Raw genomic sequence first — 57671 nt, 5'->3', positions numbered from 1 at the left:
CGAGCGGGGGGTTCGCGCGAGCGGCCGTCCGCGCCACTGCCGACGCGTTCGCACTCGGGGAGACCGCGCCATGTCGCGCACACGCTCTGTCGCCAGCTCCGCCGTCCACGAGCCGGCGGTCCACCGCCGGGCCGTCCTCGCCACCGCCGCCGCCGTGTCGCTGTCCGCGGGCGCCGGCTACGCGCTGCGGCCCACCGACAGCCGGGCGGCCACCGCCGCGCCGGCCGTGGGGGAGGCCCCGGTCGCCCTCTCCCGCAAGGCCCCGCTCGCCCCCCTCGCGCCCTACACCCGCGGCACCACCCTCGCCGGCGTCGCCGCACCCGTGGGCGGCGCGAGCGGCTACCGCCGGCTAGGCGACGGCAAGGGCTGGCCGCGCGTCGTCCGCGACGACCTGGCCGCCCCCAAGTCCGGCCGCGAGGACCGGCGTACGGCGCTCGCGGCCTTCGTCCAGCTCACCGACCTGCACCTGATCGACGCCCAGCACCCGCTGCGGCTGGAGTTCCTGCGCTCGGCCGACGTGCACGCCTGGCGGCCGCAGGAACTGCTGACCGTGCACGGCGCGGTGTCGCTCGTGGAGCGCGTCAACGCCCTGCGCGGCGCGCCCGCCACCGGCGCCCCGCTGCACTTCGCGATGACCACCGGCGACAACACCGACAACAACGCCATGACCGAGCTGGAGTGGTTCCTCACCGTGCTCAGCGGAGGCCGGATCCGCCCGGACTCCGGGGACCCGCGCCGCTACGAGGGCGTCCAGAACAGCGGCCTCGTCCAGTACTGGCAGCCGGACTCCGCCGTCCGCGACGCCGACAAGCAGCGCGGCTTCCCGCGGCTGGAGGGCTTCCTCGCCGCCGCCACCCGCGAGGTGCACAGCCCCGGCCTGAACCTGCCCTGGTACTCGACGGTCGGCAACCACGACTCCCTCCCGCTCGGCTGCTACGGCCACGGCGACCCGTACCTCAGGGACTTCGCGGTCGGCGGCAAGAAGCTCATGACCCTCTCCGCGAGCGAGGCGAAGAAGCTCCAGGACGCCATCAAGAACGCCACCGACCCGCTCGGCGTCCGCTTCCGCGACCTGCTCAAGGCGCACGCCCGCGACCTGCGCCCGGTCACCCCCGACGAGCGGCGCGCGTCGTACACCGCCAAGGAGTACGTCCGGGCCCACCTCGACCCGGCGTACGCGGGCATGGGCCCGGTCGGGCACGGCTACTCCACGGCGAACCTGGAGGCGGGCACCCAGTACTACAGCTTCCGCATCGCCGACGACGTGATCGGCATCAGCCTCGACACCACCGACCCCGGCGGCCACTACGCGGGCTCCCTCGGCGCCGGCCAACTGCGCTGGCTGGAGCGCACCCTGCGGCGGAACGCCGACTCCCACGCCGTCGTCTTCAGCCACCACACCAGCAAGACCATGAACAACTCCCGCCCCGACCCGGCCCGCCCGAACGAGCGCCGCCACGACGGGGCCGACGTCCTCGCCGTCCTGGGCCGCCACCGCAACGTGCTCGCCTGGATCAACGGCCACATCCACCGCAACGAGATCACCCCGCACCCCGGTCCGGGCGGCCGCTCCTTCTGGGAGATCTCCACCGCCTCCCACGTGGACTTCCCCCAGCTCGCCCGGATCGTCGAACTCACCGACAACAAGGACGGCACGCTCTCCGTGTTCACCACCATGGTCGAGTCCGCCGCCCCCCACCGCACCGACTTCACCGACCTCTCGCAGACCGGCCTCGCCGCCCTCTACCGCGAGCTGTCCTTCAACGCCCCCGGCGCCCGCACCGACCTCGCCGGCACCACCCGGGACCGCAACACCGAACTGCTGCTGAAGAAGGGCTGACCCCGAGCGGCCGCGGGCACGCGGGAAGAGGGGCCGCCCGGACGCACGGGCCCGGCGGCCCCTCCTCTCCCCTCCTGGCACCGCCCCGGTCCGTCACTACCGGGGCACCACCACGACAGACGCCGCCGGGTCCCGGTCCACCGACGCCATCAGCGCCGTGCGGACCACCGTGGCCTGCTGCTCCAGCGACGCGCACAGCTTGCGGGGCGTCAGGTGCACGACCGTGATGCCGAGGCGCTCCAGGGTCTCCCGCTTGCGGGCGTACTCGGACCACACCGCGTCCTCGTCCTGGCGCGGGGACCGGGTGTCGAGTTCGACGGCGACCGCGTGCTCCGGCCAGTAGGCGTCCAGGCCGCCGAGGTGCGGGCCGCCGGGCAGGCGCAGGTCGACGTTCCACACCGGGTCCGGCAGACCGTACTCCCGCACCATCCGGTACAGCCGGCCCTCGGCGACGGCCCGCCCCTCCGCCACCAGCGAGTCCACCGCGTCCACCACGTGCGGGCGGCCGAGCAGCCTCGCCCGGGTCAGCTCGCGCACCACCGACGCCGGATCGCAGTGGCCGCCGCGGACGGCCTCGGTGAGCAGCCGGCGCACCACGCCCGCGTCGGACAGCTCCGCCACCGCGTCGGCGAGGGCGCGCGGCACGGGGGCGACGGGCAGGCCGGTCACCTGCTCGGGGGCGGGCAGCGCGGCGGTGCGCACGATGCGCACGAAGCCCGTCGTGCGCAGCCGGCGCAGCCGGGGGACCAGGACGTCGATCCGCGCCAGGGCGGACAGCGGCGGCGAGGCGGTGAAGCCGTGCAGGGTGAGGGCCGCCAGACCCGTGAGCACCGCGTCCGGGTGGGCCGGGCGGTTCGGCTGCGGGTCCGCGGCGCCCGGCTGGGACGGCACCGCCGCGACCGGGGTCTGCCGGGCCGCGTAGGCCAGCGCCGCGTGCAGGCGCTCCTCGCTGGTCAAGGGGCCCGGGTGCGGCACGTAGACGCCGGGCAGGAGTCGCTGCCAGGGGCCGCCGGGGCGGCACCGCTCGGCGAGTTCGGCGGGGGAGACGCCGTGGGCGCGCAGCTGAGCGGTCGTCACGACCCGGCGGGTGCCCTCGGCGATGTGGCGTGCGGGGCGGGGGGAGAGCGGGGTGTCGTGGGTCATGTCCCGGGGATTCCCAGGGCCGGCCGACCCTGTAACCGCTGTTACACGTTCGTCGACAAATGCGGACAAGTCCGCACTAAAGGACGAGTGTTCGGATGCCGATCAGGCACCGGAAACCCCTGGTCCGCAGGAGGGCGGACCAGGGGTTACGGTCACGCGCGCCCGGATTTCGTCACGATCACCCCCGGCCCGAGCTCAGGCCAAAGGCGGGCGGTGCGGGCTCAGCCCGCCGCCGCGTCGCACTCCTGCCCGCGCAGCGCCCGCGCCAGGTCGTCCCGCGCCTCCAGCACCAGCCGCCGCAGCGCCGGCGGCGCGTCCTCGTGGGCCGCGAGCCACGCGTCCGTCGCCGCCAGCGTCTCCGGCGAGTCCTGCAGCGACGGGAACAGACCCCGCACCACGTCCATGCCGATCTGGATGGACCGCTCCGCCCACACCCGCTCGATCGCCTCGAAGTACTTGCCCGCGTACGGCGCGAGCAACGCCCGCTGCGACGGCTGCGCGAAGCCGCTGATGGTCGCCTCCACCAGCGCGTTCGACAGCGCGTCCGACTCCACGACCTGCGCCCACGCCTGCGCCTTCACCACCTCCGACGGCCGCGCGGCCAGACAGCGGACCTGGTGCCGCTTGCCGGACGCGGTGTCGTCGCGGGCCAGCTCGGCCACGAGCACCGACCCGTCGATCACCCCGTGCGCGGCCAGCGGCTCCAGGAACGCCCAGCGCAGCTCCTGGTCCACCTCCAGCCCGTCGATCTTCTCGGTGCCGTCCAGCAGGCCCCGCAGCAGCTCCAGATCCCCGCTGCCGGACGCCGTCGCGGCGAAGAACCGGGCCCACGCCAGCTGGTGCTCACTGCCCGGCCCGGCCGCCCGCAGCTCACGCAGGGCACCCTCCGCCAGCAGCCGCTCGCCCTCCTCGCGCCAGGCCGGAGCCGCGTAGTGGACCAGCGCCGAGTTCGCCCAGGCGTGCAGCATCTGCAGCACACCGATGTCCGACTCCCGGCCCGCGAACCGCAGCACCAGGTCCACGAAGTCCCGGGCGGGCAGCAGCGCGTCCCGCGTCATGTTCCACAGCGCCGACCAGCACAGCGCGCGCGCCAGCGGATCGGTCACCGCGCCCAGGTGCGCGCGCAGCGTCGCCAGGGACGTCTCGTCGAACCGGGTCTTGCAGTACGTCAGGTCGTCGTCGTTGACCAGCACCAGCTCCGGCGCGTCCGCGCCCGCCAGCTCCGCCACGACCGTGCGCGGACCGTCGACGTCCGTCTCGACCTGCGTGTACCGTTCCAGCGCCCCGTCCGCCGTGCGCCGGTACAGGCCCACCGCCACCCGGTGCGGGCGCAGCTCCGGATGCGATTCGGCGGCCTCCTGCACCACCGCCAGCTCCGCGATCCGCCCCTCGCCGTCCAGCAGCACCTGCGGGGTCAGCGAGTTCACGCCCGCCGTCTGCAGCCAGGAACGCGCCCACGCGCCCATGTCCCGGCCGGACGTCTCCTCCAGCACCGACAGCAGGTCACCGAGGCGCGTGTTGCCGTACGCGTGCCGCTTGAAGTAGCGCCGCGCGCCCTCCAGGAACGCGTCCTGGCCGACGTACGCCACCAGCTGCTTGAGCACCGAGGCGCCCTTGGCGTAGGTGATGCCGTCGAAGTTGAGCTTCGCGTCCTGCAGGTCGCGGATGTCGGCGGTGATCGGGTGCGTGGAGGGCAGCTGGTCGGCCCGGTACGCCCACGCCTTGCGGCGGTTGGCGAAGGTGATCCAGCCGTCCTTGAACCGGGTCGCGCCGACCAGCGAGAACGCGCCCATGAAGTCGGCGAAGGACTCCTTCAGCCACAGGTCGTCCCACCACTCCATGGTGACCAGGTCGCCGAACCACATGTGCGCCATCTCGTGCAGGATCACGTTGGCGCGGCCCTCGTAGGACGCCTGCGTCACCTTGCCCCGGAAGATGAACTCCTCGCGGAAGGTCACCAGCCCCGGGTTCTCCATCGCGCCCAGGTTGTACTCGGGCACGAACGCCTGGTCGTACTTGCCGAACGGGTACGGGTAGTCGAAGTGGTCGTGGAAGAAGTCCAGGCCCTGCTTGGTGACCAGGAAGACGTCGTCGGCGTCGAAGTAGGGGGCGAGACCCTTGCGGCACATCGCGCCCAGCGGGATCTCCAGCCGCGTGCCGTCCCCGAGGACCCGCTCGTAGCTGTCCGTGACGTAGTGGTACGGGCCCGCCACCACACACGTGATGTACGTCGAGATCGGCTTGGTCTCCGCGAACCGCCACACCCCGTCGGCGCGTTCGCCGGCGCCGTTGCTCCACACCGTCCACTCCTCGGGCGCCCGCACCTCGAAGCGGAACGGGGCCTTGAGGTCGGGCTGCTCGAAGTTCGCGAAGACGCGGCGCGCGTCGGCCGGCTCGTACTGCGTGTACAGGTACACCTCGCCGTCCTCCGGGTCGACGAAGCGGTGCAGGCCCTCGCCGGTGCGGGAGTAGGCGCACCGGGCGTCCACGATCAGCTCGTTCTCGGCGGCCAGGTCCTCCAGCACGATCCGGGAGCCGTCGAACACCTCGCTCGGGTCGAGGTCGCGGCCGTTGAGGGAGACCGCCGTCACGCTCGGTGCGACCAGGTCCGCGAAGCTGGAGGCGCCCGGCTCGGCGCAGCGGAAGCGGATCGTGGTCACCGAGCGGAAGGTGCGGGGGCCGTCGCCGGCGTGGTCGCCGACGGCGGAGCGCACGTCGAGGGAGACCTCGTAGCCGTCGACGGACAGCAGCGCGGCCCGCTCCCGGGCCTCGTCGCGGGACAGATTCTCACCGGGCACGGGCGGCACTCCCTCATGGGTCGCGGGTACGGCTGAACAGGACCGATCCTGCCATGCGCCCCTGACGCGGGGCAGCAGGGAATGAGCGGGGACGGCGGCGGCGTTGTCCCCGTGTTGCCCCGGGAAACCCCGCCCCATGAGGAGAGACATGTCGCAGAAGACCCCCGTCGACTTCTGGTTCGACCCGCTGTGCCCCTGGGCCTGGATGACCTCCCGGTGGCTGCTGGAGGTGGAGAAGGTCCGGGACATCGAGGTCCGCTGGCATGTCATGAGCCTCGCCGTGCTCAACGAGGACAAGCTGGACGAGCTGCCCGAGCAGTACCGCGAGATGCTGACGACCAAGGCGTGGGGCCCCGTCCGGGTCACCATCGCCGCGCAGGAGGAGCACGGCCCGCAGGTGCTGGGCGACCTGTACACCGCGCTCGGCACCCGCATCCACAACGAGGGCATGGGCCCGGAGAAGGAGGCGGTCGCCGCCGCCCTGCGCGACACCGGCCTGCCCGAGTCGCTGCTGGACCACTGGGACGACACCCCCTACGAGGAGCAGCTGCGCGCCTCCCACAAGGAGGGCATCGAGAAGGTCGGCCAGGACGTCGGCACCCCGGTCATCGCGGTGCCCGGCGCCGACGGCGAGCAGATCGCCTTCTTCGGCCCGGTCGTCACCCCCGCCCCGAAGGGCGAGGATGCCGCCCGCCTGTGGGACGGCGCTCTCGCCGTGGCCTCGGTCCCCGGCTTCTACGAGATCAAGCGCACCCGCACCAAGGGCCCCGACTTCAGCAACCTCTGATCCGTCAGTCCGCGTCGCGGGCGATGCGCGCCAGGTCCGGGAAGTCCGTCACCACCGCGTCCACGCCCAGCGCGTAGTGCAGCGCGTACTCCGCGAACGCGTCCCCGAAATCGGTCGCCGTCGCCGAGCGGCGCAGGGGGGCCGGCAGGTACTGGTTCTCGGCGCGGAAGGTGTACGGGCCGATCCGCAGGCCCGCCGCACGGGCGTCCGCCACCAGCGGGGTGGGGACGCCCGTGCCGTCCGCGTTCACCGTCAGCACCGAGGACTTGTCCGGCCCGATCCAGTCCGCGTACCGGGCGATCCGGGCCAGCCCGGCCGGGGTCATCATGTCCTCGTACGTCGTCGGATCCCCGGCGGAGACCAGGTCGTACGGCCCGCCCGTGGTCCCCAGCGCCTGCCACAGCGGCACCCCGAGCCCTTCCGCGGCGATCCGCCGCAGACTGGTCGGCTCGAAGGACTGCACGACGCACTCGCGCGGCCCGAGCCGGCCTCGCCGGACGATCCGCGCCAGCTCCGGCTCCAGGGGCAGGCCGAGGGAGCGGAAGTACGTCGGGTGCTTGGTCTCCGGGAACACGGCGACCGTGCGGCCGTACGTCTTCGACAGGCGCCGGGCGAGGTCCACGACCTCCTGGAAGGTGAGAATCCGCTCCCGGCCGTCGAAGACGGTGTTGCGGTCGCGGATGCGCGGCAGGCGCTCGACCGCCCGCAGTGTCTTCAGCTCCGCCAGCGTGAAGTCCTCGGTGAACCAGCCGGTCACCGCCCGCCCGTCCACCGTCTTCGTGGTGCGCCGGTCCGCGAACTCCGGGTGCGCGGCCACGTCGGTGGTCTGCGAGATCTCGTTCTCGTGCCGCACCACCAGCACATGGTCCTTCGTCGGCACCAGGTCCGGCTCGATCCAGTCGGCGCCGGTCTGCACCGCGTACGTGTAGGAGGCGGCGGTGTGCTCGGGCCGCCACCCGGCGGCGCCCCGGTGCCCGATGACGAGCGGGCGGCGCGGCCTTCCGGCCGCGTGCGCGGCCGCGGCCCACGGGAGGGCGGTGGTGGCGGCCGTCGCGAGCAGCAGCGACCGTCGTCTCATCGGCAGTCGTCTCATGGGCGGTCGGCCTGTCGGCATGCGAACTCCTCTTCCCTGTAGGGCGGTTCGTGGATGGCTTCGTCACGCGCGGGCGCGGGCCCGCGCCTCGGTCAGCCGGGCCAGATGCTCCTCGTAGCCCTTCGCGTAGTACGCCGCCCGGTCCGGGTCCGGCTCGACGACCGCCGCCGGCCGGGTCCACGCCCCGGCGTCCAGCCGCACCCCGTACCGCCGCGCCGCGGCGAGCACCGCGCCGCGCGCGCCCACCTCGCCCTCGACGACCCGCAGCGGCCGGCCCAGCACGTCGGCCAGCAGCCGGGTCCACGCGGCGCTGCGGGTGCCGCCGCCGCACACCGCGAGCGAGCCGGTCAGCCCGGCCGCCTCCAGGCAGTGCCGGGCCGCGTACCCGATCCCCTCACAGGTCGCGCGGACCAGGTCGCCGCGGGTCGACTCCAGGCTGACGCCGGTGAGTTCGGCGCGCAGCCGCGGCTCGACGAAGGGGGCGCGCTCACCGGAGGGGGCGAAGTACGGCAGGACGCGCACCCCGTGCGCGCCGGGCGGGGTCGCCTCCAGCAGCGCGTCCACCTCCGCGTGCCGGACGCCGGTGGTGGACAGCACCCAGTCGAGGGCCGCCGTGCCCACCATCGCGGGCATCGCCCGCAGCCAGTGACCGGGCCGGTCGGTGGAGATGTACAGGCCGGCCGGCTCACCGCCCAGATCCAGGTCGGTGGTGGCCACCAGGGCCGCCAGACAGGTGCCGACGATCAGCAGCCCGTCGCCCGGCGCGGTGACCCCCGCGCCCAGCGCGCTCGCCGGCAGGTCGTACGGCCCGTTCGCGATCCGCGTGCCCGCCGGCAGGCCCTCGCGGGCGGTCGCCGTGGCCGCCGGGTCGCTGACCGGGGCGAGCAGCCCGCGGCGGTGGGTGAGGCCCAGCAGCTCCACGACCCGGTCGTCGTAGGCGCGGGTGCGCGGGTCGAGGAACGGCATCGACGCGTCCGAGACATCGGTGGCCGCCGGTGCCCCGGTCAGCCGCCGGAACACCATGTCCTTGCAGTACAGGGCGGTCGCGGCGGCGTCCAGGGCGACCGGCTCGGTGCGGTCGAACCAGGCCAGCAGCGGGCCCGGGCAGCCGGGGAACATGGCGCTGCCGGTGCGCCGGAACACCGTCTCGAAGGTGCCGTCGGCCAGCCACCGGTCGAGCAGTTCGTGCGCCCGCCCGTCCATCCAGGAGGCCGCCGCGCGCACCGGGCGGCCCTCCGCGTCCACCAGCCACAGCCCGTCGCCCTGCCCGGTCAGCCCCGCCAGCGCCACCGGCCCGGCCACCCGCCCGGTCAGCGCGCCCAGCACCTCGACGACCGCCGCGTACACCTCCTCCATGTCCTGCTCGACGAACCCGCCGCGCAGCGCGAGACGCACCGGACGGGACTCGACGGCCAGCTCACTGCCCGCCTCGTCGAAGGCGGCGGCCTTCACCACGGACGTGCCGACATCGATACCGACGTACATACCGCCTCCTTCGAACCCTCAGGTCAGGCAGTGCGCCAGCGGCTCCCCGCGCGCCCAGCGCCCCACCTCGGCGGCCGCGATCCGCGCGGCCTTCTCGGCGACCGCCCGGCTGGCGCCGCCCAGGTGCGGGGTCAGCACGACCCGGTCCGCGAAGCCGTACAGCGGGGAGTCCGGCGGCAGCGGCTCGCGCGCGTAGGTGTCCAGCGCCGCCGCCGCGACCCGCCCGCTCGCCAGCGCCGCGCACAGCGCGTCCTCGTCCAGCAGCGGGCCGCGCGCCGCGTTCACCACCACCGCGCCCTCGGGCAGCAGCGCCAGCTCGCGGGCGCCGAGCAGACCGCGGGTCTCGGCGGTGAGCCGGGCGTGCAGGCTGACCACCCGGGAGCGGCGCAGCAGCTCGTCGAGGGAGGCGACCCGCAGTCCGTGGATCTCGCCGCGCACATACGGGTCGTGGACCAGCACCCGCGCGCCGAACGCGCCCAGCACCCGCGCCACCCGGCTGCCCACCGCCCCGTAGCCGACCAGCCCGACCGGCAGGTCCTCCAGCTCCAGGCCGGCGCGGTCGTACGTGTAGTAGGCGGCGCCCTCCCAACTGCCGTGACCGGCCAGCGGGATGTGCGCCTGCGGGATCCGGCGCAGCGCCGCCAGCATCAGCCCCACGGTGAACTCGGCGGTGGCGGCGGCGTTCCGGCCGGGCGCGTAGCACACGCGCACCTCGCGGGACTTCGCCGCGTCCAGGTTGACGTTGACCGGGCCGCCCCGGCACACCACGACCAGCCGCAGGGCCGGTGCGGCGGCGAGGACCCGGGCGGTGACCGGGCCCATCTGCGTGACCAGCACCTCCCGGCCGTCGCCCAGCGCCTCGATCAGCTCGTCCTCCGCGTCACTGGCCTCGCTCACCTCGGCCACCGCGCCGAACGGCTCCAGCGGCCAGCCCAGCCGCACCTGACGGACGTCCGCCGGATGCTCCTGCCGCACCGCTTCGGCGATCAGCGAGGGCAGCACGAAGTGGTCACCGGCGGCGAGCACACGGACCGGGTCTGGGGTCATCGCAGGGACTCTCCTGTCGCGGCGTCGAAGACATGGGTGAGGCGGGGGTCGGCGGTCAGCCGGACCCGTTCGTCGTGGGCGAGCCGGACGTCCGGGCCGGTCAGGACGGTGACGGGCCGGTCGACGCCGGCGAGGTCGAGGGTGGCGAGGCCCGACTCCAGCAGGGGCTCGTGGGCCAGCACCCGGGCGGGCAGCCCGTCGGCGCCGGTCAGGGACAGGTCCTCGGGGCGGACGCCGACGATCAGCTCGCGCCCGGCCTCGACCCGCACCGGCAGCGGCAGTTCCAGCACGTCGGACAGGCGGGCGGCGTGGCCGCCGGCGGTGGCGGTGGCGGGCAGCAGGTTGATGGCGGGCTCGCCGACGAAGTCCGCGACGAAGACGGTGGCCGGGTGGTCGTAGATCTCGTACGGGGTGCCGAGCTGCTGGATCACCCCGTCCCGCATCACGGCGATCCGGTCGGCGAGCGACAGCGCCTCCTCCTGGTCGTGGGTGACCAGGATCGTGGTGTGCCCGAGGTCGCGCTGGATGCGCTTGAGTTCGCGGCGGGTGGTGTCGCGCTGGGCCGCGTCCAGGTGCGAGAGGGGCTCGTCGAGGAGCAGGACGTCCGGCTCGCGGATCAGGGCGCGGGCCAGGGCGACGCGCTGCTTCTGCCCGCTGGACAGGCCGGCCGGGCGGGCGTCCAGGAGTGGCGTCAGCCCGATCCGCTCCGCGATCTCGGCGACCCTGCGGTCCGCGTCCGCGCGGCGGCCCCGCGCCTTCAGCCCGAACGCCAGGTTCTCCGCGACGGTCAGCGGCGGATACAGCGCGTAGTTCTCGAACGCGACGCCCATGTTGCGCCGCTGCGCGGGCAGGTGCGTCACCGGTGCCCCGCCGACCAGGATGTCCCCGCCGGTCACCGTCTCCAGACCGGCGATCATCCGCAGGGTGGTGGACTTCCCGCAGCCCGACGGCCCGAGCAGCCCCAGCAACTCCCCGGAACGCAGAGCCAGATCGAGTCCGCGTACCGCCTCGACCGGGCGCCGCCCGCGTGAGCCGTAGGTCTTGCGCAGGTCACGTAACTCCAGCTCGGTCATCCACTCCGCCCTTCGTCGCGCAGACCTCGTAACGGACCTGGTGCTCGTCCAGGTCGCGCAGCGCCCCGGCCGACGCGCCGTCGTCGACCAGGAGCAGGTCGAAACGGGACAGCGGCACGACGCGGTGCAGGGCGACCCGGCCCAGCTTGGTGTGGTCGACCAGCAGGACGTTGCGGGCGGCGGAGTCGAGCATCGCCCGCTTCACGGACACGATGTGCTGCTCCTGGTGCCAGACGTGCCCGGCGTGCACGCCCGAGGTGGAGGCGAAGCAGACGTCGACGCGCAGCTGCTGCACCGCCTCGACGCAGGAGACCCCGAGGAAGGAGGAGTGCAGCGGGTCGTAGTCGCCGCCGAGCGCCATCAGGTGGATGCCCCGCCGGCCCGCCAGCAGGTTGATCGCCTCCAGGAAGTTGGTGACGACCGTCAGCGGGGTGATCTCGCCGAGGCGCAGGCGGCGCGCTATCTCCAGGGTGGTGGTGGAGTCGTCCAGCAGGATCGCCATGCCCGGCTCGATCAGCCGCATCGCCCGGCCGGCGACGGCCCGCTTCTCGTCCCGCATGGTCTTCAGCCGGTACTGCACGTTCGCCTCGAACACCCCGGACGGCTGCGCGGTCACCCCGCCGCGGAACTTGCGGACGACGCCCTGCCGGGCCAGTTCGTCCAGATCCCGGTGGATGGTCATCAGGCTCACCCCGAACCGCTCCGCCAGTTCCGCCGCGGTCGCCGACCCCGCGGCGAGGACGTGCTCGGCCAGGGCGGCCTGCCGGGCCGCCGGTCCATGGAACGCGTGGTTGCCGCCGCTCATCGTGCCCCGATCCGTCGTCCCGGGCGCTGTGACCCGTCGGCCTCGAACAGCAGCAGGTTCCCGGGCCGCACCGACAGCCGCACCGGATCGTCGGGACGCAGCCCCGCGGCCTTCTCGCGCGGGGCGACGACGGCCACCTGGGCGGCGCCGAGCCGCACGGTCACCTCCACCGAGCGGCCGAGGACCTCGGTGACGTAGACGCTGCCGGACAGCTCGTGACCCGGGCCGCCGCCCAGCGTCAGGTCCCGGGGCCGGATCCCGAGCTGCGCCGGGCCGCGCACGGGTGCCGCCAAGGGCAGCCGCACCGCGCCGTCCGGCGAGCTGAACACACCGTCCTCGACCGTCCCGGCCAGCAGGTTGATCCGCGGCCGGCCGAACGCCCGCGCCACCTCGGTGTCGTAAGGCCGGTACCAGATGTCCTCCCGCGTGCCCGTCTGCACGATCCGCCCGTCCCGGATCACCCCGATCCGGTCGCCGAGCGCCAGCGCCTCCACGGAGTCGTGGGTGACGTACAGCGTCGTGGTGCGCCGCACCGACCCGATCGCCTTCAGCTCGGCCCGCATCTGCTGGCGCAGCTTGGCGTCGAGGTGGGACAGCGGCTCGTCGAGCAGGAACGCGCGGGCCGGGCGGACCAGCACCCGGCCCAGGGCGACCCGCTGCCGCTGCCCGTTGGACAGCTCGCCGACGGGCCGGTCCAGCAGGCCCTGGATGCCGAGGAGTTCCGCCACCTCGCCGATCCGCCGGCGCGCCTCGGCGGGCGGCAGGCGGTGGCGGGGGGAGCGCAGCGGGGAGGCGAGGTTGTCGTAGGCCGACTTGTGCGGGTAGAGGGCGTAGCTCTCGAAGCACATGGCCACGCCACGGTCGTACGGTTCGATGCCCCGCATGTCCTTCCCGCCGATCTCGACCGTGCCCGCGTCGGGCCGTTCGAGTCCGGCGACGGTCTTCAGCGTGGTCGTCTTGCCCGCCCCGGACGGGCCGAGCAGGCAGAGGAACTCGCCTTCCGCGACCTCCAGATCGAGCCCGTCGAGGGCGGTGGTCCTGCCGTACGTCTTGCGGACCGCGGCCAGTTTGATCATGGTCATGACTTCACCGCCCCGAAGGACAGCCCGCGCACCAGATACCGCTGGATCAGCAGCGCCAGCAGCAGCGGCGGTACGACGGAGATCAGCGCGGCGGCGGCCGTCAGGTTGTACTTGGGGCGGTCGCCGCCGAGGAAGGACAGCGCGCCCACGGTCACGGTCTGCGCCTCGCTGGAGGTGAGGATGAGCGGGAAGACGAAGTTGTTCCAGGCGAAGATGAACGCGAGCAGGGACACCGCCGCGATCCCCGGCTTGACCAGCGGGATCGCCACCCGGAAGAAGGCCTGCTTGCGGGTGTAGCCGTCGAGCAGCGCTGCCTGCTCCAGCTCGGGCGTCAGATCGGCGAAGTACGACCGCATGATCCACACGATCAGCGGGAGGGTGACCAGCTGGAGCACCCACACCATGCCGACGTAGGTGTCGAACAGTCCCAGCTCCTGGTAGAGCACGAACAGCGGGATGATGACGGTGAGTTCGGGTGCGAACCGGAAGGACAGCAGCGTGAACATCAGGTTGTCCGAGCCCTTGAACCGCCAGCGCGCCGAGGCGTACGTGGCGGGCAGCCCCACCAGCAGCGACAGCGTCACCGCGCCCAGCGACACCACCAGGCTGTTGACGAAGAACCGGGTGAAGGGGATGCCCTCGCTGTCGCCGAGGACCGTCCGGTAGGAGTCGAGGGTGGGGGAGAAGGAGAAGTAGGTGGAGAACAGCTGGTCGGCGGGTTTCAGGGAGAGGATCACCATCCAGGCGATAGGGAACAGCGCGAAGACGAAGTAGAGGATCAGGGCGGCGTCCGCGAGCCACCCGGGCCATCGCCGTCTCACGTGGTCACCTCCGCGGCCCGGCGCTGGATCCGCCCCAGATGCCGGACGAGCACCATCGCGGCCAGATAGACCACGGCCCACAGCACGACCGTGTAGCTGATCCCGAAGGAGTAGCGCTGGAAGCGGATCGCCTCCAGGTACGCCCGGATCTGCAGCACCACGGTGGAGTCGCCGGGCCCGCCCTCGGTGAGGGCGTAGATGATGTCGAAGACCTTCAGCGAGTCCATGAACCGGAAGATCAGCGCCACCAGGACGTACGGCCACAGCATGGGCAGCGTCAGCCGCCGGAACGTGTACCACCAGCCGGCCCCGTCCACGGCCGCCGCCTCGAACGGGGAGGCGGGCAGGGACCGCAGCCCGGCCAGCGCGAGGATCGCGACGAACGGGGTGTACACCCACACGTCCACGGCGATCGACGACAGCAGCGCGCCCGTCGGGGTGTCCGTCCACTGCACGCCGCCCAGCCCGAACGGTCTCAGCAGGTGGTTCACCACCCCCACCGACGGCTGGAGCATCAGCTTCCAGATGATCGCCGCGATCACCGGGGCGATCATCAGCGGCAGGATCAGGATCTTCTCCAGCACCCGCCCGACCAGCGACGACCGGTTCAGCAGCAGGGCCACCGCGACACCGAGCACGGTCTCGAACCCGGCCGCTCCGACCGCGTACAGCACCGTCACCCAGGCGGAGTTCCAGAAGGACTCCTCGGTGAAGACGGTCCGGTAGTTGTCGAGGCCGACCATGTCCGGCCGCGGCTTGCTCGCCGCGAAGTCGAAGAGCGTGTAGTACAGGCCGAGCCCGAACGGGTAGAGGATGCCGCAGGTCAGCAGCAGTGCCGGGACGATGAGGAGATAGGGGCGCAGCGCCTGTCGCACGGCTAGCCGACCTTGCGGGCGAGGTCGTCGGCGAGGGAGTCGAGGACCGAGCGGGCGTTCTCGCCGCCGTAGATCTCCTGGAGCGCCGACGCCCAGCTGGTCGTCGCGTCGAAGAACTGTGCCTGCGGGGTGAACTGGATCCTCGTCTGGTCGACGACCGTCTCGAAGGTCTCGATGAAGCCGGGCAGGTCCTTCATCTTGTCCCGGTAGGCGCCGTCCTGCGCGATCGACCGCCGCACCGGGTCGATGTGGTGGTGGCTGATCGCGCTCTCGCGCAGGTGTTCCTTCCCGGTCGCCCACTGGAGGAACAGCCAACTGGCGCTCTTGCGTCTGCTCTTGGCGTTCATGCCGAGCGACCAGATCCACATGTTGGTGGCGAGCGAGCCGTCCGGGCCCTTCGGCCCCGGATGGAAGGCGATCTTCCCGGAGGCCGGGCTCGCGCCCTTCACCGCCTGGAAGTAGGCGGCCGTGTCCGCGTCGAACAGCATCCCGGCCTTGCGCGCGCCGAGGTCGCTGGAGCACTGGTACCAGGTGTACGACGTCCAGGACGGCGGCCCGCCCCGCTTCACCATCCGCGCCCAGTCCTCGGTGAACCGGACGGCCTCGGGGCTGTTCATGGCGGGGGTGAGCCTGCCGCCCTCGACGGTGAAGTCCTTCAGCCCGTTGCGGGCGTACATCGTCATGAAGCCGGGGTGGATGGTGGCCCAGCTGCGCGAGCCGCGCACGGCGATCCCGTACATGCCGTCGAAGCCGGCGCCCGGCGCCTTGCGCTTGATGGTCCCGGCGAGTTCCACCAGCTCGTCGAAGGTTTCCGCGGGCTTCAGGCCCAGGGTGCGGAACACCTCGGTGTTGTAGGCGACCACGTTGGTCTCCCAGCCCCACGGCAGCGCGTACTGCCCGCCCTGCCCGAGCGGCGCGCCCGCCTTCAGGTTCCACTGGCCGGCCTGGAGCAGGTTGGGGAAGAAGTCGCCCTGGTCCCATTCGTCGCCGGTGGCGGAGGCGTTGCGCATCCAGGGGCCGAGGTCCTCCAGCCAGCCGGGCGGACCGTACTGCCACACCATGTACGCGCCGAGCATGAACACGTCGTAGGAGGCGCGGCCGCTGGAGAGGTCGACGGTGAGCTTGTCGAAGTAGTTGTCCTCCGGGAAGACGTCGTACTCGACCTCGATCCCGGTCTTGTCGGTGAACGACTTCAGGTCGGCGAGAAGCGCGTCCGTGTACGGGTGCTTGTTCAGCAGCGCCTTGACGGTGGTGCCCCGCTCCCGTCTCCAGTCGAAGGAGCCGGTGATGTCGTCGGCGGCGGAGCCGTCACTCTCGTTCTCGTTCCCGCCGAACCCGGCACCGCAGGCGGTGAGCAGGGGCGCCGTCGCGGCGGCGGCCGTGAGGGCGAGGAAGCGGCGGCGGTCGTGCACGGGCGTGTCCATCCGTGACCTCCACGGGGGCTCGGTCCGGTGCGGGAGTTAACACGTCGAGTCGGCTCGCTAACAGAGAGTGGAACCACGGAAGTTGGCCGTCAATCCCTCGCGCAGCGGCAAATCCCAGGGCATGGTGAGAAGTTCACACCCCGGGACGCGAAGCGTGGGAGGTCCGGATGGCGGACGACAGGGCGGCCTGGCTCGGCATCGACCTCGGCACCCAGAGCGTGCGCGCGCTGCTCGTCACCGGCGACGGCACGGTCCTCGGCTCCGGCGCCGTGCCGGTCACCGGCCGGCGCGACGGCGTACGGCACGAGCAGGACCCCGAGCAGTGGTGGACCGCCGTGTGCGCGGCGGCCCGGCAGGCACTGCGCGCCCGCCCCGCGCCGCGCCCCGGCGGGCTCGCGGTGTGCGGCACCTCCGGGACCGTGCTGCTGACGGACCGCGCGGGACGGCCCCGCGGGCCGGCGCTGATGTACGACGACGGGCGCGCGGCGGCCGAGGCGGCCCGGCTGCGCGCGGCGGGACTCGCCGTGCAGGACACCTGGGCGCTGCCGAAGGCGCTGTGGCTGGCGTCCGCCCACGGACCGGGCCGCATCACCCACCAGCCCGACGTGATCACGGCCCGGCTCACCGGCCGCCCGGTGCCCACCGATTCCAGCCACGCGCTGAAGACGGCGTACGACGTGGAGGCCGAGGCCTGGCCCGACGTGCCCGGCGTCCCGGTGGAGGCCCTGCCGGAGGTGGTCCGCCCCGGCACGGTGCTCGGGGAGGTCTGCCCGGCCGCCGCCGACGCCACCGGCATCCCCGCCGGCACCCCGGTCGTCGCCGGGATGACCGACGGCTGCGCGGCCCAGCTCGCCTCCGGCGCGCTGCGCGAGGGCGCGTGGAACTCGGTGCTGGGCACGACGCTGGTGCTCAAGGGCGCCGCCCGCGAGCCGGTGCGGGACGGCACCGGCGTGGTCTACAACCACCGCGCCCCGGACGGCCGCTGGCTGCCCGGCGGGGCGTCCAGCGTGGGCGCCGGCGTGCTCACCGCCCGCTTCCCGGACGCCGACCCCGCCGCCATGGACCGCGAGGCGGCCGCCTTCGAACCCTCCGGCGCGGTGGCCTACCCCCTGGTGTCCCCGGGCGAACGCTTCCCCTTCCAGGCCCCCGAGGCGACCGCCCTCCTCCTCGGCGAACCCGCCGGTGACGCCGACCTGTGGGCGGCCCTGCTCCAAGGGGTCGGCCTGGTGGAACGCCTCTGCCTGGACTACCTCCACCACCTGGGCGCCCCCCTCGACGGGCCCCTCACCTTCACCGGCGGCGCCACCCGCAGCCCCTACTGGACCCAGCTCCGCACCGACATCCTGGGCCGCCCGGTCCACCTGCCCGCACACCCCGAACCGGCCCTCGGCATGGCGGCACTGGCCTGCCACGCGGCGACCGGCACCCCCCTGACCGACGTCACCGACCGCATGGTCCGCATCCGCGCCACCGTCCACCCCCGGCACACCGACCGCTACACCGCCCCCTACCTGCGCCTGCTGGACGCCCTGGAATCCCGCGGCTGGCTGCCGGGCCCCGTCGCGGCCCATGCGCGCGGCCGGGCGGAACGGAATACTGGCGGCTCATGACCGCCACCCTCCTCCTCGCCCGCCACGGCCAGACCGTCTGGCACGCCGAGAACCGCTACGCCGGCGTCAGCGACATCGCCCTCACCGACACCGGCCGCACCCAGGCCGAGGCCCTGGGCCGCTGGATCGGGGAGCACCCGGTCGACGCGGTGTGGACCTCGCCGCTGTCCCGCGCGGTGGCCACCGCCGAGCCCGCCTGCGCGGCGCTCGGCCTCACCCCGCACCGCGAACCGGACCTGCGCGAATGCGACTTCGGGACGGTGGAGGGCCGCACGCTCGCCGAGTTCGCCGGGCAGAACCCGGCCCACGCGGATGCCTACCGGGCCGACCCGGTGACCCACCCCTTCCCCGGCGCCGAGGACCCCACCGCCGCCGCCGGGCGCGGTGCCGCCGCGCTGCACCGCATCGCGGCCGCCCACCCCGGCGAGCGGGTCCTGGTCGTCGCCCACAACACCCTGCTGCGCCTCGTGCTGTGCCGCCTGCTCGGCATCCCGCTCGCCGACTACCGCCGCGTCTTCCCGAGACTGCGCAACGCCGCCGTCACCGAGCTGCGCCTCGACCCGGAGACGGGCACCGCGGGCCTGCTCTCGCTCAACGTCCCCACCACCTGACGACCCGCCGCACCGCCGGCGGAATCTTCCACTCCTGTCGTGAAGATCTACTCAGAAAGGCAACCACCGCAGGGCCGTTCACGTCGGAACGTGCATGGCGTGGGACGAATGGCAGCAATTGAAGAGCGACGCCGCCGAGCGAGGGGCGGTACGGACCCGGATCGACAGCGCCCCGAGCGCGGGCCCCGCCGGCGGCGCCGACCTCGTGGTGCGGCAGGACGACCTCGGCGCGGTGGGGCACGAAGCCTTCTCGCTGTTCGACCGGATGCGCGAGCGTGTCGACATCGCGGGCGCGGGTGCCGACAAGAGCGGCGCGGGCACCTCCCTGCAGGCCGCCACGGAACTGAAGAGCCATGGCTTCAGCGCGGGTGACGAGCTGTCCACGACGGTGGAGGTGTGGACCTCTCAGATTAAAAGCGTGCTGCAGGCCTGCGCCCACATCTCCAACCACCTGGACTACACGCGCAAGGCTCACGCCGCCGACGACGCGAAGATCGCCGCTCAGGTGAAGACCCGGGCCGGGTCGGCCATCGAGGTCTCGGTCCTCGACAGCTACTTCAAGTGACACCACGCGGGGGAAACGGCGTGAAGTACACCGATCTCATCGAAGTGGACCTCGGCAAGCTCGCCGCGGCCACCGCCACCTGGAAACAGGCCGTCACCGATCTCCAGGAACTCGCCGACGACGCCCGGGACGGCCTGAAGGCCAAGTCGGACACGGCGCGCTGGGCCGGCGTGAACGCCACCGTGACGCGCGGGTTCGTCACGAAGACGGCCAAGGAGATCGCGGACCTGCACCAGGAGGCCAAGAGCATCTGGAGCGTCCTCGACGACGCCCACACCGAACTGGAAGCCCTGCAACGCCGTGCCAAGTCCCTGACCGAGGAGGCGGGCAGGAAGGGCCTCATCGTGGTGGGGGCGGCCGACGGCGGCATCAAGGTCATGGAGGCGCAGTGCGACGCCGACGGCACCGGCCAGAAGACCAAGGACCTGATGCAGTGGTACGCCGACACCCTGGCCTCGGTGGTCAGCCACGCCACCGAGGTCGACGCCGCCCTGACCCGGGCGCTGCGCGCGAGCCACGGCGGCGACCCGCACAACGCCGGCCACGCCACCTACACCTCGCTCGACGGGGACATGTACCCCAGGGCGGAGAAACTCGCGGCGTTGGGCGAGGACGCCGACGCCCGGCAGAGCGCGGAGCTGCGCCGTCTGTGGGCCTCGCTCAGTCCCGAGGCCCGCGCCCGGCTCTGGGCCGCGCACCGGGACGACCTGCTTGCGGCAGGCCTGCTCGACCCGCAGGCCAAGCGGGTCGCGAGCGACGACGGGGCGGGGGAGTTCGGCATCGAGGACGCCGGCGCCGCCGAGTACTGGATCCAGGCCCAGGCCGTCGCCATGGCCAACGCGGGTGACTTCATCGGCAACACCGACGCCGCCCGCCACATGGACCACTATCTGAACGGCACCGGCGACCCCCTCGACCTCGACGTCGACCGCATGCTCACCGACGACGAGGCCCTGCGCCTGGCGTCCCGGGAGGCGGTGTTCAACCACCAGGACGAGTGGCGCAGGCAGGCGCTGGAGGCGTACGAGAAGTCCGGCGGCAAGCCGGTCGCCATCCCCGTGGAGACGCCGCCGCGGGGCTACACGCACAGCGACCGCAACTGGTACCTGGCGATCGGCAGCGGCATGACCAACACCACCGGTACGGTCACGGTCGTGCCCGGCCCGGACGGCAAGCCCAAGGTGTCGCTGGATTATCAGGTCAACGTCTGGGACCGGTACAACTGGGACCCCGGGAAGAAGACGCCGATCGGACCGACCGAGGTGACCGACGCCGACATGGCGCGCCTGCACACCACCGGTCTGGCCAGGGAGTTCGACATGCGAGGCAGTGGTTCGGTGCAGCGGTACGAGTGGGGCGAGATGTCCGGGCAGCTGCCCGATGCGAAGGATCCGGGGCGGGACGGCACCCGTACGGACATCGGGCGCAACGGGGACGCCCGGTGACCGCCCGTACTCGGGCTGGTGCACGGACCGCCGGGGGACTGGTCACCGCGTTTGCCGTCGCGGTGCTCGCGGGTTGCGGGGCAGGGAGCGGCGGCACGGACGCCGGATCCCGCACGGACACCCCTTCCCGGTCGGACTCCGGCGGACAGCGGGTGCCGTACTGGGTCAAGGGCGTCGGGTTCACGCGGGTCGCCGAGGACCTGGGGGTGACCGTCCCGCGGACGGCCACGGAGCGCGTGGGCGCCCGGCAGAAGGGCTTCCAGGACGACGTGCTGCTCCTGGCGTTCGTCCTGCCCGCGGGCGAGGTCGACGGCTTCGTCGACGGGCTCGACCCGGAGAACGAGCTGGTCCAGCGCGAGAAGGCCGCCGCCTCGGCCGGCTACGAGCCCACCGCACCCTTCGCCCACCTGGGCCTGGCCGAGCCGGAAACCCTCGACGGCGTCACCACCGGCCCGGTCTGTGCCCCGTGCGCCGGTGAGCTGAACTCCCTGGACATCACCGTCGCCCCGGTCGGGAAGGACCGCAGCCGGATCTACCTGCGCGGCATCGACTGACCGTCTCTCCCGGGCACGGGAAAACCCCCGCGAGTCACGTCCTCGCGGGGGCTTCCTTTCATCCGCCCGCCCGCGTGAAGGGTGAGAAGACGATCACGAGGCGGGACGACGGGTCAGGCGCTCACGGCGCCAGCAGCAGCACGTCCGCGCGGGACTTGGCGGCCTCGTAACGGCGGGCGACGTCCTGCCAGTTGACGACCTGCCACATCGCCTCGATGAAGTCGACCTTCTGGTTCTTGTACTGGAGGTAGAAGGCGTGCTCCCAGGCGTCGAAGACGAGGATCGGCGTGGAGCCCTGCCCGACGTTGCCCTGGTGGTCGTAGACCTGCTCGACGATCAGCCGGCCGCTCAGCGGCTCGTACGCCAGCACGCCCCAGCCCGAACCCTGGGTGGTGGCGGCGGCCTTCGACAGCTGCGTCCTGAAGTTCGCGAAGGAGCCGAACGACTCGGCGATGGCGTCCGCCAGCTCGCCCACGCCGTCCTTCTCCAGCGGCTCGCCGCCACCGTCACCGGTCATGTTGTGCCAGTAGATGGAGTGCAGGATGTGCCCGGACAGGTGGAAGGCCAGGTTCTTCTCCAGGCCGTTGATCGAGCCCCACTGCTCCTTGTCGCGCGCCTCGGCGAGCTGCTCCAGCGTGTCGTTGGCGCCCTTCACGTAGGCCGCGTGGTGCTTGTCGTGGTGCAGCTCGATGATCTCCGGGCTGATCACGGGGGCGAGCGCGGAGTAGTCGTACGGCAGTTCGGGCAGCGTGTAGACGGGCATGACAGGTCCCCTCCGACCTCTTATTGCAAGTAGCTTGCAACTACACGCTACCAACAGCAAGACCGGCGCAGGTGCCGGGGCAGCAAGAAGGCCCCCACGTGTCGCCACGTGGGGGCCTCGTCCGGAACCGGGAAGGTGAGGGACCGTCAGTTCCCCGCGTTCCTGCGCTGCCAGAGGTATCCCACGAGCGCCAGGAACAGCGTCATGCCACCCGTCGAGTACAGCTGCACCCGGGTGTCCGGCTCCCGCGCCATCAGGACGAAGATCGCCGCCATGCCGGCCAGCGCCACCCAGGTCAGCACCGGGAACGCCCACATCCGCACGACCAGCTTCTCCGGCGCCTCCCGCTCCACCCGGCGGCGCAGCCGCAGCTGCGAGACCGCGATGAAGATCCAGACGACCAGGATCACCGCGCCGATCATGTTCAGCAGCCAGGGGAAGACGTCGTCCGGGCGCCAGTAGCTGAGCAGCACGCACACGAAGCCGAACACCGAGGACGCCAGCACCGCGAGCCGCGGCACCCCGCCCGACACCCGGCCCAGCGCCTTCGGGCCCTGCCCGCGCCGCACCAGCGAGTAGGCGATGCGCGAGGAGCCGTAGATGTTGGCGTTCATCGCCGACAGCAGGGCGACCAGCACGACCACGTTCATCAGCTGGCCCGCGCCGGGGATGCCGAGGTGGTCGAGGGTGGCCACGTACGGGCCCTTCTCGACGATCTCCGCCGAGTTCCACGGCACCAGGGTCACCACGACCGCCATCGAGCCGATGTAGAACAGCGCGATACGCCACATCGCGGTGCGGACCGCGCTCGCGACGCCGCGCACCGGGTCCTCCGACTCGGCCGCCGCGATGGTCACCGTCTCCAGGCCGCCGTACGCGAACACCGAGGCGAGCAGGCCGATGACCAGGCCCTCGCCGCCGCCCGGCAGGAAGCCTCCCTCGCCCGTGAGGTTCGCGGTGCCCGGCGCGTCGGTGCCCGGCAGCACGCCCAGGATGGCGAGCACGCCCAGCACCAGGAACAGCGAGATCGCGAGGACCTTCAGCGCCGCGAACCAGAACTCGAACTCGCCGAAGTTCTTCACCGCGGCCAGGTTCGCCCCGCAGAAGACCACCATGAACAGCGCCACCCACGCCCACTCGGGCGTGCCCGGCAGCCAGCCGCTGACGATCTTCGCCGCGCCGATGCCCTCCAGGCCGACCGCGGTGCACAGCAGCACCCAGAACGACCAGCCCGCCGTGAAGCCCGCCCAGGGACCGATGGCCCGCTCGGCGTGCGCGGAGAAGGAGCCCGACGACGGATACGCGGCCGACATCTCGCCCAGCATCCGCATCACCAGCATCACCAGGAGGCCGGAGAGGACATAGGCGACGACGATCGAGGGGCCGGCGGCGGCGATGCCGGCGCCGGAGCCGACGAACAGGCCCGCGCCGATCACCCCGCCGAGAGCGATCATCGACAGGTGGCGCTGTTTCAAGCCATGGGAGAGGGAGGCGTCCGCCTGCGGCGGCGTCTCCTGAGCGGTGCTGGTGGGCATGGGCGCGGCTCGTCCATCCAGTCGGTGGGGACAGGTAAAACGCCCACAGTCTGGGCGGAGGTGCCGGTCAGGGGACGTCGCCGTTCACTATGCGGACGCGTGGAACACGGAGTGTACGGCTCCACTCACCCGTCCCGCACGGGTTCGTACACAGATGCGGATTGGCGAAAACCTACAGCCTGCCCCGCCCCGCCCGACGTGACGCACACGTCCCCACCTCCGTGACCGTCATCACGCCCCGGCCGGTGTGACCGGCACTCTTTGTACGCACTCCACCACAGCCGTCCTCCACCCTTTGTCGAGCGGTGACGGTGATCGGCTCAGGCCCTCTGGGTTAGCGTCACGGTGTCCCGTACCGCCGTCACCCGCGGAGTCCCCATGAGCACCGCCACCGCCACCTCCCTCGCCCGCCCGGGCCAGGTCCTCGCCGACCTGCTCCCGGCCTCCCGCGTCCGCGACATCGCCCTGGTCGCCGGCGGTGCCGTGCTCACCGGTCTCGCGGCCCAGCTCGCGGTGCCCGTGCCCGGCTCCCCGGTGCCGGTGACCGGCCAGACCTTCGCCGCGCTGCTCGTCGGCACCGCCCTCGGCGCCGGCCGCGGCTTCCTCTCCCTGGCGCTGTACGCGCTGGCCGGCATCGCGGGCGTGCCGTGGTTCGCGGAGGGCGGCTCGGGCGCCGCGGCCCCGTCCTTCGGCTACGTCCTCGGCATGCTGCTCGCCGCGACCGTCGTCGGCGCCCTCGCCCGCCGCGGCGCCGACCGCTCCCCGTGGCGGATGGCGGGCGCGATGCTGCTCGGCGAGGCGATCATCTACGCGGTCGGCGTGCCGTACCTGGCCCTGGCCCTCGACCTGTCCGCCTCCGCCGCCCTCGCGGCCGGCCTCACCCCGTTCCTGGTCGGCGACGCCCTGAAGGCGGCCCTCGCGATGGGCGCCCTGCCCGCCGCCTGGAAGCTCGTCGGCAAGCGCTGACCCCCGCCGCGTACGGCGGCGCGACGTACTAGACGGAACGGAAGAGGTTCGCCGGGTCGTACGACGACCTCAGCCCGGCGAGCCTCTTCCGCGTCCCCGGCTCGTGCAGCCCCTCGGTCCGGTCGCCCGCGCCGAACGCGAAGTTCACGGCGCGGCCCAGGGTGTCCGGCGCGAGCCGCGCGAACGCCGGGTCCAGCAGCGCGCGGGCCCGCTGCCGGTCGCCCGCCGTCAGCAGCCGCAGCAGGAACCGCCCCTCCCGGAACGGCACCGCGTTCGGCGCGGGCCGCGCCAGCGCCCCGCCGAGATGGTTGATCTGCACGACGACCATGGGGTCCGCACCGGCCGTGCCGTCCTCGCGGTCCGTGCCATCGGTGCCGTCCGTGCCGTCCGCGGCCGGCCCGGTGCGCCGCAGCACCTCGGCCACCCGGTCCACGTCCAGCCGGCCCAGCACCACGCTGTCCCCGTAGTACGCGTGCGGCACCTCCGGGTCGCTGTGGATGGTGCGGCTCTCGGCGTACGGCATCTCCCGCAGCGAGTCGGCCGGCACCGGCCCGATCTCCCGCAGCGGCGCCACCAGCCGCTCCCCGTCCGTCCCGGGGTACGCCACCCGCACGGACACCACATACCGGCCCCGCAGCCCCGGCGGCACCGCCGGGAGGTCCGGATACGGTACGGCGGCGAAGGACGACGTCAGCTCGTCCGGCACCGTCCGGGTCCACGCCTCGTACGCCGCCAGCACGGCCGCCGGATCGACGCGCCGCCCGTCGAAGGCGAGCGAACCGCCGTACAGCCGGCCGACGGGGACCAGCTCGATCTCCATCGCGGTGACGATCCCGAGGCCGGGGCCGCCGCCGAGCAGCCCCCAGTACAGCTCCGAGCCCTCGCGCACCTCCCGGTGCGTGCGCCCGTCGCCGGTCACGACGTCCAGGGAGCGCACCCGGTCGGCGGCGTGACCGACCGCGCGGGCGAGGATGCCCAGGCCGCCGCCCAGCGTGTAGCCCACCGCCCCGACGGAGGGTGCCGAGCCGTTGGGCGGAGCCAGCCCGTAGGGGGCGGCGGCCGCCACCACCTCGCCCCAGCGCACGCCCGCCTCGATCCGGGCCGTGCGGGCGGCCGGGTCGACGGTCACGCGGTCCATGCGGCGCGTGGTGACGAGGACCCCGCCCTCCAGCGGGCCGGGCACGCCGTGGCCGGTCGCCTGGACGGCCAGCGGCAGGTCCCGCGCGGCCGCGTACCGCACGGCGGCCGCCACGTCCCCGGCCGAGCGAGCGCCGAGGACGACGGCGGGCCGCCGTACGAAGCCGGTCTGGAAACCGGCGGTCTCCTCCGCGTAACCGGCGTCGCCGGGGCGGAGCAGCAGCAGATCCGTGGTGTCGGGAAGGTTCATGACGCCGAGCCTGCCGCCATAACCTGACAACCACCGTCAGGTTTCGACCGCGCCCCGGTCCCCTTCGCCTGGACGCCCCCGGAGAGCTGGCGGCCCGATGTGAAGGGGCCGTCCGGCGGTGGTGCGGGAGGACACGTTCACCCTCGACGGCGTCCCCTGGCACGCGCGGCTGCTCGGCTTCACCGCGGGGGGACGTCGTACCGGATCAACACCTGGTACCAGCCGCGCGTGGCGGACCGGGCGCTGCGGGTGTACGAGGAGGTGCGGGACGGCTTCACCGTGCTCTGACGAAGGGCCCCGCGGCGAGACGCCGCGAGGCCCTTGAGATGTCGTACGGCGGGATCCGCCGGCTTGAGGTGTCGTACGCCGGAATCGGCCGGCCTGACGTGCCGTACGGCCGGATCAGCCGCTGGTGACCTCGTCCCGCTGCCGCTCCCGGCCGGAGCCGAGCTTCTGCCGGATCACGGCGATGGCCAGCACCACGGCCGCCACCAGCAGCGACAGCAGCACGGTCCGGCGTCCGTCGTGCTCGGTGTCGGTGAGCATGTAGCCGAGGACGAAGACGATCAGCGCGGCGGTCGCCCAGGTCAGGTAGGGGTACAGCCACATCCGCACGACCAGCTTCTCCGGCGCCTCCGCCTGGATGATCTTCCGCATCCGCAGCTGCGAGAAGCAGATGACCAGCCACACGAACAGGGCGACGGCACCGCTGGAGTTCACGAGGAACAGGAAGACGGAGTCCGGGAACTTGTAGTTGAAGAACACGGCCACGAACCCGAAGACCACGGACACCAGGATCGCCGTACGCGGCACACCCTTCTCGGTCGTCCGCGCGAACGACTTCGGCGCGTCCCCGCGCTCACCGAGCGAGAAGGCCATCCGGGAGGCGGTGTACAGGCCGGAGTTGAGACAGGACAGCACCGAGGTCAGCACGATGAAGTTCATGATCTGACCGGCGTGCGCGATGCCCAGCGAGTCCAGCGCGGCCACGTAGGAGCCCTTGTCCTGGATGGACTTGGAGTCCCACGGCAGCAGCGAGACGACGACGAGGATCGAGCCCAGGTAGAAGACGGCGATGCGCCAGATGATGCTGTTGGTCGACTTGGTGACGGCGCGCTGCGGGTCCTCGGACTCGCCGGCCGCCAGGGTCGCGATCTCGCTGCCCATGAAGGAGAAGACGACCAGCAGCACACCGGTGAGGATCGCCCCCGGCCCGTTGGGCAGGAAGCCGCCGTGCTCGGTGAGGTTGGACAGGCCCGCCTGCTCGCTGTCGACGCCGGGGAGCACGCCGAACACGGCGAGGCCGCCGATGACGATGAAGGCGCCGATGGCGACGACCTTGATGCCGGCGAACCAGAACTCGAACTCGCCGTAGGAGCCGACGGACACGAGGTTGGTGCCGGTGAGCACGACCATCACGATCAGCGCCCAGGCCCACTGCGGTACGGCGGGCACCCAGCCCTCCAGGATCACGGCACCGGCGGTCGCCTCGACCGCGAGCACCACGACCCAGAAGAACCAGTAGAGCCAGCCGATGGAGAAGCCGGCCCAGGGCCCGAGCGCGCGGTCGGCGTGCGCGGAGAAGGAGCCGGACGTCGGGTTGGCGGCCGACATCTCACCGAGCATGCGCATCACCAGCACCACGAGCGTGCCGACGAGCGCGTACGAGAGGAGGATGCCGGGGCCGGCGGTGGCGATACCGGACGAGGACCCCACGAAGAGTCCGGCACCGATGACACCGCCGATGGCGATCATCGACAGATGGCGGTTCTTGAGCCCTGCCTGGAGTCCGGAACCGGATCCGGGGTTGCCGGTTCCTCCGGGGCCTCCGTGGCCGTTGTCGGCCTTCCTCAGGGTCGGCTGCGAAGTCATGGGACGGAAATCCTTTGCGCCGGAATGATCAATTCCCGTACGAGCGGCGTACGAGCCGGACCAGTGAATCCGAGGGAAACGAATTCTTGAACCTTTGAATCCGGATTGTTACTTGAGGTTTCCCTGAGCTTCAGTGGCCCGCGTCACAGATCACGACGCCGGCACCCCGCCCTGCTGCCCGACCGGGCGCATGTCACACTCATCCCATGCGCGTGTATCTCGGCTCGGACCATGCCGGCTTCGAACTCAAGAACCACCTCGTCGAATGGCTCAAGGCGGCGGGTCACGACCCCGTCGACTGCGGCCCGCACATCTACGACGCCCAGGACGACTACCCGCCCTTCTGCCTCCGCGCCGCGGAGAAGACCGCCGCGGACCCCGACTCCCTCGGCATCGTGATCGGCGGCTCCGGCAACGGCGAGCAGATCGCCGCGAACAAGGTCAAGGGCGTCCGTGCCGCCCTCGCCTGGAGCGAGGAGACGGCGGCGCTGGGCCGCCAGCACAACAACGCCAACGTCGTGGCCGTCGGCGCGCGCATGCACACCCAGGAGGAGGCGACCAAGTTCGTCGAGGTCTTCCTGGGCACCCCGTTCTCCGGTGACGAGCGCCACATCCGCCGCATCGACATGCTGGCCGGGTACGAGACCACGGGCGAGCTGCCGCCGATCCCGGCGCACCACCCGCAGCAGGACTGACACAGGGCCCCGGCGGGACGGCGTCCCCGCCACAGCGGCCGGCAGGACACGCCCTCCGGGGGCTGGAAGGAAACGGGAACCGTGCCAGAGGGGCACACGATTCACCGGCTGGCACAGGACTACGCCGACCGGTTCGCCGGCACGGCCCCCCGGGTCACCAGCCCCCAGGGCAAGTTCTCCGACGCCGCCGACCTCCTCGACGGCGCCGTCCTCACCGCCACCGAGGCCCACGGCAAGCACCTCTTCCTGCGCTTCCGTGACAGCGACTGGGTCCACATCCACCTGGGCCTGTTCGGCAAGGTCGCCTTCGGCGACGCCCCGGCGCCCCCGCCCACGGACACCGTCCGCCTGCGCCTCGCGAACACCACGTCGTACGTCGACCTGCGCGGCCCCACCACCTGCGCCCTGATCACCGACGCCGAGAAGCGCGCCATACACGACCGCCTCGGCCCGGACCCGCTGCGCGACGACGCCGACCCCGACGAGGCCTACCGGCGCGTCTCCCGCAGCCGCACGGCCATCGCCAGCCTGCTCATGGACCAGAAGGTCATCGCCGGCGTCGGCAACGTCTACCGCGCGGAGGTCCTCTTCCGGCACGGCATCGACCCCTACCGCGCGGGCCGCGACATCACCCCCGCCGAGTGGCACGCCCTGTGGACCGACCTCGTGGAGCTGATGCGCGAGGGCGTCCGCAACAACCGCATCGACACCGTCCGCCTCGAGCACACCCCCGAGGCCATGGGCCGCCCGCCGCGCGTCGACGACCACGGCGGCGAGGTGTACGTCTACCGCAGGGCCACCCTGCCCTGCCACGTCTGCGGCGGCGAGATCCGCACCGCCGGCCTCGCCGCCCGCAACCTCTTCTGGTGCCCCGTCTGCCAGCGCGCCTGAGACGCCCGGCTCAGAACCCGTGCGGCAGCCAGGGCGCCGGCCCGGCCGGCCCGAACGCCACCGACGCCTCCGCCAGCGCCCCCGCCCGCAGCTCCCGGACCCGCCCGGCAGCGGCCAGCGCGGTGAGACTCACCCCGCCGAGATACGCCGACCCCAGCTCCCGCACGGTCAGCGCGAGGTCCGCCGCGTCGGCCGTACGCTCGCACGAGGCGCCCTTGGTGTCCCCGCTGAGCCGCCAACGCCCCGTGTTCCACGGGCAGAAGGCGTCCTCGACGTCCAGCACCACGTCCACCGGCGCGGCATAGGTCCGCGCCTCGAGCGCGGCCCCCACCTCCACCGGCCGCAGATACAGCGAGTCCCGCTGCCGCGTCCGGCACCGGCGGATGTCCGACACCAGGTACTGCCAGGCGTCGTCGACCGGCCGCCCCCGCATCACCAGCGTGGAGGTCAGGTCGATCCCGAACAGGAACCGCCACAGCGCCGCGTCCACCGCGGGATCCTCGGCCGCCAGGTCCTCCAGCGACACCGTGCCGTCATGACCGCTGTCGCCCCAGCCGAGCTTCACCCGGAACCGGGCGTATCCGGCGATCCGGCCGTCCCGCTCGGCGACCACGCACTGCAGCGGCGACGCGCCCTCCCGCTCGCTCTCCGGGTCCAGCAGCGCCACCCGCTCCCACTTCGGCCGCCGCGCCAGCATGCCCGGCCGCCCGGGCACCAGCCGGGCGTAGACCGCCTCGCAGTCCTCCAGCACATCGGCCGGCGCCGCGTAGCGCAGCCGTACGCCGTCGGTCCCGGCCGGCACCGACAACCGCACCCGCGCCGTGTCGATCTCGGCGCGCAGCGCGTACGTCGCCGCCCCGTACCCGAACCGTCCGTAGATGTCCGGCTCCGAGGCGGTCAGCACCGCCAGCGGCTCGCCCCACGAGCGGACGTCGTCCAGCTGCCGCCGCATCATCGACGTCAGCACCCCGCGCCGCCGGTGCGTGCCGGCCACGCTCACCATGGTGACGCCCGCCGCGGGCACCGACGCCCCGCCGGGCACCGTCAGCCGGAACGTGAACGCGCCGGCCGTGCCCACCACCGCGTCCCCGTCCCACACGGCCAGGGAACGGTCGAACTCGGTGAGCTCCCGCCACAGTTCGCGTTCCTCGGGCGCCTCCGGCACACCGCCGAACGCCCGCAGCAGAGTGTCGTACCACACGTCCCAGTCGTCCGGCCGCAGGACGCGCATGCCGTCCGCCCGGTCACTCGCCATCGCCATGGTCCATGCCTATCAGGGCAATGAGGGGCGAGCCAGGGAATTACCGGCGGGTGGCGGGGAGATGGAGGCCCGTGAAGATCCCGGCGCGGCCGAACCCCGGACGGGGGACAAGTGGGACCTCCCGTGCCAAGCAGCGGGTCCGCTGGATAGGGTCCCGAACTAATGGCAGCAGGAGGACAACGGCGCGCGGCCGCCGAGACGTTCCCGGCCCGGTGGAAGATGCAGTGGCACCGGGTCCGCGTCGGCCTGCGCAAAAGCGCCGTCGACTACTTCCGCGGCGACGGCTCCGACTGGGTCGCCCTCGCCGGACTGCTGCTCACCGTCCCGCTCATCGCCGCCACCACCCTCGCCAACCCGGTGTGGTGCTCCCCGGCCGCGCTGGTCCTGCCGATCGTCGCGGGCGGCCTGCTGCTGCGCCCGGCGAGCCTGCTCGGCCTGTACGCGGCGGCCGCGACCGCCCTGATCGTGGAGTCGGTCCAGCTGGGCCCGTACACGGAAGGCCCCTCACGGGTCACGCCGGGCGTGGTCCTCGTCGTCGCCGCCTGCGGCTTCTTCGGCCTGCTCATCGCCCAGTTCCGCAGCCGGGTCGGCGTGCCCTGGCGGCGCGGCGGCACCATGCTGTTCGACCTGCGCGAACGCATCCGCACCCAGAGCCGGCTGCCCAAGCTGCCGGCCGGCTGGCACCGCGAGATGGCGCTGCGCCCGGCCGGCGGCCAGTCCTTCTCCGGCGACTTCGTGGTCGCGGCCCGCACCAACGGCGGCCGCACCCTGGAGGTCGTCCTCACCGACGTCTCCGGCAAGGGCATGGACGCCGCCTCCCGCGCCCTCCTCCTGGCCGGCGCGTTCAGCGGCCTGCTCGGCTCGCTGCCCCCGCACGCCTTCCTCCCGGCCGCCAACGGCTACCTGCTGCGCCAGGACTGGGACGAGGGCTTCGCCACCTCCATCCACCTGGTCCTCGACCTCGACTCCGGCGACTACGAGCTGTACTCCGCCGGCCACCCGCCGGGCCTCCAGCTCAGCGCGGGCAGCGGCCGCTGGGAGGAGAAGGCCGCCGAGGGGCCCCTGCTCGGGGTCTACGAGGGCGCCCAGTTCGACCCGGTCAAGGGCACCCTCCGCCCCGGCGACGTCCTCATGCTCTTCACCGACGGCTTGGTCGAGACCTCCGACCGCGACATCGTCGAGGGCATCGACCGCCTGACCGGCGAGGCCGACCGCTACGTCGCCGGCGGCTTCCACGGCGCCGCCTGGCACCTCATCGAGGCCGTCGCCAAGGACGTCAACGACGACCGGGCCCTCCTCCTCATCTGCCGCGAGGGCCCGACCGCCCACGCCCAGCCCCGCCCGTAGCCCGCAGGGGGCGGGCCACTCGAACGGGAGGCTGTCCGTGCGGGGGCCCACAGGCGCTGGGAGACTGGCGGGGTGACCGAGACACCGCGCACCCTGCCGCTCGCCGAGGTCGAGGCGCTGGCCCGGGCGGCCCACGAGGGGCAGACCGACAAGGCCGGGCGGCCGTACGCCGAGCACCTTCAGGCCGTCGCGGAGGGCGTCCGCGCCCGCGGCGGCGACGACGAGCAGATCGCCGCCGCCTGGCTGCACGACGCCGTCGAGGACGACGCGCTGCCCGAGCGGTGGCTGCACCAGGCCCCGCTGAGCCGCCGTACGAAGGACATCGTGCTGGCGGTCAGCAAGCGGGCGGGGGAGTCCCCGGAGGCGTACGCCGCGCGGATCCTCGCCACGCCCGGCGCGCTGCTGGTGAAGGAGGCCGACCTCGCCCACAACGCGGACCCGGCCCGCCTCGCCGCCCTGGACGAGCCGACCCGCACACGACTGACCGAGAAGTACGCGCGGATGCGCGCGCTTCTCGGTCTCGGGGAATGACGCCGGGGCCGGCCGGTCTCAGACGCGGGCGGTCTCCCGCTTGCCGCCGCCGTTGCCGCGACGGTCGTCACGGCCGCTCTCGCCGTCGCCTTCGCGGTTGTCGCCCTGGTCGGCGGATGCGCCGGCGCCGGCCGGTTCGTTCGTGCGCCGGTCCCGCGCGGCCTGCGCCGCGTCCTGCCGGAACGCCCAGTCCATCTTGGGCTCCATCGCGAACCGGAACACCCGCTGCACCGGCCCGGTGCACAGCAGCGTCACCCCGATCGCGGCGAGCACGGTCACGAAGACCTCGCCGAGCGGGCGGTGCAGCCACGCCTGGTCGAACCAGCCCTCGTACATGCCGGCCTTCACCACGAACCCGTGCAGCAGGTAGCCGTAGAGCGTGCCCGCGCCCAGCGCGGTGAACCACATGTGGCGCCGCGGCACCCAGGCGAAGAAGCAGGCGGTCAGCAGCAGCGAGCAGCCGAACATCGCCAGCACCATCACCGGCCCGACCCACCACGGCACACCCAGCTCCTGCGCGGCGTCCCGGTGGTAGAACCAGGCGGTGTTCATCCGCGGCACGGCCCACCAGCCCACGGCCAGCGCGACCGCGAACACCGGCACCGACAGGATCCGCACCGAACGGCGCCGCACCATCTGGAAGTGCTCGGGCTTCATGCACAGCCCCAGCACGAAGTACGGCAGGAACTGCAGCACCCGCTGCAGGTCCAGGTCGTCGCCGATCTCCGGGCTGACCGACGCTGCCATGGCCAGACCGAGCGCGACCGGCAGCGGCCAGCGGATCATCTTCCAGATCGGCGTGGTGAGTCGCCACAGGAACAGCGCGCACAGGAACCAGGTCAGATACCACGGGTCGAGCAGGCTGATCTCCTGCTCCGGCGCGTCGTCGATCACCCGCTTGAAGAGCGGATACGCCGTCTCGAAGACGATGTACGGCACGGCGACACCGGTGATCAGCCGCTTCAGCCGGCTGGGGCGCATGTCGAAACTGCGCGAGAAGAAGCCGGAGATGATGATGAACGCCGGCATGTGGAAGGTGTACACGACGGTGTACACGCCCTCCAGGATGCGGCTGTCACCCTTCAGCGGCTCCCAGGCGTGACCGATGGCCACCAGCACGATCGCCAGGTATTTGGCGTTGTCGAAGAACGCGTCGCGCTGCTTGCCGGACTGCGGGCTCTGCGGGGACCGCGGGCTCGGCACTCCCGGTCCCGGCGACTGTGCCGGGGGAAGCGGCGCCCTGCGGCGGGAGGAGGCGGCGTGGAACATCTGAGGCACCCTAGCGTCGTCTGCGGGGTCGCGTAAAACCCCCCACGTCGTTACCGGTTCAGCGCTCGGCTACCCCCGATTTATGCAGGCAAAATGTCCAGTTGGAGGTCATTCGATTTATCTGTGCGCATGTTGTGTGGGCAGGGAAACCATCCTGTCGAATTCCTGTCGCGGGCATGCCCTCGAATTACTGTGCGGCCCCGCGCGGCGGCCCTGTTGGCGGCCGCCCGCCCCGCCGCCCGCCGTCCGCCGGTCACTGCCGTGACGGACGTTGCGTCACGGGCCGCATAGGGACGGCTGGTTGGTGGCACGATGGTTCTGGCGGGGGTGTGCGGTGCCGGCATCCCCCGGCCGGTAGAGCGGACCGACCGAGGGTGTGATCTGTTGTGGCCATTTCACTGTCAGTGGTGCTGCTGTTGGCGATCATCCTGGTCGTGATGATGCGCGGCGGTTCGATCAAGGCCGGGCCCGCCATCGTGGCGATCCTCTTCGGCTTCTTCCTCGCCTCGACGGGCATGGCGCCGTCGATCAATCGTTTCCTCAACTCGATAGCGGAGACGATCAACTCCATCACCTTCTGACCGCCGCCGGACCGGTCGCGGAAAACGCCTCAGGGCCGGCCGGAGAGACGATCTCCGGCCGGCCCTGAGGCGTACCGAGCGGGCGACGGGAATCGAACCCGCGTAGCCAGTTTGGAAGACTGGGGCTCTACCATTGAGCTACGCCCGCACACAGGCGCCGCTGGTCGGGTGACCACGGCACTGCAGGCATCGTAGCGGGTCGTCCCCCCTCGCCGCACACCCCTTCCGGCGCCACGCCGGGCACCGGACCCGGTGTCCGCCCGCCGGCGCCCCGCACGGCGCAGGTCCGGCGCACCTCTGGCGCACGCGATGGCGCGGGGCATGACGCGCGGAATACGGAGGCCGTGTTGTCGCCGGGCATGTACCCTACGTGTCGCACACCAGACGGGGTGTGGCGCAGCTTGGTAGCGCGTCCGCTTTGGGAGCGGAAGGCCGTGGGTTCAAATCCCGCCACCCCGACCAGCCACTGATCACCACGAGTGATCGTCGCGCCCTCGCGCATGATCGCCTTTTGGGGCGTGTACCCGCTGCCGTTACTATGCAAGCTGCACGCCCGTGTGTCCGGCCTAGCGGCCTGCGAACTCCTCCGGGCGGCGACATCCGCCGGGCCGGTCTGGCCCCGGCAGAACCCGAGCAGTCAGCCACAAGGAGACCGAACCGTGAAGAGCGCCGTGGAGAACCTGAACCCGACCCGGGTTCGGCTCACTGTCGAGGTGCCCTTCGAGGAGCTCAAGGACAGCCTCGACGCGGCGTACAAGAAGATCAACCAGCAGGTCACGGTGAAGGGCTTCCGCAAGGGCAAGATCCCGGCCCGGGTCATCGACCAGCGGTTCGGCCGCGGTGCCGTGCTGGAGGAGGCGGTCAACGACGCGCTTCCGAAGTTCTACACGGAGGCGGTCAACGAGGCCGAGCTCAACGTCCTCGGCCAGCCCGAGGTCGACATCACGGAGCTGAAGGACGGCGAGACGCTGAACTTCACCGCCGAGGTCGACGTCCGCCCGACGATCGAGATCCCGGACTACTCCGGCATCGAGGTCGAGGTCGACGCCGTCGAGGTCACCGACGAGGACGTCGAGAAGTCGGTCGAGCAGCTCCGCGAGCGCTTCGCCTCCACCACCCCGGTCGAGCGCGCCGCCGAGGACGGCGACGTGGTCACCGTGGACCTGGAGGCCAAGGTCGAGGGCAAGGTCCTCGAGGACGGCGTCGCCAGCGGCGTCTCCTACACCATCGGCTCCGGTGAGCTGCTGGACGGCATCGACGACGCCGTGAAGGGCCTGTCCGCCGGTGAGGAGGCCACCTTCACCTCCGAGCTGAAGGGCGGCTCCGCGGCCGGCAAGGAGGCCGAGGTCACCGTCAAGGTCACCCAGGTCGCCAAGCGGGAACTGCCCGAGCTGGACGACGACTTCGCGCAGCTCGCCTCCGAGTTCGACACCCTCGAGGAGCTGAAGGCCGACAGCCGCAAGCGCCTGGAGAACATGAAGCAGTTCGACCAGGCCACCCAGGCGCAGGAGCGCGTCCTGGAGAAGCTGCTGGAGCTGGTCGAGGTCCCGGTCCCCGAGAAGCTGCTCGAGGACGAGATCAACACCCGCAAGCACAACCTGGAGCACCACCAGCTCGGCCAGATGGGCCTCACCCTCGACAAGTACCTGGAGCTCCAGGGCAAGACCGCCGAGGAGTTCGAGAACGAGACCCGCGAGGCCGCGATCAAGGGCATCAAGACCCAGTTCGTGCTCGACGAGCTCGTCAAGCAGGAGAAGCTCAACGTCAACCAGGAGGAGCTCACCGAGCACCTCATGCGGCGTGCGGCCTCCTCCGGCATGTCCCCCGACCAGTTCGCCCAGGCCGTCGTCGAGCAGGGCCAGGTGCCGCTGCTCGTCGGCGAGGTCGCCCGCGGCAAGGCGCTGGCCGTCGTGGTCGAGAAGGCCACGGTGAAGGACACCAACGGCGAGATCATCGACCTCTCCGACGAGGACGAGGACGAGACCGAGGCCGCCGACGGGACCGCCGAGGCCGAGACCTCCGAGGCCGCCGCCGACGAGAAGTCCGAGGGCTGAGCCGTACGGCACCGCTGATCACGCGGGACGGGCTCCGGGTGCTGCGCACCCGGGGCCCGTTTCGTTACCCGCCCGGCGCGAGCGAGATCGACGCTACGCCCCCGGCGAACACTCCCGTTACCGGGATTCCCCCGGAGGGCCCCCGCGTTAGGGTCCATGAATACGTAGTACACGTGAGACGGCCCGGCGCCGTCGTAAGACGAGCAGGTGGATACGTGACGAATCTGATGCCCTCCGCCGCCGGCGAGCCTTCCATCGGTGGTGGCCTCGGCGACCAGGTCTACAACCGGCTGCTCGGCGAGCGGATCATCTTCCTCGGCCAGCCGGTGGACGACGACATCGCCAACAAGATCACCGCGCAGCTGCTGCTCCTTGCCGCTGACCCGGACAAGGACATCTTCCTTTACATCAACAGCCCCGGCGGCTCGATCACGGCCGGCATGGCGATCTACGACACCATGCAGTACATCAAGAACGACGTGGTGACGATCGCCATGGGCCTCGCGGCGTCCATGGGCCAGTTCCTGCTCAGCGCGGGCACCCCGGGCAAGCGCTTCGCCCTGCCGAACGCCGAGATCCTGATCCACCAGCCCTCCGCCGGCCTGGCCGGCTCGGCCTCGGACATCAAGATCCACGCCGAGCGGCTGCTGCACACCAAGAAGCGCATGGCCGAGCTCACGGCCCAGCACACCGGCCAGTCGGTCGAGCAGATCACCCGCGACTCGGACCGCGACCGCTGGTTCGACGCGTACGAGGCCAAGGAGTACGGCCTCATCGACGACGTCATCGCCACGGCCGCCGGCATGCCGGGCGGCGGAGGCACCGGGGCGGGCTCCTGAGGGCCGTACGGCCCTCCCGGCCCCCGTACACCCTGTGCGACCCCTAGACGCCCCCAGCCACCGCCCCAGCCCCTCTCAGGAGACACCGTGAACGACTTCCCCGGCAGCGGCATCTACGACCGCGCGCGTGCCGAGTACACCGGCCCCACGGCCGAGTCCCGCTACGTGATCCCGCGCTTCGTCGAGCGCACCTCCCAGGGCATCCGCGAGTACGACCCGTACGCGAAGCTCTTCGAGGAGCGCGTGATCTTCCTCGGCGTCCAGATCGACGACGCCTCCGCCAACGACGTCATGGCGCAGCTGCTGTGCCTGGAGTCGATGGACCCCGACCGGGACATCTCGGTCTACATCAACAGCCCCGGCGGTTCCTTCACCGCGCTGACGGCGATCTACGACACGATGCAGTTCGTCAAGCCGGACATCCAGACGGTCTGCATGGGCCAGGCGGCCTCCGCCGCGGCCGTGCTGCTGGCCGCCGGCACGCCCGGCAAGCGGATGGCGCTGCCGAACGCGCGCGTGCTGATCCACCAGCCGTACAGTGAGACCGGCCGCGGTCAGGTCTCCGACCTGGAGATCGCCGCCAACGAGATCCTGCGGATGCGCTCGCAGCTGGAGGAGATGCTGGCCAAGCACTCCACGCAGCCGGTCGAGAAGATCCGCGAGGACATCGAGCGCGACAAGATCCTCACGGCCGAGGACGCGCTGCAGTACGGCCTGATCGACCAGATCATCTCCACCCGCAAGATGAACAACGCCGCGGTCCGCTGACGCGGACACCGTAGGATGTGCCGCCCCTTGGCACAGCGCACATCGAAGTGAACCGCGCCAAGGGGGGCCCGAACGGGGGGCTCGGCAAGGTACCGTCGGACATAAGGCAGCACCAGGAGCCGCTGGACGTTTGCGTCCAGTCGTCTCCCAGGCGAAGGGGAAGCACACCGTGGCACGCATCGGTGACGGCGGCGATCTGCTCAAGTGCTCGTTCTGCGGCAAGAGCCAGAAGCAGGTCAAGAAGCTCATCGCAGGCCCCGGTGTGTACATCTGCGACGAGTGCATCGACCTCTGCAACGAGATCATCGAGGAAGAACTCGCGGAGACCAGTGAGGTCCGCTGGGAGGAACTGCCCAAGCCGCGCGAGATCTACGAGTTCCTCGAGGGGTACGTCGTCGGCCAGGAGGCCGCGAAGAAGGCCCTCTCGGTGGCGGTCTACAACCACTACAAGCGCGTTCAGGCGGGCGAGAACGGCGGCAGCCGCGAGGACGCCATCGAGCTGGCGAAGTCCAACATCCTGCTGCTGGGCCCCACGGGCTCGGGCAAGACGCTGCTGGCTCAGACCCTGGCGCGGATGCTGAACGTCCCGTTCGCCATCGCCGACGCGACGGCGCTCACGGAGGCGGGGTACGTCGGCGAGGACGTCGAGAACATCCTCCTGAAGCTGATCCAGGCGGCGGACTACGACGTCAAGAAGGCCGAGACCGGGATCATCTACATCGACGAGATCGACAAGGTCGCCCGTAAGAGCGAAAACCCGTCGATCACCCGCGACGTCTCGGGCGAGGGCGTCCAGCAGGCCCTGCTGAAGATCCTGGAAGGCACCACGGCCTCGGTCCCGCCGCAGGGCGGACGCAAGCACCCGCACCAGGAGTTCATCCAGATCGACACGACGAACGTGCTGTTCATCGTGGGCGGTGCCTTCGCCGGCCTGGAGAAGATCATCGAGTCGCGGGCGGGCGCCAAGGGCATCGGCTTCGGCGCGACGATCCGCTCCAAGCGCGAACTCGAGTCCAAGGACCAGTTCGAGGACGTCATGCCCGAGGACCTGGTCAAGTTCGGCATGATCCCCGAGTTCATCGGCCGCCTCCCGGTGATCACGAGCGTCCACAACCTGGACCGCGAAGCGCTTCTGAAGATCCTGGTGGAGCCCCGCAACGCGCTCGTCAAGCAGTACCAGCGCCTCTTCGAACTCGACGGCGTGGAACTCGACTTCGAACGCGAGGCCCTCGAAGCCATCGCCGACCAGGCCATCCTCCGCCAGACCGGCGCCCGCGGCCTGCGCGCCATCATGGAGGAAGTCCTGATGTCGGTGATGTACGAGGTCCCGTCCCGCAAGGACGTGGCCCGCGTGGTCATCACCGCCGACGTAGTCCACTCCAACGTCAACCCGACCCTGATCCCACGCGACGCGCGGGGCCGGGGGCCGGGGGAGCAGAAGACGGCGTAGCCAAGTTTCATACGGCAAGGGGGCACCTGACGATCGAGGTCAGGTGCCCCCTTTGCCGTACATCTTCAGGCGACCCTCGTTTTGGATCAAGCCAAGCTTCCGACACGTGCTTGTGTCATGTGCTCGCAAGGTGATCTTGTGGTCACCGTTAGGGGTGACCGCCCTACGAGCAAGGAAAGACGGAGGGACAAGACGTGAGAATAAAGCGAGCCCTGGCGGCGGCCAGTTTGACCGCTGCGGCAGTGGTGCTGCCCATCACGGTGGCGGCACCGGCACAGGCTAGCGCCGCGGATTGCCAGAACTACCTGGCGAGCAAGGGCTACCTCGTTGGTCCGAAGGTCAAGGATGCTTGCGGGCAGACCGGGATCAGCGGCTATCAGGCCTGTGTCCAGAGGCTCGTGAACGCCGGCGTCCGGGCCGAGTACGCGTTCATAGCGTGCAACATGCGCTGAACTTGACTCAGGACATGAAGAGGATAGGCGTTCACGCAATCGCACGTGAGGCGGCCTGCGTGCAAGCCTCGTAGTTCGTCAAGCCTGCCAGCGCGTTGCGGCTCACCCAGTCGACGATTGGGTGAGCCGCAACCTTGATGCCGACATTCGGTCAGGCCTTGACGCGGACTTCCTTGCGGAACTTGGCGGCGATGTCGGCCGCGGCCGCCTGGTCGGTCGGCTTCTCGGCGGCCATGCTGGCGACGTCCATCGGCATCACCATGCCCATGGTGCTGTGGTCGCTCCAGACGCAGATGGTCACGTTCATCTCGCTCGGGCCCGAGGACGTGCCGGACGAGGAGCCACTGAGGTCGCTCTTGATGTCCTGGCACTTGAGGACCGCGCCCTCGGCGTTGTCGTAGGACTTGGCCTCTCCGACGAGGGTGGCCTCCGAGTCGCTCTTCTTCGACTCCGTCTCCATGTAGGCGAAGAAGGCGTCGACGACCTTCTCGGGATCCTCGATCTCGCCGTAGACGCCGCCGAACTGGATGAGCTTCTGCGCCAGCGGGTTGTCCTTGTTGCCCGCCTGGTACTGAGCTTCGACGTCCGTGGGGTTCTTCACGCCCCACTTCTCGGCGTCCTTGATGTCGTCGCCCGTCATCGTGTCGCTGTCGTCGCTCTTCTTCTTGTACTCGCCGAGCACCGTCGCCGGCGTCGTCAGCTTGTGGGGGCCGTCGTCCGCGATGTCGGAGCCGCCGCCGCTGCCCCCCGCCAGGAGGAAGTACGCGCCGACCGCGATCGCCGCCACGACCGCGACCGCGCCGATGACGAGGCCCGTCTTCTTCTTGCCGCCGGCCGGGACGGGGGGCTGGGGCGCGCCGTAGGGGGCCTGGCCGTAGGGGGGCTGCTGGGGCGGGACGCCCTGCGGGGGCTGCTGCGGGTAGCCGTAGCCGGGCTGCGGCTGGGTGGGCTGCTGGGGGTAGCCGTAGCCGGGCTGGGGTGCCTGCGGCTGCTGGCCGTAGGGGCCCGGCTGACCGTACGGTCCGGGCTGCTGGGGCTGCCCGCCGTACGGGCCCGGCTGGTTGTAGCTCATTACTGGGTTCCCCTCCAGATGCTTATGCGTACCTGACATCCTGGCGCAGGCGGCCGGAACCCACCGCATCGGGGTGCGCACTGTTACGAAGGAATCGAGTTTCGGGACCGCGCCGTGACACCCCTAAACTGAGCCCGTGACCGAGAACACTCAGCAGCAGCCGCCAGCGACCACCACCGAACTGCCGACCCAGTACACGCCGGCCGAGGTAGAGGGGAAGCTGTACGAGCGCTGGGTAGAGCGGGGGTACTTCGAGGCGGACGCCAAGAGCGACAAGCCGCCGTACACCATCGTCATCCCGCCGCCGAACGTCACCGGCTCCCTGCACCTCGGGCACGCGTTCGAGCACACGCTCATCGACGCGCTCACCCGCCGCAAGCGGATGCAGGGCTACGAGACGCTGTGGCAGCCGGGCATGGACCACGCCGGCATCGCGACGCAGAACGTGGTCGAGCGCGAGCTGGGCAAGGAGGGCAGGTCGCGGCACGACCTCGGCCGCGAGGCGTTCGTCGAGCGCGTCTGGCAGTGGAAGGCCGAGTCCGGCGGGCAGATCTCCGGCCAGATGAAGCGCCTGGGCGACGGCGTCGCCTGGACGCGTGAGCGCTTCACCATGGACGAGGGCCTGTCCAAGGCCGTCCAGACCATCTTCAAGCGGCTCTACGACGACGAGCTGATCTACCGCGCCGAGCGCATCATCAACTGGTGCCCCCGGTGCCTGACCGCCATCTCGGACATCGAGGTCGAGTACCAGGACGACGACGGCGAGCTGGTCTCCATCCGCTACGGGGAGGGGGACGACGCCATCGTCGTCGCCACCACCCGCGCCGAGACGATGCTCGGCGACACCGCCGTCGCGGTCCACCCCGAGGACGAGCGCTACCGGCACCTCGTCGGCCGCGAGATCGAGCTGCCGCTCACCGGCCGCCGTATCCCGGTCGTCGCCGACGAGCACGTCGACCCCGAGTTCGGCACCGGCGCCGTCAAGGTGACCCCGGCGCACGACCCGAACGACTTCGAGATCGGCCAGCGCCACGACCTGCCGTCCATCACGGTCATGGACGAGCACGCCGTCATCACCGCCCACGGCCCCTTCCAGGGCCTGGACCGCCTGGAGGCCCGCTCCGCCATCGTCGCCGCGCTGCGCGCCGAGGGCCGGATCGTCGCCGAGAAGCGGCCGTACGTCCACTCCGTGGGCCACTGCTCGCGCTGCAAGACCACCATCGAGCCGCGCCTGTCCATGCAGTGGTGGGTCAAGGTCGGCCCGCTCGCCAAGGCCGCCGGCGACGCGGTGCGCGACGGCAAGGTCAAGATCCACCCGCAGGAGATGGAGAAGCGCTACTTCGACTGGGTGGACAACCTGCACGACTGGTGCATCTCGCGCCAGCTGTGGTGGGGCCACCGCATCCCGGTCTGGTACGGCCCGGACGGCGAGGTCGTCTGCGTCGGCCCCGATGACGAGCCGCCGTCCGGCGAGGGCTGGTACCAGGACTCCGACGTCCTCGACACCTGGTTCTCCTCCGGCCTGTGGCCGTTCTCCACGCTCGGCTGGCCCGAGCAGACCGAGTCGCTCGCGAAGTTCTACCCGAACTCCGTCCTGGTCACCGGCTACGACATCCTCTTCTTCTGGGTCGCCCGGATGATGATGTTCGGCCTCTACGCGATGGACGGCACCCCGCCGTTCCACACCATCGCCCTGCACGGCATGGTCCGTGACCAGAACGGTAAGAAGATGTCGAAGTCCTTCGGGAACGTCGTCAACCCGCTGGACTGGATGGACAAGTACGGCTCCGACGCGCTCCGCTTCACCCTCGCGCGCGGCGCCAACCCCGGCGTCGACGTCCCGATCGGCGAGGACTGGGTCCAGGGCTCCCGCAACTTCGCCAACAAGATCTGGAACGCCACCCGCTTCGCGCTGATGAACGGTGCGACGGTCGAGGGCCCGCTGCCGGACGCGTCGAAGATGTCGTCCACCGACCGCTGGATCCTCTCCCGCCTGAACTCGGTGGTCGCCGAGGTCGACGCGTACTACGAGGACTACCAGTTCGCGAAGCTCTCCGACGCGCTCTTCCACTTCGCCTGGGACGAGGTCTTCGACTGGTACGTCGAGCTGTCCAAGACCACCTTCCAGGCGGGCGGCGAGCCGGCCGAGGTCAGCAAGCGGGTCCTCGGCGAGGTGCTCGACGTCACCCTGCGGCTCCTCCACCCGGTGGTGCCGTTCGTGACGGAGACCCTGTGGACCACGCTGACCGGCGGCGAGTCCGTCGTCATCGCCGAGTGGCCCACCGACAGCGGCTTCCGTGACGCCGACGCCGAGCGCGAGATCGAGACGCTCCAGTCGGTCATCACCGAGGTCCGCCGCTTCCGCGCCGACCAGGGCCTCCAGCCCGGCCAGCGGGTCCCGGCCCGGCTCTCCCTCGACGGCACGGCCCTCGCGCCGCACGAGGCCGCCATCCGCCAGCTGCTGCGCCTCCAGCCGGAGGGCGAGGGCTTCTCGGCGACGGCGACCCTGCCGGTCGCGGGTGTCGAGGTCGCGCTGGACCTGTCCGGCGTGATCGACGTGGCGGCGGAGCGCAAGCGCCTCGCCAAGGACCTCGCCGCCGCGCAGAAGGAACGCCAGCAGGCCGAGGCCAAGCTCGGCAACGAGGCGTTCCTGGCCAAGGCCCCGGACCACGTGGTGGAGAAGATCCGCACCCGCCTGGCCAAGGCGGAGGAGGACATCACCCGCATCGAGGCCCAGCTGGAGAAGCTGCCGCAGGCATGAGGCCGCGTAGGTGAGGCGCGTACGTGAGGCGCGTACGTGGGGAAGGCCCCCGGTGCGGAGAAAGCGCCGGGGGCCTTCCCCTGCCGGAAGGGGCGCGGGGACTGCGCGACCAGCCCCACGGCCCGCAGCCGCACCACGCCCCGAGCCGCCCCGAGCCGCCCTCTCCGCAGGCGCCGCAAGCCACCGCACGCTTTGTCAGCGCGTCTCCGTAGACTGGCCCCGTGAGCGACATCCCCGGCACCAGCGACCAGAGCGACCAGCCCGACCCCCTCGACTCCTTCGACGAGATCATCGAGACGGAGACCACCCGTGACCCCGACCTCGCGGTGATCGAGGCCGGCAGCCGCACCCTGCGCACCCAGGGCGGCCCGCCCCAGGCGGACGTGCCCGCGCGGCCGGAGGACCCGGAGGTCGACCAGGCGCTGCGCGAGGTCGAGGCCGAGCTGGCGACCCGCTGGGGCGAGACCAAGCTGGAGCCGTCGGTCACCCGGATCGCGGCGCTGATGGACGTCCTGGGCGAGCCCCAGCGGTCGTATCCGTCGATCCACATCACCGGGACCAACGGCAAGACGTCGACGGCCCGCATGATCGAGGCCCTGCTCGGCGCCTTCGACCTGCGCACCGGCCGGTACACCTCGCCGCACGTGCAGTCGATCACCGAGCGCATCAGCCTGGACGGCGCGCCGATCTCGGCGGAGCGGTTCATCGAGACGTACCGGGACATCAAGCCGTACGTCGAGATGGTCGACGGCTCGCAGGAGTACCGGCTGTCCTTCTTCGAGGTGCTGACCGGCATGGCGTACGCGGCGTTCGCGGACGCGCCGGTGGACGTGGCCGTCGTCGAGGTCGGCATGGGCGGCTCCTGGGACGCCACGAACGTGATCGACGGGGATGTCGCCGTGATCACCCCGATCGACCTGGACCACACCGACCGGCTGGGCGAGACGCCCGGTGAGATCGCCGGTGAGAAGTCCGGGATCGTCAAGCAGGGCGCGACCGTGATCCTGGCGCAGCAGCCGGTGGACGCGGCGCAGGTGGTGCTGAAGAAGGCCGTCGAGGTCGACGCCACGGTGGCCCGGGAGGGCCTGGAGTTCGGCGTGGTGGCCCGGCAGGTGGCGGTCGGCGGCCAGCTGCTGACGCTGCGCGGCCTGGGCGGCGAGTACACCGAGGTGTATCTGCCGCTGCACGGCGCCCACCAGGCGCACAACGCGGCCGTCGCGCTGGCCGCGGTGGAGGCGTTCTTCGGGGTCGGCGCGCAGCGCGCGGAGCCGCTGGACATCGACGCGGTCCGCAAGGCGTTCGCGGCGGTGTCCTCGCCGGGCCGCCTGGAGGTCGTACGGCGCTCGCCGACCGTGGTGCTGGACGCCGCGCACAACCCGGCGGGCGCGCGGGTGACGGCCGAGGCGATCGGTGAGGCGTTCCAGTTCAGCCGGCTCGTCGGGGTGGTCGGCGCGAGCGCCGACAAGAACGTGCGCGGGCTGCTGGAGGCGTTCGAGCCGGTGTTCGCCGAGGTCGTCGTCACGCAGAACTCCAGCCACCGCGCGATGGACGCCGACGAGCTGGCCGCGATCGCCGTCGAGGTGTTCGGCGAGGAGCGGGTGCAGGTCGAGCCGCGGCTGCCGGACGCGCTGGAGGCGGCGATCACGCTGGCCGAGGAGGAGGGCGAGTTCGCCGGCGGCGGCGTCCTCGTCACCGGATCCGTCATCACGGTCGGCGAGGCCCGGCTGCTGCTGGGGAAGGGCTGAGGAACCACCCATGCGTACGCTCTGTGCTTCGACGCTGATCGGCGAGTTCTTCATCATCGGCTTCGCCGGACTGGTCGCGATGAAGGAACCCGACCTGTCCATGTCGACGGTGTGGACGGTCAGCGGGATCGCGATGTTCCTGTGCCTGGTGCTGTGCGGGATGGTCACCCGGCCCGGCGGCGTCGCCCTCGGGTGGGCGCTGCAGATCGCGCTGATCGCGTCCGGGTTCGTCGTGCCGATGATGTTCGTCCTGGGCGTGGTGTTCGCGGCGCTGTGGTGGGCGTCGGTGCATTTCGGGAGGAAGGTGGACGAGGCGAAGGCCCGATTTGCGGCGCAGGCGGAATCTTCCCAAGCTTCTCAGGCTGACGCTGTGTGACAGCGCCTCCGGGTCGCCCTGTAGCCTCGACCCACCCCGCACAACTTGATCTAAAAGGAGTCCGTCGTGACCCAGCGCACCCTCGTCCTCCTCAAGCCCGACGCCGTCCGTCGTGGCCTGACCGGCGAGATCATCAGCCGTATCGAGCGGAAGGCCGGCTGGCAGATCACCGCGCTGGAGCTGCGCACCCTGGACCAGGAGACGCTGGAGCAGCACTACGGCGAGCACAAGGGCAAGCCGTTCTACGAGCCGCTGGTGCAGTTCATGTCGTCCGGCCCGGTCGTGGCGATGATCGTCGAGGGCGAGCGGGTCATCGAGGGCGTGCGTCAGCTGGCCGGGCCGACCGACCCGATCGCCGCCGCGCCGGGCTCCGTCCGCGGTGACTACGGCGTCATCGTCCGCGAGAACCTGATCCACGCGTCCGACTCCGAGGAGTCCGCCGAGCGCGAGGTCAAGATCTTCTTCCCCGGCCGCGCCTGACCCCGCCTCCGGGCCGCCCGGTTGCGAATTTTCCAGGGAGTTTTCTGACGGGGCGTCAGCTGCCCCGGCTCGCCGACCAGCCACGGCCGTACGTTTTCGGCCGTGGCTTGGCATATGCCGTGGCGATCGGGGGAACGAACCCCTCCGATGGACCGTCTCCACAAGCGGGGCGGCGCGCCATCTGCTGACAATGGCGAAGACCCTCGCGCGGTTGCCGTGAAGGCGCGTCTACGATGGAGGCACTTCACGTCACAGCACCCACCTCGCCGACCTGACAAGCCTTCAAAAGCTTGGTGGGAAGGCCAGACGAATCCTGATGGGGAACTCAATGTCGTTCATCGGCCGTGACATGGCTGTCGACCTCGGGACCGCCAACACGCTGGTGTACGTCAGGGGTCGCGGGATCGTACTCAACGAGCCGTCCGTCGTCGCGATCAACACCAACACCGGTGGCATCCTCGCGGTCGGTGCCGAAGCGAAGAAGATGATCGGGCGGACGCCGGGCAACATCGTCGCCGTGCGCCCCCTGAAGGACGGCGTCATCGCCGACTTCGAGATCACCGAGCGCATGCTCCGCTACTTCATCCTGAAGATCCACAAGCGGCGGTATCTGGCTCGGCCGCGGGTCGTCGTCTGTGTGCCCTCCGGCATCACCGGCGTCGAGCGCCGCGCCGTCATCGAGGCGTCGTCCCAGGCCGGCGCCCGCCAGGTGCACATCATCGAGGAGCCCATGGCCGCCGCCATCGGCTCCGGCCTGCCGGTCCACGAGGCCACGGGCAACATGGTGGTGGACATCGGCGGCGGCACGACGGAGGTCGCGGTCATCTCCCTCGGAGGCATCGTCACCGCCCAGTCCATCCGTGTCGCGGGCGACGAGCTGGACAACGCGATCATCCAGCACATCAAGAAGGAGTACTCCCTCCTGCTGGGTGAGCGCACGGCCGAACAGATCAAGATCACGATCGGTTCGGCGTACGACCTGGACACCGACGAGCACACCGAAATCCGGGGCCGGGATCTCGTCTCCGGGCTGCCCAAGACCGTCGTCATCTCCGCCGCGGAGGTGCGCAAGGCGATCGAGGAGCCCGTCAACGCGATCGTCGACGCCGTGAAGACCACCCTGGACAAGTGCCCGCCGGAGCTGTCCGGCGACATCATGGACCGCGGAATCGTTCTGACCGGTGGCGGCGCGCTGCTGCGCGGTCTCGACGAGCGGCTGCGGCGCGAGACGGGCATGCCGATCCACATCGCCGAGGACCCGCTGGACAGCGTGGCGCTCGGCTCCGGCAAGTGTGTCGAGGAGTTCGAGGCGCTGCAGCAGGTGCTCGACGCGGCACCGCGCCGATGACCTGTGACGACGATTCCGCCGTACGAGGCCAATCCCTCTCGTGCGGCGGATCGTTGGTATAGGCATAAGCTCACACATCAGTTCCTGTTCACACACCAGTTCCTATGAGGAAGGGCACGGCCGCCGCACGTGAGGGACACACGAGAGAGCCGGCTGCTCCTGGTGCTGCTGATCGCCATCGCGTTCGCGCTGATCACGGTGGACATCCGCGGCGGGGAGGACTCACCGGTCGACGGTGCCCGGCGCGCCGCGGCCACGGTCTTCGGCCCGATCGAGAACGGAGTGGCGTCCGCCGTCGACCCGGTCGGCAACGCGATCGCCGCCGTCCGTGACTCCGGCGAGCGGCACGACCGCATGGCCGAACTGGAACGGCAGAACGCGGCGCTGAAGGCGAAGCTCGGCAGCGACGACCGCACCCGCAGCAGACTCCGGCAGCTCGACGACATGCTGAAGATCGCTGGCCGCGGCCAGTACGGCATCAAGGGCGCCGAGGTCATCGCCATAGGAGCCGCGCAGGGCTTCTCCTGGACCATCACCATCGACGTCGGCGCCAACGACGGCATCAAGCGCGACATGACCGTCCTCAACGGCGACGGACTCGTCGGCCGCGTCACCACCGTCGGCCCGGACACCGCCACCGTGCTGCTCGCCAACGACCCCGACTTCACGGTCGGCACCCGGATGGAGGGCAGCGACGAGCTGGGCTTCGCCGCGGGCCAGGGCGACCGCCCGCTGCGCGTGGAACTCCTCAACGGCAAGGCGCAGATCAAGAAGGGCGACCGCCTGGTCACCTTCGGCTCGCAGGCCGACAAGCCGTTCGTGCCCGGTGTCCCGGTCGGCGTGGTCTCCCGCGTCGACCCCTCCGGCGGCGACCTGACCCGCACCCTGTACGTCACGCCGTACGTCAGCTTCACCAAGCTCGACGTCGTCGGCGTCGTCGTGCAGACACCCGAGAAGGACCCGCGCGACACCGTCCTGCCGCCCAAGCCCAAGCCGGCCCCGCGACCGACCGTGACGGTGACGGTCACCCCGTCGGCCGAGGCGCCCGGCTCCGGCGAGTTCCCGTCGCAAGACCAGTAGGGGGAGCTGACCTTCCATGCGCTTCAACCGGATCCTGCTCTCCTCCGCCCTGATCGTCGTCGCCCTGGTCCTCCAGGTCAGCGTCCTGGCCCGGCTGCACCTCCCGGGTGCCGTCCCCGACCTGCTGCTGCTCACCGTCCTCGGCCTCGCCCTGGTCTACGGCCACGTCGGCGGCGCCCTCGTCGGCTTCGGCGCCGGACTGCTCGCCGACCTCTCCCCGCCCGCCGACCACGCCGCCGGCCGCTACGCGCTGGTGCTGTGCGTCGTCGGCTACCTGGCCGGACTCGTCAAGCCGGAGAACGGCCGGCTGAAGTCCGCCACCGGCACCATGGCCGTGGTGGCCGCCGCCGCGATCGGCACGACCCTGCTGTACGCCGGGGTGGGCGCCCTCGTCGGCGACACCGCCGCCCGCCACGTCGGCCTCGGCGGCCTGCTGTTCACCGCCGTCCTCTACGACCTGCTGCTCGCGCCCTTCGTGGTGCCCGGCGTCATGGCCCTCGCCCGCCGCGCCGACAACGACCCGCTCGCCGAGGCCGGCTCCGCCGCCCAGGGCACCGACATCTCCGAGGGCTGGCTCGCCTCCGGCACCGGGCTGCGCATCGGGGGGCAGCGCAGCGGCCTCAGAGTGAAGGCCGCCCGCGCCCGCACCGCCCGCGCCGGGCGCATCAAGGGGGTCAAGCGGCTGTGAATCCGGCTGAGTTCACCACAACGGGTGAACTTGCGAGGAACCGCAGCTCACGGGCCCTTCGTTCCTCACTTGTACTCGTCTCATCCGTTTCCGCCCCACCCGTTCTCACCCCGCCCGTTTCCGCCCGCACCCACCCGTTCGCGTACTGAGAGGGGGAGCAGCCGCAGTGACCAACATCCCCGAGACCGGACGGACGCCGCGCGTCCAGACCCGGCTCATCGTCGTCCAGGTCCTCGTCCTCTCCCTCCTCGCCACCCTCGGCGGCCGGCTGTGGTATCTCCAGATCCGCCAAGGCGCTGAGTACGCCAAGGAGGCTTCCGGCAACCACGTCCAGCAGGTCGTCCAGCCGGCCGTCCGCGGCTCCATCCTGGACGCGCGCGGCGTGCCCCTCGCCGACAACGAGACCCGGCTGGTGGTCTCCGCCTCCCGCACCGAGCTGATGAAGATGAAGGACGACGGCGAAGCCGTCCTCACCAAGCTCGCCGGCGTCCTCGGGATGACCCCGAAGGAGGTCAGGGAGAAGGTCCGGCTCTGCGACGCCGACACCCCCCAGCCCTGCTGGAACGGCTCGCCGTACCAGCCGATCCCCATCACCGACGAGGCCACCCCCCGCCAGGCCCTGCAGATCCGCGAACGCGCCGAGGACTTCCCCGGCATCACCGCCGAACCCCAGGCCGTGCGCCGCTACCCGAGCCCCGGCAAGGCCAACACCGCCCAGGTCCTCGGCTATCTCTCCCCGGTCACCGACGAGGAGATCCAGCAGGCCCAGGACACCGACTCGCCCTTCCTGCGCTCCGATCAGGTCGGCCGCTCCGGCCTTGAACGCCAGTACGACAAGGCGCTGCGCGGCAAGGCCGGCGTCACCCGATACGAGGTGGACAACCTCGGCCGGGTCATCGGCCAGGCCGAGTCGGACGCCGCCCAGCCCGGCTCCAACCTCGTCACCAGCATCGACGCCCGCGTCCAGCGCGTCGCCGAGTACGAGCTGAACGAGGCGATGAAGGCCGCCCGCAAGGAGTGGGACCGCAACACCCAGGAGCGGTACAAGGCCGACGCGGGCGCCGTCGTGGTCATGGAGGCCAGGACCGGCCGCATCGTCGCCATGGCCTCCAACCCGACGTACGACCCCAACGCCTGGGTCGGCGGCATCTCCGCCAAGGACTACCGCAAGCTCACCGGCAAGTCCTCCAACTACCCCCTGCTCAACCGGGCCATACAGGGTCAGGCCGCCCCCGGTTCCATCTTCAAGGTGGTCTCCACGGCCGCCGCGGTCCAGGCGGGCTACGACTTCGACGGCCGCTACGAGTGCTCCAGCGCGTACTCGGTCGGCGGCCAGGTCTTCAAGAACTTCGAGTCGCAGAACCACGGCGCGATCGACCTCGGCCGCGCCCTGGAGGTCTCCTGCGACACCGTCTACTACCGGCTCGCGCACAGCGAGTGGAAGAAGGACGGCGGCATCAACCCCAAGGGCAAGCCCAAGGACTGGTTCTACAAGGCCGCCCACCAGTTCGGCCTCGGCAAGGAGACCGGCATTGACCTGCCCAACGAGGTCTCCGGCCGCGTCCCCGACCGCGAGTGGAAGCAGCGGTACTGGGAGGCCAACAAGGACGCCTGGTGCAAGACGGGCAAGAAGGACGGCGACTACGTCGAGCGCATCGCCTACGAGAACTGCCTCGAAGGCAACAAGATGCGCGCCGGTGACGAGATCAACTACTCCATCGGCCAGGGCGACACCCTCGTGACCCCCATCCAGATGGCCACCATCTACGCGGCCATCTCCAACGGCGGCACCCTCTACACCCCGACCGTCGGCAAGGCCGTCATCAGCCCCGACGGCAAGGAGGTCGAGGAGATCCGGCCCAAGTCGCACGGCCGGCTCCCGGTCAGCAAGCAGACCCTCGCCCAGATGGACGAGGCCCTGGCCGGCGTCGCCACCCGCGGTACGGCCGCGTGGCGGTTCGGCGGCTGGCCGCAGGACGAGATCCCGATGCACGCCAAGACCGGCACGGCGGAGGTGTACGGCAAGCAGACCACCTCCTGGTTCGCCACCTACACCGACGACTACGCGATCGTGATGACCATCTCCCAGGGCGGTACGGGCTCCGGCGCCTCCGGCCCGGCGGTCCGCAACATCTACGACGCGCTGTACGGCGTCTCCGACGACGGCGCCATCGACAAGAAGAACGCCCTGCTGCCCACCCCGCAGAAGAGCCTGCCGAAGATCCAGACCGACGGCTCCATCACCGCGCCCAAGCTCCCCAAGGACGTGGCGAAGGAGCAGCAGGTCAGCCAGCAGGCCCCGCAGAACCCGGCCGAGCAGCAGCAGACCGCGGCGACCGTGCCCTCGCCGGAGGCGGGCAACCGTGAGACACGCCGGCGCGACCGCCGCCGCGGCGGCCGAAGGAGCCGGCGATGAGCGGCGTCAACAGCTTCCAGGTCTCCGGGTACGGCCCGGAGCGGGCCGGGTGGACGCGGCTGCTGGCCCGCGACTCGCTGGCCCGACGCCTCGACTGGCCGATACTGCTGGCCGCGCTGGCGCTGTCGCTGATCGGCTCGGTGCTGGTGTTCTCGGCGACCCGCAACCGCACCGACATCAACCAGGGCGACCCGTACTACTTCTTCCTGCGCCACCTGCTGAACACCGGCATCGGGTTCGCCCTGATGGTGGGCACCGTCTGGCTCGGCCACCGCACCCTGCGCACCGCCGTGCCGGTCCTCTACGGCGCGTCCGTCTTCCTGATCCTGCTGGTGCTCACCCCGCTGGGCTCCACGGTCAACGGCGCCCACTCCTGGATCGTGATCGGCGGCGGCTTCTCGCTCCAGCCGTCGGAGTTCGTGAAGGTCACGATCATCCTGGGCATGGCGATGCTGCTGGCGGCGCGGGTGGACGCGGGCGACAAGCAGTACCCGGACCACCGCACCGTCCTCCAGGCGCTCGGCCTGGCCGCCGTGCCCGCGCTGATCGTGATGCTCATGCCCGACCTCGGCTCGGTCATGGTGATGGTGGTGATCGTGCTGGGCGTCCTGCTCGCCTCCGGCGCCTCCAACCGCTGGATCTTCGGGCTCATCGGCACGGGCACCGCCGGCGCGATCGCGGTCTGGCAGCTGGGCATCCTGGACGAGTACCAGATCAACCGCTTCGCCGCCTTCGCCAACCCCGAGCTCGACCCGGCCGGTGTCGGCTACAACACCAACCAGGCCCGGATCGCCATCGGCTCCGGCGGCCTGACCGGCTCCGGCCTCTTCCAGGGCTCCCAGACCACCGGACAGTTCGTCCCCGAGCAGCAGACCGACTTCGTCTTCACGGTCGCCGGGGAGGAGCTGGGCTTCGTCGGCGGCGGGCTCATCATCGTGCTGCTCGGCATCGTGCTCTGGCGCGCCTGCCGCATCGCCCGCGAGACCAGCGACCTGTACGGCACCGTCGTCGCCGCCGGCATCGTCGCCTGGTTCGCCTTCCAGTCCTTCGAGAACATCGGCATGACCCTCGGCATCATGCCGGTCACCGGCCTGCCGCTGCCGTTCGTGTCCTACGGCGGTTCGTCGATGTTCGCGGTGTGGGTGGCGGTCGGGCTGCTGCAGTCGATCCGGGTGCAACGGCCGATGTCGGCGTGACCGCACGGCCCCGCCCCCGCCGACGCCGCAGACCCGGCCGGGACCGCTCTCCGAACGGCGTCCCGGAGCGCTCCCCGGCCGCGTTACGCTAGATGGTCACCCCTGTCAGCTGACGAAGGTAAATCCCGCGATGTCTGTCGAGTCGGTCTTCCCGCAGCTCGAAGCTTTGCTCCCGCATGTGCAGAAGCCGATCCAGTACGTGGGCGGCGAGCTCAACTCCACCGTGAAGCCGTGGGACGAGTGCGATGTGCGCTGGGCGCTCATGTACCCGGACGCCTACGAGGTCGGTCTGCCCAACCAGGGCGTCATGATCCTCTACGAGGTGCTGAACGAGCAGGAGGGCGTCCTCGCCGAGCGCACCTACAGCGTGTGGCCGGACCTGGAGGCGCTGATGCGGGAGCACGGCGTCCCGCAGTTCACCGTGGACAGCCACCGCCCGGTGAAGGCCTTCGACGTCCTCGGCGTCAGCTTCTCCACCGAGCTGGGCTACACCAACCTGCTGACCGCGCTGGACCTGGCCGGCATCCCGCTGGAGGCCAAGGACCGCGGGCTCGACGACCCGATCGTGCTGGCGGGCGGGCACGCCGCGTTCAACCCGGAGCCGATCGCCGACTTCATCGACGCGGCCGTCATCGGCGACGGCGAGCAGGCCGTGCTCGACATGACGGAGATCATCCGCGCGTGGAAGGCCGAGGGCCGGCCCGGTGGCCGCGAGGAGGTGCTGCTGCGCCTGGCGAAGACCGGCGGGGTGTACATCCCGGGCTTCTACGACGTGGAGTACCTGCCGGACGGCCGTATCAGCCGCGTCGTGCCCAACCGCTCCGGCGTGCCGTGGCGGGTGTCCAAGCACACCGTCATGGACCTCGACGAGTGGCCGTACCCCAAGAAGCCGCTGGTCCCGCTCGCGGAGACGGTCCACGAGCGCATGTCCGTGGAGATCTTCCGCGGCTGCACCCGCGGCTGCCGCTTCTGCCAGGCCGGCATGATCACCCGACCGGTCCGCGAGCGGTCCATCACCGGCATCGGCGACATGGTCGAGAAGGGCCTGAAGGCGACCGGCTTCGAGGAGGTCGGCCTGCTGTCGCTGTCCTCCGCGGACCACAGCGAGATCGGCGACATCGCCAAGGGCCTCGCGGACCGCTACGAGGAGGACAAGATCGGCCTGTCCCTCCCGTCGACCCGCGTGGACGCCTTCAACATCGACCTCGCCAACGAGCTGACCCGCAACGGCCGCCGCTCCGGCCTCACCTTCGCCCCCGAGGGCGGCTCCGAGCGCATCCGCAAGGTCATCAACAAGATGGTCTCGGAAGAGGACCTGATCCGGACCGTCGCCACCGCCTACGGCAACGGCTGGCGCCAGGTGAAGCTGTACTTCATGTGCGGCCTGCCCACCGAGACCGACGAGGACGTCCTGCAGATCGCCGACATGGCGACGAAGGTCATCGCCAAGGGCCGCGAGGTGTCGAAGTCCAACGACATCCGCTGCACGGTGTCCATCGGCGGCTTCGTCCCCAAGCCCCACACCCCCTTCCAGTGGGCCCCGCAGCTCTCCGCCGAGGAGACCGACGCCCGCCTGGAGAAGCTGCGCGACAAGATCCGCGGCGACAAGAAGTACGGCCGCTCCATCGGCTTCCGCTACCACGACGGCAAGCCCGGCATCGTCGAGGGCCTCCTCTCCCGCGGCGACCGCCGCATCGGCGCCGTCATCCGCGCCGTCTACGAGGACGGCGGCCGCTTCGACGGCTGGCGCGAGCACTTCTCGTACGACCGCTGGATGAACTGCGCCGAAAAGGCCCTCGCCCCCTACGGCGTGGACGTCGACTGGTACACCACCCGCGAGCGCACCTACGAGGAGGTCCTGCCCTGGGACCACCTCGACTCCGGCCTCGACAAGGACTGGCTCTGGGAGGACTGGCAGGACGCCCTCGACGAGACGGAGGTCGAGGACTGCCGCTGGACGCCGTGCTTCGACTGCGGCGTCTGCCCCGCCATGGACACCCACATCCAGATCGGCCCGACGGGCAAGAAGCTGCTGCCCCTGACGGTCGTGAAGTAGTGGCGCGAGCCGCGTAACACCTTGGTGACGCGAGGGTCCCCGTCGCAACGGTGGGGGCCCTCGTCGTGTCTTCACCGGCATGGATCTGGAAAAGCGCCAGGCAGTCCGGAACGGTGCACCGCAGGGCCGGGAGCCCGAGGGGTGGCTCGTCGTCGCTGTGCGGCTGCCTGTGCGGATCGTCGCGCTGGTCGTCGTGCTGCCGGTGCGGATGGTGTGGGACGTGCTGGTCGTCGTCGGGCGGGTGCTGCGGGACACCGTGCTGCGGCCGCTCGGGCGGGCGCTGGCGTGGGTGGGGAAGGCGCTGTTCGTCTGGCCGTTCGTGGCGCTGTGGCGGTGGGTGCTGGTGCCGGCCGGGCGGGCGGTCGCGTGGCTGGTGAAGTGGCTGGTCGTGGTGCCGGCGGTGTGGCTGTACCGGTGGGTGCTGACGCCGGTGGGGCACGGGATCGCGTGGGTCGCTCGGGGCGTGTGGGCCGGGCTGGCGTGGGTATACGGACGGCTGCTGACACCGGTGGGGCACGGCGTGCTGTGGCTGGTGCGGTATCTGGTCGTCGTGCCCGCCGTGTGGGTGTACCGGTGGGTGCTCGCCCCGGTCGGCCGGGCCGTCGCCTGGACCGTGTACTGGACCGGCCGGGTGCTGTTCGTGCTGCCCGCGCAGGCGGTGTGGCGGTGGGTCCTGGTGCCCGTGGGACGCGTGCTCGCGGTCCTCGGGCGGGAGTCCTGGACGGCGCTCGGGCACGCCTGGCGGGTCGCCGGGCACATCTCGCTCGCCGTCGGACGGTTCCTCGGCACCCTCTTCCGGTGGATCTTCGTGGAGCCGCTGCGCTGGGTCTACCGCAGCCTGCTGACCCCGCTCGGGCACGCGGTGCGCGACGCGGTACTGCGCCCCGTCGCCGACGCCTCACGCGCCGTGGGCCGCGGCGTCCGGCAGGCGCTGGCGTCCGTACGGGAGAGCGTGCGCCAGGCGCGGTACGACGTCCGGCGGACGCTGTTCGGCGAGCCCCGCGAGCGGCCGGCGGTGGCCCGGCGGGAACCTCGGGGCGGCGAGGCACGTACTCTTGGTAGGAGTACGACCGCTCTCACGAAGGACTGAACGACACTGGGCAAGCGACAGCCCGAAGGCCCGCCGCCCGCACCCGCGGTGCAGCGCATCCGACTGCGCTACACCAAGCGCGGCCGCCTGAGGTTCACCAGCCACCGCGACTTCCAGCGCGCTTTCGAGCGTGCGCTGCGCCGCGCCGAGGTACCCATGGCGTACTCGGCGGGGTTCACCCCGCACCCGAAGGTGTCGTACGCCAATGCCGCACCCACCGGCACGGGCAGTGAGGCGGAGTACCTGGAGATCGCGCTCACCGAACCGCGCGATCCCCAGCGGCTGAGGGAACTGCTCGACGAGTCGCTGCCCGACGGGCTCGACATCGTCGACGCGGTCGAGGCCCGCACGTCCGGCCTCGCCGACCGGCTGACGGCTTCCGTCTGGGAGCTGCGGCTGGACGGGGTGGAGCCGGCCGACGCGGCCCGCGCGGTGGCGGCTTTCAACGCGGCCGAGGCGGTCGAGGTGCAGCGTCTCACCAAGAACGGGATGCGCACCTTCGACGCCCGTCCGGCCGTCGCGAGCCTCGAAGCCCTCGACGGAACGGAAACGCACGGTTCGCGGGCTGATAGGCCGAGCGACCGGCCCTGTGCGATACTGCGGCTGGTTGTTCGGCACGTGACGCCTGCCGTACGACCCGACGACGTCCTGTCCGGTCTCCGCGCCGTGGCCGACCTGGCGCCGCCGGTCCCCGCAGCGGTGACCAGGCTGGCGCAGGGGCTGTTCGATGCAGAGACCGGCACGGTGACCGACCCGCTCGCGCCCGACCGCGAGGCAGCGGCGGCCCTCTCGACGGCCGCTCCGGCTGCCGCCGCGACGGCGCCGACGCCGGAAGGTTCCGCGTAGGGACGGACGTCGTAGCGCCGCCCTGGTACTCGGGAGCCACCTGGGTCGGGCAGCGCACCGACCAGAAGACTTTCGCCAGGCCGTACGCATTCGGCGTACGGAACCGGCGAGACAGGACACAGAGAGCTCCCGTGCGGCGCCCGCGCCCCGGACGGCGGCAGTCGCGCATCGCGCGAGCCGCGGACGTCACCGGCACACCGCCGGACCAGGTGCGGCGCCCGGGAGCCTGACGGGAGAAACGCCCGCATGCTCGAGCCGATCGAACCCACCGAGGGTTCCGAACCGAACAGCCCCAGCGACACCCTGCCGCCGCGCCGTCGGCGCCGTGCCGCTTCCCGCCCGGCGGGTCCGCCCGCCGTCTCCTCGGACACCCCGGCGGAGACCGTCGCGCCGGCCATACCGGCCGCCGACGCCGCCGACCTCGCGAGCGAGGCCGTGGCCGACACCGAGGCCGACGCCGATGCCGCCGTGAGCGGCGAGGCCGTCGAGAGCGGCGAGGCGGTCGAGAGCGCCGAGGCCGTCGAGGATACCGAGGCCGCCGAGACGGCTGCCGCCGAGGCAGCCCCCGCCGCTCCCGCCCGTCCGCGCCGCCGGGCCACCCGCCGGGCGTCCGCGCCCGCCGGGTCGCCGGCCGGTGCGGAGCCCGCCGAGACCGTCGTCCCGGCGAAGGCCGAGGCCGGGACGGAGACCGCGGCTCAGGCGCCGGCCGCCGACGAGGCGCAGGCCGGGCCGGCCGTCGAGGCCCCCGCCGAGGAGGCCGCGCCGCGGCGCACCCGCCGCCGGGCCACGCGCCGGGTG

General features: G+C 71.5%; 48 protein-coding genes, 2 tRNA genes and 1 pseudogene. 32 read left to right on the top strand and 19 right to left on the bottom strand.

Annotated elements, in window-relative coordinates; translation table 11 throughout:
- Window positions 1-70: 70 nt before the first annotated feature.
- On the top strand, window positions 71-1840 hold the full coding sequence (locus AB0K92_RS22965) for a TIGR03767 family metallophosphoesterase (protein ID WP_365925647.1): 1770 nt from the start codon (window positions 71-73) through the stop codon (window positions 1838-1840).
- 96 nt (window positions 1841-1936) lie between these two features.
- Here the strand turns inward: AB0K92_RS22965 and AB0K92_RS22960 are convergent, their stop codons facing one another.
- Both AB0K92_RS22960 and pepN read right to left on the bottom strand, forming a co-directional pair.
- Entirely contained in the window at window positions 1937-2983 is a 1047-nt protein-coding gene (locus AB0K92_RS22960; protein WP_365925645.1) for a hypothetical protein, read from the bottom strand.
- Between the two features lie 221 nt (window positions 2984-3204).
- On the bottom strand, window positions 3205-5781 hold the full coding sequence (gene pepN, locus AB0K92_RS22955) for an aminopeptidase N (RefSeq protein WP_365925643.1): 2577 nt from the start codon (window positions 5779-5781) through the stop codon (window positions 3205-3207).
- A 148-nt stretch (window positions 5782-5929) separates the two neighbouring features.
- Between pepN and AB0K92_RS22950 the strand changes: the two genes are divergently transcribed.
- Window positions 5930-6568, top strand: a complete 639-nt coding sequence (locus AB0K92_RS22950) for a DsbA family protein (protein ID WP_365925641.1) — start codon at window positions 5930-5932, stop codon at window positions 6566-6568.
- Between the two features lie 4 nt (window positions 6569-6572).
- Here the strand turns inward: AB0K92_RS22950 and AB0K92_RS22945 are convergent, their stop codons facing one another.
- From AB0K92_RS22945 to AB0K92_RS22905, 9 genes are all read right to left on the bottom strand, one after another.
- Window positions 6573-7646, bottom strand: coding sequence for a glycerophosphodiester phosphodiesterase family protein (locus AB0K92_RS22945; RefSeq protein ID WP_365925639.1), 1074 nt, complete (start codon window positions 7644-7646; stop codon window positions 6573-6575).
- Between the two features lie 78 nt (window positions 7647-7724).
- A complete protein-coding gene (locus AB0K92_RS22940) occupies window positions 7725-9146 on the bottom strand; it encodes an FGGY-family carbohydrate kinase (protein ID WP_365925636.1) in 1422 nt (473 codons plus the stop codon).
- An 18-nt stretch (window positions 9147-9164) separates the two neighbouring features.
- Complete coding sequence (locus tag AB0K92_RS22935; RefSeq protein WP_365925634.1) at window positions 9165-10193, bottom strand: 2-hydroxyacid dehydrogenase; 1029 nt, start codon at window positions 10191-10193, stop codon at window positions 9165-9167.
- The gene (locus tag AB0K92_RS22930) at window positions 10190-11266 is read right to left on the bottom strand and encodes an ABC transporter ATP-binding protein (protein ID WP_365925632.1); all 1077 of its coding nucleotides are present in this window, start codon (window positions 11264-11266) and stop codon (window positions 10190-10192) included. Before AB0K92_RS22930 ends, AB0K92_RS22935 begins: the two co-directional genes overlap by 4 nt.
- Window positions 11244-12071: a DeoR/GlpR family DNA-binding transcription regulator gene (locus tag AB0K92_RS22925; protein ID WP_365925630.1), complete on the bottom strand. Its 828-nt coding sequence runs from the start codon at window positions 12069-12071 to the stop codon at window positions 11244-11246. The genes AB0K92_RS22930 and AB0K92_RS22925 overlap by 23 nt, the downstream gene beginning before the upstream one ends.
- Window positions 12068-13153 (bottom strand): ABC transporter ATP-binding protein, encoded by a 1086-nt coding sequence (locus tag AB0K92_RS22920; protein WP_365925628.1) that lies wholly within the window; start codon window positions 13151-13153, stop codon window positions 12068-12070. Before AB0K92_RS22920 ends, AB0K92_RS22925 begins: the two co-directional genes overlap by 4 nt.
- Window positions 13150-13974 (bottom strand): carbohydrate ABC transporter permease, encoded by an 825-nt coding sequence (locus AB0K92_RS22915; RefSeq protein ID WP_365925626.1) that lies wholly within the window; start codon window positions 13972-13974, stop codon window positions 13150-13152. The genes AB0K92_RS22920 and AB0K92_RS22915 overlap by 4 nt, the downstream gene beginning before the upstream one ends.
- Complete coding sequence (locus AB0K92_RS22910; RefSeq protein ID WP_365925624.1) at window positions 13971-14849, bottom strand: sugar ABC transporter permease; 879 nt, start codon at window positions 14847-14849, stop codon at window positions 13971-13973. The genes AB0K92_RS22915 and AB0K92_RS22910 overlap by 4 nt, the downstream gene beginning before the upstream one ends.
- A 2-nt stretch (window positions 14850-14851) precedes the next feature.
- Window positions 14852-16273, bottom strand: coding sequence for a sugar ABC transporter substrate-binding protein (locus AB0K92_RS22905; protein ID WP_365925622.1), 1422 nt, complete (start codon window positions 16271-16273; stop codon window positions 14852-14854).
- 167 nt (window positions 16274-16440) lie between these two features.
- Between AB0K92_RS22905 and AB0K92_RS22900 the strand changes: the two genes are divergently transcribed.
- From AB0K92_RS22900 to AB0K92_RS22880, 5 genes are all read left to right on the top strand, one after another.
- On the top strand, window positions 16441-17883 hold the full coding sequence (locus AB0K92_RS22900) for an FGGY family carbohydrate kinase (protein WP_365925620.1): 1443 nt from the start codon (window positions 16441-16443) through the stop codon (window positions 17881-17883).
- Window positions 17880-18494, top strand: coding sequence for a histidine phosphatase family protein (locus tag AB0K92_RS22895; RefSeq protein ID WP_365925618.1), 615 nt, complete (start codon window positions 17880-17882; stop codon window positions 18492-18494). The genes AB0K92_RS22900 and AB0K92_RS22895 overlap by 4 nt, the downstream gene beginning before the upstream one ends.
- Window positions 18495-18588: 94 nt before the next feature.
- Window positions 18589-19059 carry a hypothetical protein gene (locus tag AB0K92_RS22890; RefSeq protein WP_165998581.1) on the top strand — a complete coding sequence of 157 codons (471 nt, stop codon included), beginning with the start codon at window positions 18589-18591 and terminating at the stop codon, window positions 19057-19059.
- A gap of 20 nt (window positions 19060-19079) precedes the next feature.
- Entirely contained in the window at window positions 19080-20504 is a 1425-nt protein-coding gene (locus AB0K92_RS22885; protein WP_365925616.1) for a hypothetical protein, read from the top strand.
- 152 nt (window positions 20505-20656) lie between these two features.
- Entirely contained in the window at window positions 20657-21058 is a 402-nt protein-coding gene (locus tag AB0K92_RS22880; protein ID WP_165998577.1) for a hypothetical protein, read from the top strand.
- 121 nt (window positions 21059-21179) lie between these two features.
- Here AB0K92_RS22880 and AB0K92_RS22875 read toward each other — a convergent pair whose 3' ends face one another.
- Together AB0K92_RS22875 and AB0K92_RS22870 are read right to left on the bottom strand one after the other, a co-directional pair.
- The gene (locus AB0K92_RS22875) at window positions 21180-21821 is read right to left on the bottom strand and encodes a superoxide dismutase (RefSeq protein ID WP_365925614.1); all 642 of its coding nucleotides are present in this window, start codon (window positions 21819-21821) and stop codon (window positions 21180-21182) included.
- Window positions 21822-21967: 146 nt separating this feature from the next.
- Window positions 21968-23356 carry an amino acid permease gene (locus tag AB0K92_RS22870; protein ID WP_165998572.1) on the bottom strand — a complete coding sequence of 463 codons (1389 nt, stop codon included), beginning with the start codon at window positions 23354-23356 and terminating at the stop codon, window positions 21968-21970.
- Window positions 23357-23734: 378 nt separating this feature from the next.
- On the opposite strand from AB0K92_RS22870, the gene AB0K92_RS22865 reads away from it, so the two are divergent.
- Window positions 23735-24322 (top strand): biotin transporter BioY, encoded by a 588-nt coding sequence (locus AB0K92_RS22865; protein WP_365925612.1) that lies wholly within the window; start codon window positions 23735-23737, stop codon window positions 24320-24322.
- 28 nt (window positions 24323-24350) lie between these two features.
- Here the strand turns inward: AB0K92_RS22865 and AB0K92_RS22860 are convergent, their stop codons facing one another.
- A complete protein-coding gene (locus AB0K92_RS22860) occupies window positions 24351-25709 on the bottom strand; it encodes an FAD-binding protein (RefSeq protein WP_365925610.1) in 1359 nt (452 codons plus the stop codon).
- Window positions 25710-26111: 402 nt separating this feature from the next.
- Complete coding sequence (locus tag AB0K92_RS22855) at window positions 26112-27581, bottom strand: amino acid permease (protein ID WP_365925608.1); 1470 nt, start codon at window positions 27579-27581, stop codon at window positions 26112-26114.
- Window positions 27582-27787: 206 nt separating this feature from the next.
- Between AB0K92_RS22855 and AB0K92_RS22850 the strand changes: the two genes are divergently transcribed.
- Complete coding sequence (locus AB0K92_RS22850; RefSeq protein ID WP_165998562.1) at window positions 27788-28276, top strand: ribose-5-phosphate isomerase; 489 nt, start codon at window positions 27788-27790, stop codon at window positions 28274-28276.
- Window positions 28277-28357: 81 nt separating this feature from the next.
- Complete coding sequence (locus AB0K92_RS22845; protein ID WP_365925606.1) at window positions 28358-29167, top strand: DNA-formamidopyrimidine glycosylase family protein; 810 nt, start codon at window positions 28358-28360, stop codon at window positions 29165-29167.
- Window positions 29168-29177: 10 nt separating this feature from the next.
- Here AB0K92_RS22845 and AB0K92_RS22840 read toward each other — a convergent pair whose 3' ends face one another.
- On the bottom strand, window positions 29178-30422 hold the full coding sequence (locus AB0K92_RS22840) for a GNAT family N-acetyltransferase (RefSeq protein WP_365925685.1): 1245 nt from the start codon (window positions 30420-30422) through the stop codon (window positions 29178-29180).
- A gap of 168 nt (window positions 30423-30590) precedes the next feature.
- Between AB0K92_RS22840 and AB0K92_RS22835 the strand changes: the two genes are divergently transcribed.
- Both AB0K92_RS22835 and AB0K92_RS22830 read left to right on the top strand, forming a co-directional pair.
- Window positions 30591-31775 carry a PP2C family protein-serine/threonine phosphatase gene (locus AB0K92_RS22835; RefSeq protein ID WP_365925604.1) on the top strand — a complete coding sequence of 395 codons (1185 nt, stop codon included), beginning with the start codon at window positions 30591-30593 and terminating at the stop codon, window positions 31773-31775.
- Window positions 31776-31847: 72 nt separating this feature from the next.
- Window positions 31848-32306: an HD domain-containing protein gene (locus AB0K92_RS22830; RefSeq protein ID WP_206313055.1), complete on the top strand. Its 459-nt coding sequence runs from the start codon at window positions 31848-31850 to the stop codon at window positions 32304-32306.
- Window positions 32307-32324: 18 nt separating this feature from the next.
- On the opposite strand, the gene AB0K92_RS22825 is transcribed toward AB0K92_RS22830, so the two are convergent.
- Entirely contained in the window at window positions 32325-33509 is a 1185-nt protein-coding gene (locus AB0K92_RS22825; RefSeq protein WP_365925601.1) for an acyltransferase family protein, read from the bottom strand.
- A 452-nt stretch (window positions 33510-33961) separates the two neighbouring features.
- On the opposite strand from AB0K92_RS22825, the gene AB0K92_RS22820 reads away from it, so the two are divergent.
- Window positions 33962-34156: a hypothetical protein gene (locus tag AB0K92_RS22820; protein ID WP_165998554.1), complete on the top strand. Its 195-nt coding sequence runs from the start codon at window positions 33962-33964 to the stop codon at window positions 34154-34156.
- A 77-nt stretch (window positions 34157-34233) separates the two neighbouring features.
- On the opposite strand, the gene AB0K92_RS22815 is transcribed toward AB0K92_RS22820, so the two are convergent.
- Window positions 34234-34304 (bottom strand) — tRNA-Gly (locus AB0K92_RS22815).
- A 237-nt stretch (window positions 34305-34541) separates the two neighbouring features.
- On the opposite strand from AB0K92_RS22815, the gene AB0K92_RS22810 reads away from it, so the two are divergent.
- From AB0K92_RS22810 to AB0K92_RS22785, 6 genes are all read left to right on the top strand, one after another.
- Window positions 34542-34618 (top strand) — tRNA-Pro (locus AB0K92_RS22810).
- 197 nt (window positions 34619-34815) lie between these two features.
- Window positions 34816-36210 (top strand): trigger factor, encoded by a 1395-nt coding sequence (tig, locus tag AB0K92_RS22805; RefSeq protein WP_365925599.1) that lies wholly within the window; start codon window positions 34816-34818, stop codon window positions 36208-36210.
- A 227-nt stretch (window positions 36211-36437) separates the two neighbouring features.
- A complete protein-coding gene (locus tag AB0K92_RS22800; RefSeq protein WP_052414086.1) occupies window positions 36438-37049 on the top strand; it encodes an ATP-dependent Clp protease proteolytic subunit in 612 nt (203 codons plus the stop codon).
- An 87-nt stretch (window positions 37050-37136) separates the two neighbouring features.
- The gene (locus AB0K92_RS22795) at window positions 37137-37817 is read left to right on the top strand and encodes an ATP-dependent Clp protease proteolytic subunit (protein ID WP_365757325.1); all 681 of its coding nucleotides are present in this window, start codon (window positions 37137-37139) and stop codon (window positions 37815-37817) included.
- Window positions 37818-37986: 169 nt separating this feature from the next.
- Window positions 37987-39267 (top strand): ATP-dependent Clp protease ATP-binding subunit ClpX, encoded by a 1281-nt coding sequence (gene clpX / locus AB0K92_RS22790; RefSeq protein WP_165998549.1) that lies wholly within the window; start codon window positions 37987-37989, stop codon window positions 39265-39267.
- A gap of 194 nt (window positions 39268-39461) precedes the next feature.
- Complete coding sequence (locus AB0K92_RS22785) at window positions 39462-39719, top strand: hypothetical protein (protein ID WP_165998548.1); 258 nt, start codon at window positions 39462-39464, stop codon at window positions 39717-39719.
- A gap of 151 nt (window positions 39720-39870) precedes the next feature.
- On the opposite strand, the gene AB0K92_RS22780 is transcribed toward AB0K92_RS22785, so the two are convergent.
- The gene (locus AB0K92_RS22780; protein WP_365925596.1) at window positions 39871-40791 is read right to left on the bottom strand and encodes a hypothetical protein; all 921 of its coding nucleotides are present in this window, start codon (window positions 40789-40791) and stop codon (window positions 39871-39873) included.
- Between the two features lie 136 nt (window positions 40792-40927).
- Here AB0K92_RS22780 and AB0K92_RS22775 point away from each other — a divergent pair, with 136 nt between their 5' ends.
- The 13 genes and pseudogenes from AB0K92_RS22775 to AB0K92_RS22715 form a co-directional block, all read left to right on the top strand.
- Window positions 40928-43552 carry a valine--tRNA ligase gene (locus AB0K92_RS22775; protein ID WP_365925594.1) on the top strand — a complete coding sequence of 875 codons (2625 nt, stop codon included), beginning with the start codon at window positions 40928-40930 and terminating at the stop codon, window positions 43550-43552.
- A 221-nt stretch (window positions 43553-43773) separates the two neighbouring features.
- On the top strand, window positions 43774-45297 hold the full coding sequence (locus AB0K92_RS22770; RefSeq protein ID WP_365925592.1) for a folylpolyglutamate synthase/dihydrofolate synthase family protein: 1524 nt from the start codon (window positions 43774-43776) through the stop codon (window positions 45295-45297).
- Between the two features lie 10 nt (window positions 45298-45307).
- On the top strand, window positions 45308-45673 hold the full coding sequence (locus AB0K92_RS22765) for a DUF4233 domain-containing protein (RefSeq protein ID WP_365925590.1): 366 nt from the start codon (window positions 45308-45310) through the stop codon (window positions 45671-45673).
- A 66-nt stretch (window positions 45674-45739) separates the two neighbouring features.
- A complete protein-coding gene (gene ndk, locus AB0K92_RS22760; protein ID WP_365925588.1) occupies window positions 45740-46153 on the top strand; it encodes a nucleoside-diphosphate kinase in 414 nt (137 codons plus the stop codon).
- Between the two features lie 328 nt (window positions 46154-46481).
- On the top strand, window positions 46482-47501 hold the full coding sequence (locus AB0K92_RS22755) for a rod shape-determining protein (RefSeq protein WP_048457894.1): 1020 nt from the start codon (window positions 46482-46484) through the stop codon (window positions 47499-47501).
- 129 nt (window positions 47502-47630) lie between these two features.
- Window positions 47631-48581 carry a rod shape-determining protein MreC gene (gene mreC, locus AB0K92_RS22750; protein WP_365925586.1) on the top strand — a complete coding sequence of 317 codons (951 nt, stop codon included), beginning with the start codon at window positions 47631-47633 and terminating at the stop codon, window positions 48579-48581.
- A 16-nt stretch (window positions 48582-48597) separates the two neighbouring features.
- Complete coding sequence (gene mreD, locus AB0K92_RS22745; protein WP_365925584.1) at window positions 48598-49269, top strand: rod shape-determining protein MreD; 672 nt, start codon at window positions 48598-48600, stop codon at window positions 49267-49269.
- A 166-nt stretch (window positions 49270-49435) separates the two neighbouring features.
- Window positions 49436-51685 carry a penicillin-binding protein 2 gene (gene mrdA / locus AB0K92_RS22740; protein WP_365925582.1) on the top strand — a complete coding sequence of 750 codons (2250 nt, stop codon included), beginning with the start codon at window positions 49436-49438 and terminating at the stop codon, window positions 51683-51685.
- Window positions 51682-52881 carry a rod shape-determining protein RodA gene (rodA, locus tag AB0K92_RS22735; protein ID WP_365925580.1) on the top strand — a complete coding sequence of 400 codons (1200 nt, stop codon included), beginning with the start codon at window positions 51682-51684 and terminating at the stop codon, window positions 52879-52881. The genes mrdA and rodA overlap by 4 nt, the downstream gene beginning before the upstream one ends.
- Before the next feature lie 130 nt (window positions 52882-53011).
- Window positions 53012-54937 (top strand): TIGR03960 family B12-binding radical SAM protein, encoded by a 1926-nt coding sequence (locus tag AB0K92_RS22730; RefSeq protein WP_365925578.1) that lies wholly within the window; start codon window positions 53012-53014, stop codon window positions 54935-54937.
- 79 nt (window positions 54938-55016) lie between these two features.
- Window positions 55017-56027, top strand: coding sequence for a hypothetical protein (locus AB0K92_RS22725; protein ID WP_365925576.1), 1011 nt, complete (start codon window positions 55017-55019; stop codon window positions 56025-56027).
- Window positions 56028-56075: 48 nt separating this feature from the next.
- Entirely contained in the window at window positions 56076-56873 is a 798-nt protein-coding gene (locus tag AB0K92_RS22720) for a TIGR03936 family radical SAM-associated protein (protein WP_365925574.1), read from the top strand.
- A 246-nt stretch (window positions 56874-57119) separates the two neighbouring features.
- Window positions 57120-57671 (top strand): annotated as a pseudogene (locus AB0K92_RS22715) (ribonuclease E/G); the annotation flags it as partial.

Source organism: Streptomyces sp. NPDC052687, from assembly GCF_040678395.1.
In the GTDB taxonomy this organism is placed as follows: domain Bacteria; phylum Actinomycetota; class Actinomycetes; order Streptomycetales; family Streptomycetaceae; genus Streptomyces.
Note: the sequence above shows the minus strand (reverse complement) of the source record. Positions and strands in the feature narration are given on the sequence as shown.

Excerpts from the sequence above, each read along its gene's own strand:
- AB0K92_RS22840 (WP_365925685.1), bottom strand. The coding sequence starts at position 30,422 with ATGGCGAGTGACCGGGCGGACGGCATGCGCGTCCTGCGGCCGGACGAC.
- AB0K92_RS22965 (WP_365925647.1), top strand. The coding sequence starts at position 71 with ATGTCGCGCACACGCTCTGTCGCCAGCTCCGCCGTCCACGAGCCGGCG.
- AB0K92_RS22920 (WP_365925628.1), bottom strand. The coding sequence starts at position 13,153 with ATGACCATGATCAAACTGGCCGCGGTCCGCAAGACGTACGGCAGGACC.
- AB0K92_RS22730 (WP_365925578.1), top strand. The coding sequence starts at position 53,012 with ATGTCTGTCGAGTCGGTCTTCCCGCAGCTCGAAGCTTTGCTCCCGCAT.
- AB0K92_RS22950 (WP_365925641.1), top strand. The coding sequence starts at position 5,930 with ATGTCGCAGAAGACCCCCGTCGACTTCTGGTTCGACCCGCTGTGCCCC.
- AB0K92_RS22875 (WP_365925614.1), bottom strand. The coding sequence starts at position 21,821 with ATGCCCGTCTACACGCTGCCCGAACTGCCGTACGACTACTCCGCGCTC.
- AB0K92_RS22780 (WP_365925596.1), bottom strand. The coding sequence starts at position 40,791 with ATGAGCTACAACCAGCCGGGCCCGTACGGCGGGCAGCCCCAGCAGCCC.
- rodA (WP_365925580.1), top strand. The coding sequence starts at position 51,682 with ATGAGCGGCGTCAACAGCTTCCAGGTCTCCGGGTACGGCCCGGAGCGG.
- AB0K92_RS22895 (WP_365925618.1), top strand. The coding sequence starts at position 17,880 with ATGACCGCCACCCTCCTCCTCGCCCGCCACGGCCAGACCGTCTGGCAC.
- AB0K92_RS22725 (WP_365925576.1), top strand. The coding sequence starts at position 55,017 with ATGGATCTGGAAAAGCGCCAGGCAGTCCGGAACGGTGCACCGCAGGGC.
- AB0K92_RS22765 (WP_365925590.1), top strand. The coding sequence starts at position 45,308 with ATGCGTACGCTCTGTGCTTCGACGCTGATCGGCGAGTTCTTCATCATC.
- AB0K92_RS22755 (WP_048457894.1), top strand. The coding sequence starts at position 46,482 with ATGTCGTTCATCGGCCGTGACATGGCTGTCGACCTCGGGACCGCCAAC.
- AB0K92_RS22850 (WP_165998562.1), top strand. The coding sequence starts at position 27,788 with ATGCGCGTGTATCTCGGCTCGGACCATGCCGGCTTCGAACTCAAGAAC.
- mreD (WP_365925584.1), top strand. The coding sequence starts at position 48,598 with ATGCGCTTCAACCGGATCCTGCTCTCCTCCGCCCTGATCGTCGTCGCC.
- AB0K92_RS22905 (WP_365925622.1), bottom strand. The coding sequence starts at position 16,273 with ATGGACACGCCCGTGCACGACCGCCGCCGCTTCCTCGCCCTCACGGCC.
- AB0K92_RS22900 (WP_365925620.1), top strand. The coding sequence starts at position 16,441 with ATGGCGGACGACAGGGCGGCCTGGCTCGGCATCGACCTCGGCACCCAG.
- AB0K92_RS22860 (WP_365925610.1), bottom strand. The coding sequence starts at position 25,709 with ATGAACCTTCCCGACACCACGGATCTGCTGCTGCTCCGCCCCGGCGAC.
- AB0K92_RS22865 (WP_365925612.1), top strand. The coding sequence starts at position 23,735 with ATGAGCACCGCCACCGCCACCTCCCTCGCCCGCCCGGGCCAGGTCCTC.
- AB0K92_RS22935 (WP_365925634.1), bottom strand. The coding sequence starts at position 10,193 with ATGACCCCAGACCCGGTCCGTGTGCTCGCCGCCGGTGACCACTTCGTG.
- AB0K92_RS22800 (WP_052414086.1), top strand. The coding sequence starts at position 36,438 with ATGCCCTCCGCCGCCGGCGAGCCTTCCATCGGTGGTGGCCTCGGCGAC.
- AB0K92_RS22855 (WP_365925608.1), bottom strand. The coding sequence starts at position 27,581 with ATGACTTCGCAGCCGACCCTGAGGAAGGCCGACAACGGCCACGGAGGC.
- AB0K92_RS22930 (WP_365925632.1), bottom strand. The coding sequence starts at position 11,266 with ATGACCGAGCTGGAGTTACGTGACCTGCGCAAGACCTACGGCTCACGC.
- AB0K92_RS22890 (WP_165998581.1), top strand. The coding sequence starts at position 18,589 with ATGGCGTGGGACGAATGGCAGCAATTGAAGAGCGACGCCGCCGAGCGA.
- AB0K92_RS22940 (WP_365925636.1), bottom strand. The coding sequence starts at position 9,146 with ATGTACGTCGGTATCGATGTCGGCACGTCCGTGGTGAAGGCCGCCGCC.
- AB0K92_RS22960 (WP_365925645.1), bottom strand. The coding sequence starts at position 2,983 with ATGACCCACGACACCCCGCTCTCCCCCCGCCCCGCACGCCACATCGCC.
- AB0K92_RS22925 (WP_365925630.1), bottom strand. The coding sequence starts at position 12,071 with ATGAGCGGCGGCAACCACGCGTTCCATGGACCGGCGGCCCGGCAGGCC.
- AB0K92_RS22835 (WP_365925604.1), top strand. The coding sequence starts at position 30,591 with ATGGCAGCAGGAGGACAACGGCGCGCGGCCGCCGAGACGTTCCCGGCC.
- AB0K92_RS22870 (WP_165998572.1), bottom strand. The coding sequence starts at position 23,356 with ATGCCCACCAGCACCGCTCAGGAGACGCCGCCGCAGGCGGACGCCTCC.
- AB0K92_RS22945 (WP_365925639.1), bottom strand. The coding sequence starts at position 7,646 with ATGAGACGACGGTCGCTGCTGCTCGCGACGGCCGCCACCACCGCCCTC.